At 74.2% G+C, this 55905-nt stretch carries 52 protein-coding genes, 1 tRNA gene and 2 pseudogenes (1 of these 55 only partly in view); 29 read left to right on the forward strand and 26 right to left on the reverse strand.

The annotated features are described in order from the left end of the window. The 4 genes and pseudogenes from AB0C99_RS03265 to AB0C99_RS03280 form a co-directional block, all read left to right on the forward strand. A pseudogene (locus AB0C99_RS03265) lies at positions 1–245 on the forward strand (hypothetical protein); the annotation flags it as partial. Positions 246–402: 157 nt separating this feature from the next. Then, a complete protein-coding gene (locus AB0C99_RS03270) occupies positions 403–1062 on the forward strand; it encodes a class F sortase (protein WP_362469072.1) in 660 nt (219 codons plus the stop codon). A 1011-nt stretch (positions 1063–2073) separates the two neighbouring features. After that, complete coding sequence (locus AB0C99_RS03275; protein ID WP_362468666.1) at positions 2074–3465, forward strand: aldehyde dehydrogenase family protein; 1392 nt, start codon at positions 2074–2076, stop codon at positions 3463–3465. A gap of 45 nt (positions 3466–3510) precedes the next feature. Next, positions 3511–4590: a Zn-dependent alcohol dehydrogenase gene (locus tag AB0C99_RS03280; RefSeq protein WP_362468668.1), complete on the forward strand. Its 1080-nt coding sequence runs from the start codon at positions 3511–3513 to the stop codon at positions 4588–4590. 52 nt (positions 4591–4642) lie between these two features. On the opposite strand, the gene AB0C99_RS03285 is transcribed toward AB0C99_RS03280, so the two are convergent. The 3 genes from AB0C99_RS03285 to AB0C99_RS03295 form a co-directional block, all read right to left on the reverse strand. Next, a complete protein-coding gene (locus AB0C99_RS03285; protein ID WP_362468670.1) occupies positions 4643–5554 on the reverse strand; it encodes a DMT family transporter in 912 nt (303 codons plus the stop codon). A 76-nt stretch (positions 5555–5630) separates the two neighbouring features. Then, positions 5631–6326 carry a winged helix-turn-helix domain-containing protein gene (locus tag AB0C99_RS03290; RefSeq protein ID WP_362468672.1) on the reverse strand — a complete coding sequence of 232 codons (696 nt, stop codon included), beginning with the start codon at positions 6324–6326 and terminating at the stop codon, positions 5631–5633. Between the two features lie 102 nt (positions 6327–6428). Continuing rightward, positions 6429–7109, reverse strand: a complete 681-nt coding sequence (locus AB0C99_RS03295) for a TetR/AcrR family transcriptional regulator (protein WP_362468674.1) — start codon at positions 7107–7109, stop codon at positions 6429–6431. A 64-nt stretch (positions 7110–7173) separates the two neighbouring features. On the opposite strand from AB0C99_RS03295, the gene AB0C99_RS03300 reads away from it, so the two are divergent. The 3 genes and pseudogenes from AB0C99_RS03300 to AB0C99_RS03310 all read left to right on the forward strand — a co-directional run bounded on the left by AB0C99_RS03300 (position 7174) and on the right by AB0C99_RS03310 (position 9325). Then, the gene (locus AB0C99_RS03300) at positions 7174–8325 is read left to right on the forward strand and encodes an acyl-CoA dehydrogenase family protein (RefSeq protein WP_362468676.1); all 1152 of its coding nucleotides are present in this window, start codon (positions 7174–7176) and stop codon (positions 8323–8325) included. Between the two features lie 70 nt (positions 8326–8395). After that, positions 8396–8611: pseudogene (locus AB0C99_RS03305) on the forward strand (YiaA/YiaB family inner membrane protein); the annotation flags it as partial. A gap of 87 nt (positions 8612–8698) precedes the next feature. Beyond that, entirely contained in the window at positions 8699–9325 is a 627-nt protein-coding gene (locus tag AB0C99_RS03310) for a TetR/AcrR family transcriptional regulator (protein WP_362468678.1), read from the forward strand. 46 nt (positions 9326–9371) lie between these two features. Here the strand turns inward: AB0C99_RS03310 and AB0C99_RS03315 are convergent, their stop codons facing one another. Beyond that, complete coding sequence (locus AB0C99_RS03315; RefSeq protein ID WP_362468680.1) at positions 9372–9833, reverse strand: MaoC family dehydratase; 462 nt, start codon at positions 9831–9833, stop codon at positions 9372–9374. A 148-nt stretch (positions 9834–9981) separates the two neighbouring features. On the opposite strand from AB0C99_RS03315, the gene soxR reads away from it, so the two are divergent. Then, a complete protein-coding gene (soxR, locus tag AB0C99_RS03320) occupies positions 9982–10443 on the forward strand; it encodes a redox-sensitive transcriptional activator SoxR (RefSeq protein WP_362468682.1) in 462 nt (153 codons plus the stop codon). Positions 10444–10736: 293 nt separating this feature from the next. On the opposite strand, the gene AB0C99_RS03325 is transcribed toward soxR, so the two are convergent. The 5 genes from AB0C99_RS03325 to AB0C99_RS03345 all read right to left on the reverse strand — a co-directional run bounded on the left by AB0C99_RS03325 (position 10737) and on the right by AB0C99_RS03345 (position 16492). Then, on the reverse strand, positions 10737–11456 hold the full coding sequence (locus AB0C99_RS03325; protein WP_362468684.1) for a 3-keto-5-aminohexanoate cleavage protein: 720 nt from the start codon (positions 11454–11456) through the stop codon (positions 10737–10739). Then, a complete protein-coding gene (locus AB0C99_RS03330; protein WP_362468686.1) occupies positions 11456–12067 on the reverse strand; it encodes a hypothetical protein in 612 nt (203 codons plus the stop codon). Before AB0C99_RS03330 ends, AB0C99_RS03325 begins: the two co-directional genes overlap by 1 nt. Positions 12068–12215: 148 nt before the next feature. After that, positions 12216–13658 carry a serine-threonine protein kinase gene (locus tag AB0C99_RS03335; RefSeq protein ID WP_362469074.1) on the reverse strand — a complete coding sequence of 481 codons (1443 nt, stop codon included), beginning with the start codon at positions 13656–13658 and terminating at the stop codon, positions 12216–12218. 91 nt (positions 13659–13749) lie between these two features. Then, positions 13750–15120, reverse strand: coding sequence for an erythromycin esterase family protein (locus AB0C99_RS03340; protein WP_362468687.1), 1371 nt, complete (start codon positions 15118–15120; stop codon positions 13750–13752). A 91-nt stretch (positions 15121–15211) separates the two neighbouring features. Continuing rightward, on the reverse strand, positions 15212–16492 hold the full coding sequence (locus AB0C99_RS03345; RefSeq protein WP_362468689.1) for a DUF1343 domain-containing protein: 1281 nt from the start codon (positions 16490–16492) through the stop codon (positions 15212–15214). A 153-nt stretch (positions 16493–16645) separates the two neighbouring features. Between AB0C99_RS03345 and AB0C99_RS03350 the strand changes: the two genes are divergently transcribed. Genes AB0C99_RS03350 through AB0C99_RS03360 form a run of 3 tightly spaced genes read left to right on the forward strand, consistent with a single transcriptional unit; the run spans position 16646 to position 19853 of the window. Next, the gene (locus AB0C99_RS03350; RefSeq protein WP_362468691.1) at positions 16646–17419 is read left to right on the forward strand and encodes an SDR family oxidoreductase; all 774 of its coding nucleotides are present in this window, start codon (positions 16646–16648) and stop codon (positions 17417–17419) included. Further along, entirely contained in the window at positions 17416–19218 is a 1803-nt protein-coding gene (locus AB0C99_RS03355; RefSeq protein ID WP_362468693.1) for an AMP-binding protein, read from the forward strand. Before AB0C99_RS03350 ends, AB0C99_RS03355 begins: the two co-directional genes overlap by 4 nt. 41 nt (positions 19219–19259) lie before the next feature. Then, entirely contained in the window at positions 19260–19853 is a 594-nt protein-coding gene (locus tag AB0C99_RS03360; RefSeq protein WP_362468695.1) for a TetR/AcrR family transcriptional regulator, read from the forward strand. Positions 19854–19868: 15 nt separating this feature from the next. Here AB0C99_RS03360 and AB0C99_RS03365 read toward each other — a convergent pair whose 3' ends face one another. From AB0C99_RS03365 to AB0C99_RS03400, 8 genes are all read right to left on the reverse strand, one after another. Continuing rightward, on the reverse strand, positions 19869–21083 hold the full coding sequence (locus tag AB0C99_RS03365; protein WP_362468697.1) for an acyl-CoA dehydrogenase family protein: 1215 nt from the start codon (positions 21081–21083) through the stop codon (positions 19869–19871). Positions 21084–21088: 5 nt separating this feature from the next. Beyond that, positions 21089–22126: a phosphotransferase family protein gene (locus tag AB0C99_RS03370; protein ID WP_362468699.1), complete on the reverse strand. Its 1038-nt coding sequence runs from the start codon at positions 22124–22126 to the stop codon at positions 21089–21091. Positions 22127–22323: 197 nt separating this feature from the next. Continuing rightward, on the reverse strand, positions 22324–23235 hold the full coding sequence (locus AB0C99_RS03375) for an MBL fold metallo-hydrolase (RefSeq protein ID WP_362468701.1): 912 nt from the start codon (positions 23233–23235) through the stop codon (positions 22324–22326). A 140-nt stretch (positions 23236–23375) separates the two neighbouring features. After that, positions 23376–23708 (reverse strand): DUF202 domain-containing protein, encoded by a 333-nt coding sequence (locus tag AB0C99_RS03380; protein WP_362468703.1) that lies wholly within the window; start codon positions 23706–23708, stop codon positions 23376–23378. Beyond that, positions 23705–24100, reverse strand: coding sequence for a DUF202 domain-containing protein (locus AB0C99_RS03385; RefSeq protein ID WP_362468705.1), 396 nt, complete (start codon positions 24098–24100; stop codon positions 23705–23707). Before AB0C99_RS03385 ends, AB0C99_RS03380 begins: the two co-directional genes overlap by 4 nt. A gap of 177 nt (positions 24101–24277) precedes the next feature. Next, on the reverse strand, positions 24278–24793 hold the full coding sequence (locus AB0C99_RS03390; protein ID WP_362468706.1) for an NUDIX domain-containing protein: 516 nt from the start codon (positions 24791–24793) through the stop codon (positions 24278–24280). Between the two features lie 80 nt (positions 24794–24873). Next, positions 24874–25638: a glucose 1-dehydrogenase gene (locus AB0C99_RS03395; protein ID WP_362468708.1), complete on the reverse strand. Its 765-nt coding sequence runs from the start codon at positions 25636–25638 to the stop codon at positions 24874–24876. 58 nt (positions 25639–25696) lie between these two features. Continuing rightward, positions 25697–26326, reverse strand: a complete 630-nt coding sequence (locus tag AB0C99_RS03400; protein ID WP_362468710.1) for a TetR family transcriptional regulator — start codon at positions 26324–26326, stop codon at positions 25697–25699. Positions 26327–26463: 137 nt separating this feature from the next. Between AB0C99_RS03400 and AB0C99_RS03405 the strand changes: the two genes are divergently transcribed. Genes AB0C99_RS03405 through AB0C99_RS03415 form a run of 3 tightly spaced genes read left to right on the forward strand, consistent with a single transcriptional unit; the run spans position 26464 to position 32010 of the window. Continuing rightward, positions 26464–28131 carry an FAD-binding dehydrogenase gene (locus AB0C99_RS03405; RefSeq protein WP_362468712.1) on the forward strand — a complete coding sequence of 556 codons (1668 nt, stop codon included), beginning with the start codon at positions 26464–26466 and terminating at the stop codon, positions 28129–28131. 40 nt (positions 28132–28171) lie between these two features. Next, on the forward strand, positions 28172–28600 hold the full coding sequence (locus tag AB0C99_RS03410; RefSeq protein WP_362468714.1) for a hypothetical protein: 429 nt from the start codon (positions 28172–28174) through the stop codon (positions 28598–28600). Continuing rightward, a complete protein-coding gene (locus AB0C99_RS03415) occupies positions 28597–32010 on the forward strand; it encodes a HEAT repeat domain-containing protein (RefSeq protein WP_362468716.1) in 3414 nt (1137 codons plus the stop codon). The genes AB0C99_RS03410 and AB0C99_RS03415 overlap by 4 nt, the downstream gene beginning before the upstream one ends. On the opposite strand, the gene AB0C99_RS03420 is transcribed toward AB0C99_RS03415, so the two are convergent. Both AB0C99_RS03420 and AB0C99_RS03425 read right to left on the reverse strand, forming a co-directional pair. Next, positions 32007–33404, reverse strand: a complete 1398-nt coding sequence (locus AB0C99_RS03420) for a gluconate:H+ symporter (protein ID WP_362468718.1) — start codon at positions 33402–33404, stop codon at positions 32007–32009. The two genes, AB0C99_RS03415 and AB0C99_RS03420, sit on opposite strands and share 4 nt — an antisense overlap. Positions 33405–33600: 196 nt before the next feature. Continuing rightward, a complete protein-coding gene (locus tag AB0C99_RS03425; RefSeq protein ID WP_362468720.1) occupies positions 33601–34146 on the reverse strand; it encodes a gluconokinase in 546 nt (181 codons plus the stop codon). Positions 34147–34293: 147 nt separating this feature from the next. On the opposite strand from AB0C99_RS03425, the gene AB0C99_RS03430 reads away from it, so the two are divergent. Then, positions 34294–34995 carry an FCD domain-containing protein gene (locus AB0C99_RS03430; protein WP_362468722.1) on the forward strand — a complete coding sequence of 234 codons (702 nt, stop codon included), beginning with the start codon at positions 34294–34296 and terminating at the stop codon, positions 34993–34995. Positions 34996–35164: 169 nt separating this feature from the next. Next, positions 35165–36631 (forward strand): amino acid permease, encoded by a 1467-nt coding sequence (locus AB0C99_RS03435; RefSeq protein WP_362468724.1) that lies wholly within the window; start codon positions 35165–35167, stop codon positions 36629–36631. A gap of 80 nt (positions 36632–36711) precedes the next feature. Here the strand turns inward: AB0C99_RS03435 and phsA are convergent, their stop codons facing one another. After that, positions 36712–38580 carry an O-aminophenol oxidase PhsA gene (phsA, locus tag AB0C99_RS03440; protein WP_362468726.1) on the reverse strand — a complete coding sequence of 623 codons (1869 nt, stop codon included), beginning with the start codon at positions 38578–38580 and terminating at the stop codon, positions 36712–36714. 140 nt (positions 38581–38720) lie between these two features. Here phsA and AB0C99_RS03445 point away from each other — a divergent pair, with 140 nt between their 5' ends. Both AB0C99_RS03445 and AB0C99_RS03450 read left to right on the forward strand, forming a co-directional pair. Further along, a complete protein-coding gene (locus AB0C99_RS03445) occupies positions 38721–39806 on the forward strand; it encodes an S-(hydroxymethyl)mycothiol dehydrogenase (RefSeq protein WP_362468728.1) in 1086 nt (361 codons plus the stop codon). After that, positions 39806–40435 carry an MBL fold metallo-hydrolase gene (locus tag AB0C99_RS03450; RefSeq protein ID WP_362468730.1) on the forward strand — a complete coding sequence of 210 codons (630 nt, stop codon included), beginning with the start codon at positions 39806–39808 and terminating at the stop codon, positions 40433–40435. Before AB0C99_RS03445 ends, AB0C99_RS03450 begins: the two co-directional genes overlap by 1 nt. Here the strand turns inward: AB0C99_RS03450 and AB0C99_RS03455 are convergent. After that, entirely contained in the window at positions 40419–41348 is a 930-nt protein-coding gene (locus tag AB0C99_RS03455) for an RluA family pseudouridine synthase (RefSeq protein ID WP_362468732.1), read from the reverse strand. The genes AB0C99_RS03450 and AB0C99_RS03455 overlap by 17 nt on opposite strands. A gap of 51 nt (positions 41349–41399) precedes the next feature. After that, positions 41400–41487 (reverse strand) — tRNA-Leu (locus AB0C99_RS03460). A gap of 231 nt (positions 41488–41718) precedes the next feature. On the opposite strand from AB0C99_RS03460, the gene AB0C99_RS03465 reads away from it, so the two are divergent. The 3 genes from AB0C99_RS03465 to AB0C99_RS03475 all read left to right on the forward strand — a co-directional run bounded on the left by AB0C99_RS03465 (position 41719) and on the right by AB0C99_RS03475 (position 44416). Then, positions 41719–43044: a M20/M25/M40 family metallo-hydrolase gene (locus AB0C99_RS03465; protein ID WP_362468733.1), complete on the forward strand. Its 1326-nt coding sequence runs from the start codon at positions 41719–41721 to the stop codon at positions 43042–43044. A gap of 152 nt (positions 43045–43196) precedes the next feature. Next, positions 43197–43430 carry a chaplin ChpH gene (gene chpH / locus AB0C99_RS03470; RefSeq protein WP_362468735.1) on the forward strand — a complete coding sequence of 78 codons (234 nt, stop codon included), beginning with the start codon at positions 43197–43199 and terminating at the stop codon, positions 43428–43430. Positions 43431–43549: 119 nt separating this feature from the next. Next, positions 43550–44416 (forward strand): chaplin, encoded by an 867-nt coding sequence (locus tag AB0C99_RS03475; protein WP_362468737.1) that lies wholly within the window; start codon positions 43550–43552, stop codon positions 44414–44416. Between the two features lie 49 nt (positions 44417–44465). Here AB0C99_RS03475 and AB0C99_RS03480 read toward each other — a convergent pair whose 3' ends face one another. Beyond that, on the reverse strand, positions 44466–44654 hold the full coding sequence (locus AB0C99_RS03480) for a DUF5703 family protein (RefSeq protein WP_351662017.1): 189 nt from the start codon (positions 44652–44654) through the stop codon (positions 44466–44468). A 47-nt stretch (positions 44655–44701) separates the two neighbouring features. Here AB0C99_RS03480 and AB0C99_RS03485 point away from each other — a divergent pair, with 47 nt between their 5' ends. Further along, entirely contained in the window at positions 44702–45334 is a 633-nt protein-coding gene (locus tag AB0C99_RS03485; RefSeq protein WP_362468739.1) for a hypothetical protein, read from the forward strand. 91 nt (positions 45335–45425) lie between these two features. Here the strand turns inward: AB0C99_RS03485 and AB0C99_RS03490 are convergent, their stop codons facing one another. Beyond that, entirely contained in the window at positions 45426–47657 is a 2232-nt protein-coding gene (locus tag AB0C99_RS03490; protein ID WP_362468741.1) for a helix-hairpin-helix domain-containing protein, read from the reverse strand. Then, on the reverse strand, positions 47654–48631 hold the full coding sequence (locus tag AB0C99_RS03495) for an aldo/keto reductase (RefSeq protein ID WP_362468742.1): 978 nt from the start codon (positions 48629–48631) through the stop codon (positions 47654–47656). Before AB0C99_RS03495 ends, AB0C99_RS03490 begins: the two co-directional genes overlap by 4 nt. A 162-nt stretch (positions 48632–48793) precedes the next feature. Here AB0C99_RS03495 and AB0C99_RS03500 point away from each other — a divergent pair, with 162 nt between their 5' ends. Together AB0C99_RS03500 and AB0C99_RS03505 are read left to right on the forward strand one after the other, a co-directional pair. Next, a complete protein-coding gene (locus AB0C99_RS03500; protein ID WP_362468744.1) occupies positions 48794–49843 on the forward strand; it encodes an LLM class F420-dependent oxidoreductase in 1050 nt (349 codons plus the stop codon). A gap of 210 nt (positions 49844–50053) precedes the next feature. Continuing rightward, positions 50054–50839, forward strand: coding sequence for a ferritin-like domain-containing protein (locus tag AB0C99_RS03505; protein WP_362468746.1), 786 nt, complete (start codon positions 50054–50056; stop codon positions 50837–50839). A 31-nt stretch (positions 50840–50870) separates the two neighbouring features. Here AB0C99_RS03505 and corA read toward each other — a convergent pair whose 3' ends face one another. After that, positions 50871–51863, reverse strand: coding sequence for a magnesium/cobalt transporter CorA (corA, locus tag AB0C99_RS03510; protein ID WP_362469077.1), 993 nt, complete (start codon positions 51861–51863; stop codon positions 50871–50873). A gap of 61 nt (positions 51864–51924) precedes the next feature. On the opposite strand from corA, the gene AB0C99_RS03515 reads away from it, so the two are divergent. The 5 genes from AB0C99_RS03515 to AB0C99_RS03535 form a co-directional block, all read left to right on the forward strand. Further along, entirely contained in the window at positions 51925–52614 is a 690-nt protein-coding gene (locus tag AB0C99_RS03515) for a histidine phosphatase family protein (RefSeq protein ID WP_362468747.1), read from the forward strand. 102 nt (positions 52615–52716) lie between these two features. Beyond that, positions 52717–53307, forward strand: coding sequence for a DUF3090 domain-containing protein (locus AB0C99_RS03520; RefSeq protein ID WP_123955225.1), 591 nt, complete (start codon positions 52717–52719; stop codon positions 53305–53307). Beyond that, complete coding sequence (locus tag AB0C99_RS03525) at positions 53271–54107, forward strand: SCO1664 family protein (RefSeq protein WP_362469079.1); 837 nt, start codon at positions 53271–53273, stop codon at positions 54105–54107. Before AB0C99_RS03520 ends, AB0C99_RS03525 begins: the two co-directional genes overlap by 37 nt. A 176-nt stretch (positions 54108–54283) precedes the next feature. Further along, positions 54284–55513 (forward strand): cysteine--1-D-myo-inosityl 2-amino-2-deoxy-alpha-D-glucopyranoside ligase, encoded by a 1230-nt coding sequence (mshC, locus tag AB0C99_RS03530; protein WP_362468749.1) that lies wholly within the window; start codon positions 54284–54286, stop codon positions 55511–55513. 127 nt (positions 55514–55640) lie between these two features. Then, positions 55641–55905: the 5' end (the start) of an NPCBM/NEW2 domain-containing protein gene (locus AB0C99_RS03535; RefSeq protein ID WP_362468751.1), read on the forward strand. The gene runs 2837 nt beyond the window's last position; the window shows 265 of its 3102 coding nt (coding positions 1–265); its start codon is at positions 55641–55643; its stop codon lies off the right edge, out of view.

Here is a 55905-nt window from a genome sequence, read left to right on the forward strand (position 1 = left end):
CCACCCGAGCCCGCACCCCGCGCCGACCCCCCGGCTCACTCCGGACCGCACACACCCGCCGCATCCCGGCCCATGGCCACGGACCCGTCGGAGCGGGCGGCGGCGGATCCGCCGAGACCACCACCACCAACACCGACGACGGCTCCGTCTTCGGTGTCGGATCCGCCCTCGCGGCGGGCCTCGCGGGCACCGCCGGACTGATCCTCATCCGCCGCGCGCGCCGCCGCAACGATGGCGCCGCGTAGGTCCCCCTCCCCGCGCAGGACGGTTTCCCCCGGCCGGGCTCCCGCCGCCGCAGTGAGCGAGCGGAGCCCGCGCCGGAGCCACCCGCGCGGTCCGGCCTCGCGCAGGCCCGGCGCCCGCCGGCAGCGCAGGCTGCGCAGACTCGCCCGCACCGTCGCCGTGACCCTCACCCTGGTGATCGGCGGCGTCTGGTGGGCCCAGGACGGCGAACCGGAAGGCCCGGCGCTCGCCGCCGGGCCCGCCGCGCACGGCGTGGCGGCGCCGGTCGCGGCCCCGGAGGCTCCCGGGGCGAAGGGTGCCGCCCACACCGCGGCCCGGGCCACGGCCAAGCCACAGCCCCCACCCGCACCACTCGGAAGATCCCGCCCCACCACCCTCGGCGTCCCCGCCATCACCATCGAGGCCCCCGTCGTCGGGGTGGGCCTCGACCGGGTCGGCGGACTCGGCGTCCCGCCGGTCGACAACCCCCGGCTCGTCGGCTGGTACGCGGGGGGCCCCACCCCCGGCGAACGCGGCACCGCGGTCATCGTCGGCCACCGTGACACCCGCACCGGACCGGCGATCTTCCTCAACCTCAACTCGCTCACCCCCGGCAACACCGTCCGGATCGCCCGGGCGGACGGCCGCGTCGCCGTCTTCACCGTCGACCGGGTCCGCACGTACGCCAAGACCGCCTTCCCCGACAAGGAGGTCTACGGCACCACGGGCCGCCCCGAACTGCGCCTGCTCACCTGCGGCGGAACCTTCGACCGCAAGGGCGGCTACGAGTCGAACATCGTGGTCTTCGCCCACCTCACGGGCGTCGACCGGGCGATCTGACCCACGGGCGATCTGACCCACGGGGCCGCCCGCCACGGCCCCGTCTGCCCCTCCTGCCGCACCTGGCCCGGCGGGCCCACGCCACCCGGCGCGGGCCCGCCGGGCGTCGGCGGTTCCCGCGTCGCCGGCCTAGGGCCTGTCGTCAAAATCCCGTCGTCGCCCGGAGGGCGGCCTCGCGGCGTCAGGTGCGTGCTCTCGGCGTGCCGGGCGCACGCCCTCGTACTGGACGTACTCGGGCTTGTGCCCGGTGCGGCGAGAGTGCGTGCATGGCGTCGCGAGGCAGACGGGAGTTTGACGACAGGCCCTAGCCAGCTGCCAGCCGTCCGTCGCCCGCCGTGGCGAGAAATCGCCAAGCCCTTCCGTCCCCGCGAGCCCGCCGCGCAAGATGATCGAGGAGTCGGAAGGTGCCCGCGTCCGAGGCGCGGAGACCGTCCGGCACCGGCATCACGGGCCGTTCCGCAGTCAGTTCGCCGAGCGTCCCCGCCGTCGCCCGGAACAGCCTGGTCCCGTCCCTCCTCGGGACCGCGCCCCGCCGCCGGGCGCGTCCGGCCCAAGGACGGCAGCGGGGCGGCCGGTTCGGGATCCTCCGGTCCCGCCCCGGGTCCGCTCCGTGGCCGGCCGGTCCACCGGCCAGCCGTCCAGGGCCTCGGCGCACGCCCCGCCGCCCGCCCGGGTGCCCCGCCCGTGCACCTTCTCCGCGCTCCCCGCGTACCCCCGCGTCCCGCCATGCGGCTCGTCGGCCACCGTCCACGCGCTCCCGCCCCGCCGCCGACGGTCCCTCTCGCGCGCCCTGGCAAGGGGGGAACCCCCAGACCCCGCCCGCCACCCCTGTGCGGGGGCCCGTGGACAGCGGGAGAGGCGGAGGGCGAGGATCGGTGGGCGGGGAACGGGGGCGTCGTCGGTGGGCGGGGGAGCCTGGCGCCCGAAAACTAACAGCGCTAGTTTGGGGTCGGCCGTGTGCGCGAGCGCGCCGCCCCGACGCAGGACGCCCGACGCAGGAGGAGACAGCGGATGAAGGCCCACGACGCGATGTACATCGGCGGGGAATGGCGCCCCGCCACCTCCACGGAGACGATCGCCGTGATCGACCCGGCCGACGAGCGGGTCATCGGCCACGTCCCGGCCGGTACCGCCGAGGACGTGGACACAGCCGTCCGGGCCGCCCGCGCCGCCTTCCCCGGCTGGGCCGCCACCCCGCCCGCCGAGCGGGCCGCCGCGATCGGCGCGCTCCGCGACGCGCTCGCCGCCCGCGCCGAGGAGATCGCCGCCACCGTCACCGCCGAGCTCGGTGCCCCGCCGCAGCTCGCCGCCGCCGTGCACGCGGGACTGCCGATCGCCGTCGCCGGTTCGTACGCCGAGCTCGCCGCCACCCACCCCTTCGAGGAGAAGGTCGGCAACTCGACCGTCTACTCCGAGCCGGTCGGCGTCGTCGCCGCGATCACCCCCTGGAACTACCCGCTCCACCAGATCGTCGCCAAGGTCGCCCCCGCCCTCGCGGCGGGCTGCACCGTGGTCCTCAAGCCCGCCGAGGACACCCCGCTCACCGCCCAGCTCTTCGCCGGGGCCGTGCACGCCGCCGGGCTCCCGGCCGGTGTCTTCAACCTGGTCACGGGCCTCGGCGCGGTCGCCGGGCAGGCCCTCGCCGAGCACCCCGGCGTGGACCTCGTCTCCTTCACCGGCTCCACCGCCGTCGGCCGCCGGATCGGCGCCCTCGCGGGCGGCGCGGTCAAGCGCGTCGCGCTCGAACTCGGCGGCAAGTCCGCCAACGTCATCCTGCCGAGCGCAGACCTCGGCAAGGCCGTCGCCGTCGGCGTCGCCAACGTCATGTCCAACTCCGGCCAGACGTGCAGCGCCTGGACCCGGATGCTGGTCCCCGCCGAGCGGTACGAGGAGGCCGTCGCCCTCGCCGCCGAGGCCGTCGCCAAGTACGTCCCCGGCGAGCGCCTCGGCCCCGTCGTCAGCGCCCGGCAGCGCGACCGGGTCCGCGGCTACATCGAGAAGGGCGTCGCCGAGGGCGCCCGGCTCGTCGCGGGCGGCCCCGAGGCCCCGCGCGAGACGGGCTACTACGTGGCCCCGACCGTCTTCGCCGACGTCACCCCCGACATGACCATCGCCCAGGAGGAGATCTTCGGCCCGGTCCTCGCGATCATCCGGTACGCGGACGAGGCCGAGGCGCTCGCCATCGCCAACGGCACCGTGTACGGGCTCGGCGGCGCCGTCTGGGGCGAGCCGGGGGAGGCCGTCGCCTTCGCCCGCCGCATGGAGACCGGGCAGGTCGACATCAACGGCGGCCGGTTCAACCCGCTGGCCCCCTTCGGCGGCTGGAAGCAGTCCGGCGTCGGACGCGAGCTCGGCGCGCACGGGCTCGCCGAGTACCTCCAGACCAAGTCCCTGCAGTTCTGAGCGACGTACCGATCTGAGCGACGTACCGACCCGAGGAGCCCACCCTTGATCCGCGCCGCAGTCCTGCCCGCCGTCGGCTCTCCCCTGGAGATCACCGGCATCGAACTGCCCGAGCCCGGCCCCGGCCAGGTCCGCGTCCGCCTCGCTGCCGCCGGGGTCTGCCACTCCGACCTGTCGCTGTCCAATGGGACGATGCGGGTGCCCGTGCCCGCCGTCCTCGGGCACGAGGGCGCGGGCACGGTCGTCTCCGTCGGCGAAGGCGTCACCCACGTCGCCCCCGGCGACGGCGTCGTCCTCAACTGGGCGCCGTCCTGCGGCACCTGCCACCCCTGCTCGCTCGGCGAGGTCTGGCTCTGCGCGAACGCGCTGACCGGCGCCGCCGCCGTGTACGCCCGCACCCAGGACGGCACCGAGCTGCACCCGGGGCTCAACGTGGCGGCGTTTGCCGAGGAGACCGTGGTCGCCGCGGCCTGCGTGCTGCCCGTCCCGGACGGGATCCCGCTCACCGACGCCGCCCTGCTCGGCTGCGCCGTCCTCACCGGCTGGGGCGCGGTCCACCACTCGGCGCGGGTCCGGCAGGGCGAGACCGTCGCGGTGTTCGGCGTCGGCGGCGTCGGCCTCGCCACCCTCCAGGCCGCCCGGGTCGCCGGCGCGTCCACCATCGTCGCCGTGGACGTGTCGCCCGAGAAGGAAGGGCTGGCCAGGGCCGCCGGGGCCACCGAGTACGTGGTCGCCTCCGACACCACCGTCAAGGAGATCCGGCGGCTGACCGGCGGCCACGGCGCCGACGTGTCCGTCGAGTGCGTCGGCCGCGCGGCCACCATCCGTACCGCCTGGGACGCCACCCGGCGCGGCGGGCGCACCACCGTCGTCGGCATCGGCGGCAAGGAGCAGCAGGTCACCTTCAACGCCCTGGAGCTCTTCCACTGGGGCCGCACCCTCTCCGGCTGCGTCTACGGCAACTCCGACCCGGCCCGGGACCTCCCGGTCCTCGCCGAGCACATCCGGGCCGGCCGCCTCGACCTGGGCGCCCTCGTCACCGAACGCATCACCCTGGAGGGCATCCCGGGCGCCTTCGACAACATGCTCGCGGGCAAGGGCGGCCGGGCCCTGGTCGTCTTCTAGGGCCTGTCGTCACACTCCCGTCGCGAGGCAGACGGGAGTGTGATGACAGGACCTAGGCCCGGGTGCCCGTTCCCGCCGGGGCCGTCGGCGACGGCTTCGGGCGGGAGCGGGAGACCGCCACACCCGCCAGGCACAGCGCGCCGCCCGCCAGGGTGAGCGGTCCTGGCAGCTCGCCCAGGAACGCCCAGGCCAGCAGCACCACCAGGGCGGGCACGGCGTACGTCGTCGCGCCCATCCGGCCGGCGGTGGTGCGGGCCAGGGCGTAGGCCCAGGTGGTGAAGGCGAGGGCGGTCGGGAAGACGCCGAGGTAGACCATGTTGAGGGTGGCGGCCAGCGGCGCCCGCCCCGCCTCCTCGACCAGCCGCCCGGCGAACGGCAGGCAGGCCACCGCGCCGATCAGGCAGCCGAAGGTCGTCACCTGGAGCGCGCTGCCGTGCGCCAGCGCGGGCTTCTGGGCGACGACCCCGCCCGCGTACGCCACGGCCGCCAGCAGGCACAGCGCGACGCCCAGCACCGAGGCGTGCCCCGCGCCGGACATCGAGAGCCCCACCGCCACCGCCCCCGCGAAGGAGACCGCCATCCCCGCGAGCAGCCGGGGCGGCAGCGACTCCTTCAGGACGTACCCGCCGAGCAGGGCGATCAGGATCGGGCCGATGTTCACGACCATCGCCGCCGTGCCCGCGTCGACCTCCTGCTCGCCCCAGTTGAGCACCACCATGTACACCCCGAACCACAGCAGCCCCGACACGGCGATGCCCGGCCAGGCGGCCCTCGGCGGCAGCCCCTCGCGCCGGACCAGCAGGACCGCGCCGAGGACCAGGGAGCCGGCCAGCAGCCGGCCGAGGGCGAGGGCGCCGGGGGAGTAGGCGGCGCCCGCGCTGCGGATGGAGACGAAGGCGGAGGCCCACAGGACGACGGTGACACCGGCGGCGGCGAGCGCGAGACGGGAGGAGTGCTTCGGCATGGGGCGACCGTACGGCGCGGACCGTTCGGCGTTCACCGCAATATCGCGGCGGGGAGCGCCCGCGCCCCGCCCCCGCTCACCGCAGCGCCGCCGGGTCGACGCCCAGCCGCTCGCGCAGCTCCCGCTCGCCCTCGGGGGTCACCCGCACCGCGCGCTCGGAGCCGATCCGTACGCACCACCCGGCGTCCAGCGCGTACCGGCACAGCTCCGCCCCGGCGAGCCCGGCGAGGTGCGGTCGGCGCTCGGTCCAGTCCAGGCAGCCGCGCGCGAGGGGCCGCCGCCCCTTCGGTACGAGGGGGACGCCGAGCTCCGCGAACCAGGCCAGGCCCCGGTCGGTGAGCGCGAAGCCGGTGTCCTGGCGCAGCAGTCCGCGCGCCGTCAGCGCGTCGGTGAGGGTGGTCCCGAGCCGCCCGGCGAGGTGGTCGTAGCAGGTGCGCCCGCGCGCCATCGCCCGCCCGGCGTTCACCGCCCGCAGCCCGCGCGGCGGTTCGGGCGCGGCGGGCGCGGAGCGGGCGGTCAGCTCCTCGACGAGGTGCGCGACACCCGGGTCGGCGAGCCGCACGTACCGGTGCCTGCCCTGCCGCTCCTCGGCGAGCACCCCGCCCGCGACGAGCCGGCCCAGGTGCCCGCTGGCGGTCGAGGGCGCCACCCGCGCGTGCCGGGCCAGCTCCCCGGCGGTCCAGGCCCGCCCGTCGAGCAGGGCGAGCAGGAAAGCGGCGCGGGTCTCGTCGGCGAAGAGCGCGGCGAAGGCGGCGAGGTCTCGGGAAGCCATGCCCCCAGCATCGCGCGGGGATGGTTCGGCGGCGGCCGAAGTGTCCGGCCGGGCCGTGGAGCATCCGGTCGCCTGGCCGTCGACGGTCAGGCGGTCAGGCCGTCAGGCGGCCCCGCCGGGCCGCGCCCCGGCGCCCCCCTTGGCGGGCGCGTACGGCGCGTACTGCGTCCCGAGGCCGTCCAGCAGGGCCCGCAGGCCCGTCTCGAACGCGACCCGGTCGACCTTCTCGCGCCGCTCCGCGAGGAGGTGGGCCTGGCCCAGGTGCGGGTAGTCGGCCGGGTCGTAGGCGGTCTCGTCGTCGACGAAGCCGCGGGCGAAGGAGCCGAGGGCGGAGCCGGTGACGAAGTAGCGCATCAGGGCGCCGATGGAGGTGGCCTGGGCCGGTGGCCAGCCCGCCCGGACCATCCCGCCGAAGACGGCGTCGGCGACCCGCAGTCCGGCCGGACGGCGCCCGGGGCCCTGGGCGAGCACGGGCACGATGTGCGGGTGCCCGTCGAGCGCGGCCCGGTAGGAGAGCGCCCAGTCGTGCAGCGCGGTGCGCCAGTCGCGGGGGTCTCCGGGCGCGAACATCGACAGGTCGATCTTGGCGCTGACCGCGTCCGCGACGGCGTCCAGGATCTCGTCCTTGGTCCGGAAGTGGTTGTAGAGGGAGGGGCCGCTCACGCCGAGCTCGGCCGCGAGCCGCCTGGTGGAGAGCGCAGCGAGCCCCTCGGCGTCCACGAGCGCGCCCGCCGTCTCGACGATGCGGTCTCGGCTGAGGAGGGGCTTGCGCGGTCGGGCCATGGCGCACATAGTAGGCCCGGGCCTGAAAACTAGCAGTGGTAATTAAACGGGACGGGGTGGCACGGTGGATCTGGCGCTGAGCGAGGAGCAGGAGGCCGTGCGGCGGCTCGCCGAGGACTTCGTCGCCCGTGAGGTCACCCCGTACGTCGTCGGCTGGGACCGGGCCGAGGAGGTCGACCGTGCGATCGTGAGGAAGCTGGGAGCCGTGGGCTTCCTGGGGCTCACGATCCCGGAGGAGTACGGCGGCTCCGGCGGCGACCACCTGGCCTACTGCCTGGTGACCGAGGAGCTGGGCCGCGGCGACTCCTCCGTGCGCGGCATCGTCTCCGTCTCCCTCGGCCTGGTCGCCAAGACCATCGCCTCCTGGGGCGACGAGGAGCAGAAGCGGACCTGGCTGCCCCGGCTCGCCTCCGGCGACGCGATCGGCTGCTTCGGCCTGACCGAGCCGGGCACTGGCTCCGACGCCGGGAACCTGGCCACCCGCGCGGTCCGCGACGGCGACGCGTACGTGATCGACGGCAGCAAGATGTTCATCACCAACGGCACCTGGGCCGACGTCGTGCTGCTCTTCGCCCGCACCGGCGACGCCCCCGGCCACAAGGGCGTCTCCGCCTTCCTGGTGCCCACCGACACCCCCGGACTCACTCGCCGCGCCATCCACGGCAAGCTCGGGCTGCGCGGCCAGGCCACCGCCGAACTGGTCCTCGACGGGGTCCGGGTCCCGGCGGGCGCCCTGCTCGGCCCCGAGGGCAAGGGCTTCTCGGTCGCCATGTCCGCGCTCGCCAAGGGCCGCATGTCGGTCGCCGCCGGCTGCGTCGGCATCGCCCGGGCGGCGCTCGACGCGGCGGTGCGGTACGCGGGGGAGCGCGAACAGTTCGGCAAGCCCATCGCCTCGTACCAGCTGGTGCAGGAGCTGATCAGCGACATCGCGGTCGACGTGGACGCGGCCCGGCTGCTCACCTGGCGGGTGGCCGACCTGATCGACCGGGGCGAGGAGTTCGCCACGGCCGCCTCGAAGGCCAAGCTGTTCGCCTCGGAGGCGGCCGTCCGCGCGGCGAACAACGCCCTCCAGGTCTACGGCGGCTACGGCTACATCGACGAGTACCCGGTCGGCAAGCTGCTGCGGGACGCCCGCGTGATGACCCTCTACGAGGGCACCAGTCAGATCCAGAAGCTCATCATCGGGCGGGCGCTGACCGGGGTGTCCGCGTTCTGAGTACGGGCGGCGGCCCGCTGAGTATCCGGGCGGATGCCGCCCCGGCCGCCGCCGCCCGATGCTGTCGGACATGAGCGATTACGTGGACAAGCGGCAGCAGCAGAACACCTCCGCCTACTACGTGCAGGCGATCCTCTCCTTCGGTCTCGCGCTCCTGGCGGTGACCGTCGGGATCTACCGGCTGGAGGCCAGCGCCTGGGTGCGCGGCTTCCTCGCCGTCGCGGTCCTCTACCTCACCACCTCCGCCTTCACCCTCGCCAAGGTCGTCCGCGACCGGCAGGAGAGCTGAGTCCCGCGCGGGCCCACGTGCTCTAAGCGCTTGCTCAGCTTCGATGTATGGTGTCGTTCCCGAAGGTCCGACGAGGAGAGTGCGATGAGCGTGGCGGAGGAGACGCCCGGCGGCGAGGACATGCCGTGGGTCGAGGTCACGCCCGAGGCGGCCCGGCGGCTGCTCGTCGCGGCCGTCGAGGCGTTCGCCGAGCGCGGCTACCACGCCACCACCACCCGTGACATCGCCGGCCGGGCCGGGATGAGCCCGGCCGCGCTCTACATCCACTACAAGACCAAGGAAGAGCTGCTCCACCGGATCAGCCGGATCGGGCACGACAAGGCCCTGGAGATCCTCCGGGAGGCCGCCGACGGCCCCGGCACCGCCGCCGAGCGGCTCGCCGACGCCGTGCGCTGCTTCGTGCGCTGGCACGCCGAGCGGCACGCCACCGCCCGGGTCGTCCAGTACGAGCTCGACGCCCTCGGCCCCGAGCACCGCACCGAGATCGTGGGGCTGCGCCGGGAGTCCGAGGCCACCGTGCGGCGGATCATCAACGAGGGCGTGGCGGCGGGGGAGTTCGACGTCCCCGACGTGGCCGGCACCACCGTGGCGGTGCTCTCGCTCTGCATCGACGTCTCGCGCTGGTTCAACACCCAGGGACGCCACACCGCCGACGAGGTCGGCGCGCTCTACGCCGACCTCGTGCTGCGGATGGCCGGGGTCCGGAAGTGACCCCCGGGGCCCGGGGGCGGCGGCCCAGGGGGCCGGGGGCAGCGGTTCAGAAGTAGTAGCGGGAGAGCGACTCGGCGACGCAGACCGGCTTGTCGCCGCCCTCGCGCTCCACCGTCACCACCGCCTTGACCTGTACCCCGCCGCCCGCCTCCGTCACCTCGGCGAGCACGGCGGTGGCCCGCAGCCGCGAGCCCACCGGGACCGGGGCGGGGAAACGCACCTTGTCCGTCCCGTAGTTGAGGCCCATCTTCATCCCCTCGACCCGCATGATCTGCGGCACCAGCACCGGCAGCAGCGAGAGGGTCAGATAGCCGTGCGCGATCGTGCGCCCGAACGGGCCCTCGGCGGCGCGCTCCGGATCCACGTGGATCCACTGGTGGTCGCCCGTCGCGTCGGCGAACTGGTCGATCCGCTTCTGCTCGATCTCCAGCCAGTCGCTGTGGCCCAACTGCTCGCCGACCCCGGCGCGCAGCTCCTCGGCGGAGGTGAAGATCCTCGGCTCGGCCATGTTCCCGCTCCCTGTCGTCCTCGTCCCGATGGCGTCGGCGGCGTCGGAGACGCGACGGACGCCCATGCTGTCTAAGCGCTTGCTCAGCATGTGGGGCGGGCAGTCTCCTGTCAACGGAGCGGCGCCGGGCTCGCGTAGGCTCGACCGGGTGCCGCAGATTCCCGAGAAGATCCACGAACTCACCGTCGGTCAGCTGTCCGCGCGCAGCGGCGCCGCCGTCTCGGCCCTCCACTTCTACGAGTCCAAGGGCCTGATCAGCAGCCGCCGCACCAGCGGCAACCAGCGCCGCTACGGCCGCGACACGCTCCGCCGGGTCGCCTTCATCCGGGCCGCCCAGCGCGTCGGCATCCCGCTCGCGACCGTCCGCGACGCCCTGGCCCGGCTGCCCGAGGAGCGCACCCCCACCCACGAGGACTGGGCCCTGCTCTCGGCCGCCTGGCGGACCGAGCTGGACGAGCGGATCAAGCAGCTCGGCCGGCTGCGCGACCACCTCAGCGACTGCATCGGCTGCGGCTGCCTCTCGCTGAGCAACTGCGTGCTGTCCAACCCCGACGACGTCTTCGGCGAGCGGCTCAGCGGCTCGCGCCTGATGCCCGAGCGCGGGGTCTGACCGGGCGACCGGGCTGACCGGGGTCTGGCCGGGCGACCGGGTGACCGGGGCTGCCGGCTCCGACCGGGGCTGGCGGGGCCTGACCGGGCTCCGGCCGGGACGGTACGAGCGGGGACCCGCCACCCCCGTGGGCGGGCCCCCGCTCGTCTCCTGGACGTGCGGCCCACCCCCGTACCGTGAAGTCGGGGTGCGGCGCGGCGGAATCGTCCTCGGACACTCTGCCTGCCGGGCGGCGCGCCGGGCGACCCGTTTTAGCAGTCCTTACCGGCCTCTTACCCGGCCTCTTGCCCGACCTAGATGCTGACCGGCGTCGCGAGGGCGGCCGACACCAGTTCCGCGTTGGAGCGGGCCGGGCTGCCGTCGGGGAGCAGCAGGGTGTCCTCCAGGCCGATCCGGCCGTCCAGGCCCAGGCGCCGGGCCAGCCTCAGCAGCGGCCACGCGGTCGCCCCGCCGCCGTGCAGCAGGACCGGGCGGGGGTGCGGGGCGCGGGCCAGGGCGGCCAGCAGGGCGCGGGCCGTGGCCTCGGCCGTCGCGGGGGAGGGGTCGGTCACCTCGGCGTGGACGCGCAGCACCCGCCCGGCGAGCGAGGAGCGCAGGAAGCGGGCCGGGCCGTCCGTGCCGGACCGCAGGCACGCCTCGACGGCGACGCCCCGGCCGAGCAGGGCACCGGCGAGGGCCTCGGCCCCCGGTTCGTGCCAGTTGACGCAGGCGTGGTCGGGCAGTGCCGTCCAGGCGCGGACGCGGGCGAGCCGGCGCACCGGGTCGGCCTCCGAGCGGACCCCGGTCGTCACGCTCACCGGCACGTCCACGGCCGCGCGGATCGCGGCGAGCGTGTCGGCGAGGACCCGCGGCGAGAGCGTGTCGCTGCCGCAGGGCGTCTTGGGGTGTACGTGCACGTCGTCGGCGCCCGCGGCGACCGCGGCCGCCGCCGCCTCGGCCATCGCGTCCGGGGACATCGGCACGGCCGCCGAATCCCCGGGCCCGCGGCCCCCGTTGAGACAGACCTGGAGCATCACGCCACCGACGCCAGGCGCGGCAGCGCGTCCCCACGGGTGCGGGCGAGGGCCCGGGGCGTGAGGACGGCGCGCGGTATGAGCACCCCGCAGTCCTCGCACACGGGACCGAACCAGGGCTCGTCCGCGAGCTCTGCGCGCCACTCGATGCGCGGCCCCGCGCACACCGGGCAGTGGTCGCCCGGACCCCGCTTCAGGGCCTCCACCAGCCGCCCCACCACCTCGGGCAGCGGCTCGCGCGGATGCACGGCGGGGTCGTCGCAGCGGGCCACCCCGTTGCCGCCCCAGATGCGGCGGTGCCACTCGTCGAGCGCGCCCGGCCGGCGCAGCCCGCCGTGCTTCTCGCGCCGCCTGCGCGCGGCGAACTCCTCCTCGTACGCGAGCCACACGGCCCGCGCCTCCTCCAACTCGTCCAGGGCGGCCACCAGCCGCCCCGGATCGGCTTCCCGGTCCTCCGGGCCGAAGCCGTGGCTCCGGCACAGGTGATCCCAAGTCGCCCGGTGACCATAGGGCGCGAACCGCTCAAGGCACTTGCGCAGCGAATACCGCCGCAAGGCCGTGTCGCTCCCTGGATCACGGACCTGTCTCGCGAGACTCCGGAACCCGGCCATCGTCTGCCCCACCTCCGTCGCTGGCACTTCGGCGATATGAGAGGGACGAACGGGAGGCGTCTCGTGTTCCATCGAAAATCGGATGGGAGCCATCAGCGGGCCCCCGGAGGCCGGAAAAGCACCCCCGCGCGGGACGCGGATCCGTGCCTCAGCCGCCGAACCGCCCCGCCTTCGCCACCACCCGGGCCAGCTCCGGGTGGCAGACGTCGCTGTGCTCCGAGACCACCTCGGCCGCGTCGACGCTGACACATCCGGAGCCCGGCACTCCGTCCCGGAGGGCCGCGCCCAGGGTGCGGGCGGCCGTGCCGGGAACGGCCTGAATGCCGTCGTAGCCGACCGCCCCCCAGCGCCGTTCGTCCTGCCCGAGGAGCCCGTCGTCGTCGCGCGAGAGCCGGGAGGCGAGCGGGTAGAACACCCGCAGCGCGGTGTCGTGCCGGGAGTGGCAGGCCACCAGGGGCCCGTCGATCCGGCGCTGGAGGTCCGGCAGCGAGCCGTGCCGCCCCGGGGCGTGCGGCAGCCGCGCGGCGAACGCGTAGTGGGAGAAGGCGCCCTGGAGCAGCGTCACCGACTTCACGGTGCGGGTGCCGTCGGGCAGCCCGAGCAGGGCGTGCGCCATCAGCCGGCCGCCGAAGCTGTGCCCGGCGAGGTGGACGCGCAGCCCGGGCGCCGCGTCCGCGAGCTCGCCGAGCACCGGGCCGAGCCCCCGGGCGCCGACCACGCCCGCGCGGCGCTTCATCGTGTAGTACGTGGCCTGGCGCAGCGCCTCCTCGGCGCCCTTCCACAGCCGCTTCAGGCGCGCGCCGCCCAGCAGCGCGGGCCCCTCGGCGCCCGGCACCCCGCCGGGCCCGCCCGCGCCGGACGCGTCGACGCCGGGCCCGCCAGCGCCGGGCCCGCCAGCGCCGGGCCCGCCAGCGCCGGGCCCGCCAGCGCCGGGCCCGCCAGCGCCGGGCCCGTCAGCGCCGGGCTCGTCCACGCCGCCCGCGTCGGCGTCAGGCCCGCCCGCGCCGGGCTCGTCCGCGCCGCCCGCGTCGACGCCGGGCCCGCCCCCGCCAGGCCCGCCCCCGCCCGCCCCCTCCGCCTCCCGCGCGGCCGCGAACACGGCGTACGTCGTGAGCGGATCGGCGCGCAGGAAGGCGGGCACCTCCGGGTCGCCGGACGCCGTCAGGCCGGCCCGGTCCGTGTCCGTCAGCTGCCGCAGCAGCGAGCCGAACTCGACGAAGGCCGACTCCCGCGCGGGCGCCGAGCCGACGAGCTCCGCGATCCGCGCCACCACCGCCGTCTTGCCGGGCACGGTCGCCGCGAGCGCCGCGAAGTCGGGGACCGGCTCGTCGGAGAACATCATCGAGGGCCAGACCACCCCCGCGTACCCGAGCCGCACCCCCGGCCCCGTCAGGGCGGGGAAGGGGGCGAAGAAGGCCGCGTAGAAACGGGTGGCCGTGGTGGGGGAGTTGTTCCAGCCGTGCGCGAAGACCAGCAGGTCCGTGCAGCCTTGGCGGGCGAGCCCGGCGAGCCGTGCCGCCTGCCCGGCCGGGCCGTCGGGGCCGTCGCCGTCCTTGTCGAAAACGATCTCGCGGTACGGCCCGACACTCATCTCCGTCATGGCCCGTCCCTCCGCGTCGAGGTGTGCCGCCGGCACCGGGATTCCTTCCCGATTTCTTCCCCCGCGGAGGGACCGGCAGTCGTCAGCGGAGCGATCGGGCCGCCGAGATCTCGGGGAAGTGCAGCACGGCGTCGTACGCGGTCGCCAGCCGCACGTCCGTCACGTCGCCCTCCCAGGGGAAGGCCGTGCCGACGGACCGGGTGGGCCGGGCGACGGCCAGCCAGCGGCGGGCGGCCGGGGTCGCGGTCCGCGCGTCCAGCAGGAACGGCCGGTCCGACACCCGGTCCAGGACGTGCGCGTTGCTGTCGGCGCCCAGCGGGCCGACGCGGAACTCCCGCACCGGCTCGCCCGGTTCCCGCGTGTCGTGCGCGTTGAAGGAGCCGCGCCCGAAGGTGGCCCCGATCGCCACGTAGCCCGCGCCCAGCGCGTCGCGCAGGAAGGCGCCCTGGAGGCGCGGGTACTGGTCGGGCCTGGGTGTCTCGTAGCCGACGTGCCCGTCGTGCGCGGACAGCACCATCCGGTCGCCCGTGCGGCGCTGCCACCAGACCGTGTTCTCGGCCATCGTCCGGTCGCGGTACAGCATCGCCTCCGCCGTCTGCGGCGCGCCGCGCTCGCCGAGCAGGTCGTACGCGTACTCCCGGCCGACCTGCGCGACGGCCCGCGCGTGCTGCACCGCCCACGCGTGCGCCTCCCGCGCGGCCCGGTCCCGGCCCGCCGGGGGCTGCCGCTCCAGGAGCGCGAGGGCCGCGCCGGTGTCCGCCGCCATGGCCTCCCGCTCGGCGAGCGGCCGGACCAGGTACGCGTCCATCCAGGCGTCCACGGTGCCGGTCGGCCGCGAGGCGCGGTACAGCTCCCGGAAGCGGGGCAGCAGCTCCGGCCGCGCCCTGGCCACATAGCCGGTGACCTCGTCGAAGAGCCCGGGGCCCGCGTAGCCGAGGTCGTTGCCCATGAAGCGCACCGGGTGGTCCGGGTGGCGCTGGTTGTGCCGCCGCATCCAGGTGAACAGGTCCAGGTACTCCTCGGTGTTCCAGAAGGCGTACGCGTCCTGGAACTCGTCCCGCATGATCCGGCGGATGTCGCCCCTGCCCTCGCGCACATAGGCGTCGATCAGCAGCCCGGTGCTCCAGTTGGCCTCCAGGGCGAAGGTGGTGAAGCCCTGGCGCTCCACGAGCTGTTCGAAGATCTCGTGCTTGGCCCGGAAGAACTCGCGGGAGCTGTGCGTGGCCTCGCCGACGCCGACCACCTTCGCGTCGCCGACGATCCGCTCCAGGGCGCGGACGTCGGTCGCGGGGCGGGCGGTGACGGCGAGCGCGCGGGCCGGGTCGGGGGCCGGGGCCGGGCCGGGGCGGGCGGCAGCCGGGGCGGCGGGCGCGAGCAGGCCCACGCAGAGGGCGGCGAGCAGGACGGTCAGGGGGCGGCGGCGCCGTAAGGAGACGTTCAAGGAGACGTTCATGGGCTCCAGCCAACCCGGCGCCGGGCGGGCCGGACATCCGGCCCGCCCCCGGCCCCGGCCGGGGGTCTGCCCCCCCGGCGCCGGGCCCCGGTCAGCGGTAGAGCAGGTACCCCCGCCGCACCGCGCGGAACGCCGCCAGGTCCGTCTCCCAGGCGCCCACGACCTCGTCCGCCGGCGCGCCCGCGTCGATCATCGTGCGCACCCGGTCCGAGCCGGTCAGCTTGTCGATCCAGTGGTCCGGGCGCCACGCGAAACCGCTCCAGCTCCGCCGCGCGGTCACCAGCAGCGCGATCCCGGTGCGCACCGGGTCGAAGGCCGCGCGGTCGTGGACCATCAGCTGGACCCCGCCGGCTGTCTTCCCCTGGAACTTGGAGAAGGTGGGCGCGAAGTACGCCTCGCGGAAGCGCACCCCGGGAAGTCCCAGGGCGTTCGCCGCCGCCGCCCACCGGCCGTCGATCCCCTCCGCGCCGAGCAGTTCGAAGGGGCGGGTGGTGCCGCGTCCCTCGGAGAGGTTGGTGCCCTCGAAGAGGCAGGTGCCGGAGTAGACGAGCGCCGTGTCGGGCGTCGGCATGTTGGGGCTGGGCGGCACCCACGGCAGCCCGGTGGAGTCGAAGAACTCGCCGCGCCGCCAGCCGCTCGCGGTGACCGTTTCCAGCGCCACCGGCTTCGTCAGGAACTCCCCGTTGAAGAGCCGGGCCAGCTCCGCCACCGTCATCCCGTGCGCCTGCGCGATCGGCTCGCGCCCCACGAAGGTCGCGTACGCCCGGTCGAGCACGGGCCCGAGGGCCGCCCGGCCGGTCACCGGGTTGGGCCGGTCCAGGACCACGAGCCGCTTCCCGGCGAGCGAGGCCGCCGCCATGCAGTCGTAGAGCGTCCAGATGTACGTGTAGAAGCGGGCGCCCACGTCCTGGATGTCGAAGACGACGGTGTCGACGCCCGAGGCCGTGAAGACGTCGGCGAGCGCCTGACCGCTCTTCAGGTACGTGTCGTAGACCGGCAGCCCGGTCGCCGGGTCGTCGTACCGTCCCTCCGAGCCGCCGGCCTGGGCGGTGCCCCGGAAGCCGTGCTCGGGGCCGAAGACCGCGACCAGGTCGACCCGCTCGTCGGCGTGCATGACGTCCACGATGTGCCGGGCGTCGGAGGTGATGCCGGTCGGGTTGGTGACGACGCCGACCCGCTGCCCGGCCAGGCGCGCGTAGCCGTCGGCGGCCAGCCGGTCGAAGCCGGTGCGGACCCGGTGGCCCGGGGCTCCCGCGCCCGGCCCGGCGGCGGGACCGGGGGCCGCGTGGGCGGCCGTCGCCCCCGTACCGGCCGCGGCGGCGGCGCCGAGCGCGCCGCCCGCGGCGAGCAGACCACGTCTGGACAGGCTCATGCGGAAACCTCCTTGATCGCCTTCCCTGACATGGGCACGCACGCTAGCGCCCCGCCGGGCCGCGCGGAACGAGGCGTACCGCCGGAGTCTTCCCGGGCTCCATACCGACCGGTTAGTCTGCGTCCACAGCCGCTACGGAGAGGTGGGCCGCCGATGAGCACGTGGCAGGGCGTCGAGGACGCCGGAGTGGTCGTCACCGGGGCGGGCGGCGGCATCGGCGCCGCCCTCGCCCGCCGGTTCGCCGTCGAGGGGGCCAGGGTCGTCGTCAACGACCTGGACCCGGACCGGGCCAAGGCCGTCGCCGAGGAGATCGGCGCGCTCGCCGTCCCCGGCGACGCCTCCGAGGTCGTCGAAGAGGCCCGCGCGGCGCTCGGCGGCACCGTCGACGTGTGGTGCGCCAACGCCGGACTCCCCTCGCCCGGCGACGCCTTCGCCGACGAGGAGGTCTGGGCCGCCGCCTGGGACGTCAACGTCATGGCGCACGTCCGCGCGGCCCGCGCGCTGCTGCCCGACTGGCTGGAGCGCGGCCGAGGCCGCTTCGTCTCGACCGTCTCCGCCGCCGGACTGCTCACCATGATCGGCGCGGCCCCGTACAGCGTCTCCAAGCACGGCGCGTACGCCTTCGCCGAATGGCTCTCGCTCACCTACCGCCACCGGGGCCTCGACGTCCACGCGATCTGCCCGCAGGGCGTCCGTACGGACATGCTCACCGCCTCCGGGACGGCCGGCGACCTCGTCCTCGCCCCGACCGCCATCGAGCCCGAGGACGTCGCCGACGCCCTCTTCGACGCCATGGCCGCCGGCCGCTTCCTCGTCCTGCCCCACCCCGAGGTGAGCGGCTTCTACGGGGCCAGGGCCACCGAGCCCGAGCGCTGGCTGCGCGGCATGAACCGCCTCCAGCGCACCTGGGAAGGGGCGGGCGAGTGACCGGGCCGGAGCGGGACGGCACGGGCGGCCCGGGAAGCGCAGACGCCGTCGGCGGCACGGACACCCCCGGCGCTCCGGACGGCACGGGCCCGGACGCCGCCGGAGGCCCGAAGAGCACAGCCGCCACCGGCGGCGCCCGTACGGGATCGGTCTACGCCGCCAAGCCCTGGCTCGGGCGGCTCAGCGCGGCCCAGCGGGCCCCGATCGACCCGCCGCCCACCGTCCTGCACGCCTTCCGCGCCGCCGCCGCGCGCACCCCGGACCGCCCCGCCCTCGCCTACTTCGACGGCCGGATCGGCTACCGCGAGGCCGACGCCCTCTCCGACTCCGTCGCCGGGCACCTCGCCGCCCGGGGCGTCCGGCGCGGCGACCGGGTCGCCGTCATGCTCCAGAACAGCCCGCACTTCGTCCTCGCCCTCCTCGGCGCCTGGAAGGCGGGCGCCACCGTCGTCCCGCTCAACCCGATGTACAAGGCGGCCGAGGTCGGCCACGCCCTGCGCGACTCCGGCGCCGCCGCCCTGGTCTGCTCCGACCGCGCCTGGGCCGGGTACCTCCGCGACACCGCCGCCGAGGCCGGCGTGCGGATCGCGCTGACCGCCCACGAGCGCGAGTTCCAGACCCGCGACGACCCGCGCGTCCTCGCCTTCGAGCAGGTCCCGGCCGAGGACCTGCACGGGGCCGACGACCTCCTCGCCGCCGCCCGCGCGGGACACCCCGCGCCCGCCGGGCGCGAGCCCGCCACCGACGACATCGCCCTGATCAGCTACACCTCCGGCACCAGCGGCACCCCCAAGGGCGCCCTCAACCTGCACCGGGGCATCGTCCACAACGCCGAACGGCAGCGCACCGGCCACCCCGTCCCCGAGGGCGGCGTCTACTTCGCGCTCGCCCCGCTCTTCCACATCACCGGCCTGGTCTGCGAGCTCGGCGCCTGCTTCGCCAACGCCGGCACCCTCGCCCTCGCCTACCGCTTCGACGCCGGGGTCGTCCTGGACGCCTTCCTGGAGCACCGGCCCGCCTACACCGTCGGCCCCTCCACCGCGTACATGGCGCTCGCCGCCCACCCGGACGCCACCCCGGACCACTTCTCGTCGTTCCTGGTGGTCTCCTCCGGCGGCGCGCCCGTGCCGCCCGCCCTCGTGGAGCGCTTCCGCGCGGGCTTCGGCCCGTACCTGAGCAACGGCTACGGCCTCACCGAGTGCACCGCCCCCTGCGCCGCCGTGCCGCCGCAGTCCGAGGCGCCCGTCGACCCGGTCTCCGGCACCCTCTCCGTCGGCGTCCCCGGCGCCGACACCGTCGTGCGGATCCTCGACGAGGAGGGCGCCGAGGTCCCCTTCGGCGAACACGGCGAGATCGCCGTGCGCGGCCCCCAGGTCGTGCCCGGCTACTGGGGGCTGCCCGAGGCCACCGCCGCCGCCTTCCCCGACGGGGAGCTGCGCACCGGCGACATCGGCTTCATGGACCCGGACGGCTGGCTGTACGTCGTCGACCGCAAGAAGGACATGATCAACGCCTCCGGCTTCAAGGTCTGGCCGCGCGAGGTCGAGGACGTCCTCTACACCCACCCGGCCGTGCGCGAGGCCGCCGTCGTCGGCGTCCCGGACGCGTACCGGGGCGAGACCGTGAAGGCGTACGTGAGCCTGCGGCCCGGCGCCGACGCGGACCCCGCCGAGCTCTCCGCCTACTGTGAGCGGCGGCTCGCCGCGTACAAGTACCCGCGCGAGGTCGAGATCCTGGCGGAGCTCCCCAAGACGACAAGTGGGAAGATCCTCAGGCGGGACCTGCGGTCCCGGAAGTGAACACCGGCACAAGAGCCGGCACGGACGAAAGAAGGCGGAGCATGGCCAAGGCGACGGACGGCAACGGGGTCCCCGTCCCCCAGAGGCTCCTCGCCGCCGCCACCCGGCTCTTCGCGGAGCAGGGCTACGACCGCACCTCCGTCCAGGAGATCGTGGAGGCGGCGGGCGTCACCAAGGGCGCCCTCTACCACTACTTCGGCTCCAAGGAGGACCTCCTCCAGGAGGTCTACTCCCGGGTGCTGCGGCTCCAGCAGGAGCGGCTCGACGCCTTCGCGGGCGCCGACGCCCCGGTGGAGGAGCGGCTGCGGGACGCCGCCGCCGACGTCGTCGTCACCACGATCGACAACCTCGACGACGCCGCGATCTTCTTCCGCTCCATGCACCACCTCAGCCCCGAGAAGAACAAGCAGGTGCGGGCCGAGCGGCGGCGCTACCACGAGCGCTTCCGCGCCCTGATCGAGGAGGGCCAGCAGGCCGGGGTGTTCTCCGGCACGACCCCCGCCGACCTGGTCGTGGACTACCACTTCGGCTCCGTGCACCACCTGTCGACCTGGTACCGCCCCGACGGCCCGCTCACCCCGCAGCAGGTGGCCGACCACCTGGCCGGCCTCCTGCTGCGGTCGCTGCGCCCGTAGCCCGACGGGGAGCCGTCAGAGGTACTTCTTCAGCTCCCGGCGGGCCAGCGAGCGCTGGTGGACCTCGTCGGGGCCGTCCGCCAGCATCAGGGTGCGCGCCCCGGCCCACAGCTCGGCCAGCGGGAAGTCCTGCGAGACCCCGCCCGCGCCGTGCACCTGGACGGCCCGGTCGAGGATGTCGACCACCGCGCGCGGGGTGGCGATCTTGATGGCCTGGATCTCGGTGTGCGCGCCCCGGTTGCCGACGGTGTCCATCAGCCAGGCGGTCTTCAGGACCAGCAGCCGCAGCTGCTCGACCGTGACACGGGCGTCCGCGATCCAGTTCTGCACGACGCCCTGCTGGGCGAGGGCCTTGCCGAAGGCGGTACGGGAGACCGCGCGGCGGCACATCAGCTCGATCGCCCGCTCGGCCATGCCGATGAGCCGCATGCAGTGGTGGATGCGGCCGGGCCCGAGCCGGGCCTGCGCGATGGCGAAACCGCCGCCCTCCTCGCCGATCAGGTTCGCCGCCGGGACCCGGACACCGTGGAAGACCACCTCGGCGTGGCCGCCGTGGGAGTGGTCCTCGTAGCCGTACACCCGCATCGCGCGCCGCACCTCGACCCCGGGGGTGTCGCGCGGCACCAGGATCATCGACTGCTGGCGGCGCGGGTCGGGGCCGTCCGGGTCGGTCTTGCCCATGACGATGAAGACCTTGCAGTCGGGGTTCATCGCCCCGGAGATGTACCACTTGCGCCCGTCGACCACGTACGAGTCGCCGTCCCGCCGGATCCGGGTCTCGATGTTGGTCGCGTCCGAGGACGCCACCTCGGGCTCGGTCATCGCGAACGCCGAGCGGATCTCGCCCGCCAGCAGCGGCTCCAGCCACTGCTTGCGCTGCGCCTCGTCGCCGAACTGGGCCAGCACCTCCATGTTGCCGGTGTCGGGGGCGGCGCAGTTGAGGGCGGTGGGGGCGAGCTGGGGGCTGCGGCCGGTGATCTCGGCGAGCGGCGCGTACTGGAGGTTGGTGAGCCCGGCCCCGTACTCCTCGTCGGGCAAGAACAGATTCCACAGCCCCTGCCGCTTGGCCTCGGCCTTCAGCTCCTCGACGACCGCCGGGGTGTCCCAGGGGGAGGCGAGCAGGGCGCGCTGCTCGTGGGCGACGGCCTCGGCGGGGTACACGTGCTCGTCCATGAAGGCGAGGAGCCTGGCCTGCAGTTCCTCGGTGCGGGCGTCGTACGCGAAGTCCATGGCGGTCAGCCTTCCTGGAGGGTGGTGAGGCCGTGCTCGATGAAGACGGGGACGAGCTCGCCGATCCGGTCGAAGCCGGCCCCGACGGTCTGCCCGAGGGTGTAGCGGTAGTGGATGCCCTCCAGGATCACGGCCAGCTTGAACCAGGCGAAGGCCGTGTACCAGGCGACGGCGGAGGTGTCGCGGCCCGAGCGGGCGGCGTAGCGCTCGATCAGCTCGCCGGGCGCCGGGTGCCCGGCGGCGGACGCGGTGGTCGAGATCGGGGAGTCCGGCAGCTCCATCGGCGCGCTGTACATGACCAGCAGGCCGAGGTCGGTGAGCGGGTCGCCGAGGGTGGACATCTCCCAGTCGAGGACGGCCTTGATGCGGTCGTCGTCGCCGATGAGGACGTTGTCGAGGCGGTAGTCGCCGTGCACGACGGCGGGCGCGGGGGAGGCGGGCAGGGCGCGCCCGAGCGCGGAGTGCAGCTCGTCGATCCCCGGCAGCTCGCGCCCCCGGGAGGCGGCGAGCTGCTTGCCCCAGCGGCGCAGCTGCCGGTCGAGGAAGCCCTCGGGGCGCCCGAAGTCGTCGAGCCCGACGGCGGCGGGGTCCACGGCGTGCAGGTCGACGAGGGTGTCGACGAGCCCGAGGACGGCCTCGCGGGTACGGGCGGGGCCGAGCGGCGCGAGCTCGGCCGCCGAGCGGTACGGGGTGCCCGGCACGAACTCCATGACGTAGAACGGCGCCCCGAGCACCGACTCGTCCTCGCAGAGCGCGACGGTCTCCGGCACGGGCACGGCGGTGCCGCGCAGGGCGCTGATCACCCGGTGCTCGCGCCGCATGTCGTGCGCGGTGGCGAGCACGTGCCCGAGCGGGGGGCGCCGTACGACCCAGTGGCCGGTCCCGTCGGTCACCCGGTAGGTGAGGTTCGACCGGCCGCCCTCGATCAGCCGGGCGGTGAGCGGCCCGGCGAGCAGCCCGGGCCGCTCGCGGTCGAGGAAGCCGCGCAGCCGCCCGGGGTCGAGACCGGGCGGCGGGGAACCGGGCGGCGGGGTGGTGCTCATGCGGGATACCTCCGGGATCGGCGTCGGCATTCATGATGACCGACCAGTCGGTATGTCGTCCAGAGGGGCCCGCGAGGGGGAGGAGGGAAAGCCCGGTCGCCTTCCCGCGCGGGGCGCCCGTTTCCCGTGGGCGCTCCCGCGCGGGAGGCGAATCAGGCGGATCAGGCGAATCAGCCGGGTCAGGTGTGGCAGATGGATCAGGCGTGGCAGGCCACGGGGACGCCGCCGTTCATCGCCGTCATGTCGCCGAAGAGCACGACCGGGTCCAGCGGGTGCCCCTCCGGCAGGCCGTCCAGCTCGGCGTACGCCCGGTGCAGGTTCGCGACCAGCCGCTCGCTCTCGCGCCAGGCGGCGAACTCGCCGAGCTCCGCGTCCCGGGCCGTCTCCAGCGGCGACGCCCCCTTGGCGTGCCCCGCGCGGGCGAGCTCCCCCACCCACAGCAGATAGCGCTCGGTCGCGTCGTACGCGGAGGGGTCGGTGACCGGGCCGTGCCCCGGGACCACGGTGGGCGCGTCCAGCGAGCGCAGCAGGTCCAGCGCCCGCAGCGAGCCGGCCAGGGAGCCCATCGGCACGAACGGGGTGCCGCCCTGGAAGACCAGGTCGCCGGTGAAGACCACGCCCTGGTCGGGGAGATGGACGACCGAGTCGCCGGTGGTGTGGGCCGGACCGGGGTGGAGCACCCGCACCTCGACCTCGCCCACGTACAGCGTGAGCGCGTCCCGGTAGGTGAGTTCGGGCGGCAGGATGTCGACCCGGCCGAAGTCGGTGTCCGGCCACAGCAGATGGAGCTGGTGTCCGGCGGCGAGCTGCTCGGCCCGGCAGTTCGCGTGGCCGACGATCCGCGCCTCGGGCCGGAACACCCTGTTGCCGTAGGTGTGGTCGCCGTGGTGGTGGGTGGTGACGATCGTGCGCGGCGCGGCGAGCCCCGCCGCGCGGACCGCGTCGCGCAGCAGCAGCGCCCGTCGCTCGGTGGCGGCGGTGTCGACGAGCAGCGTCTCGCCGCCGTCGCCGACGAAGCCGGCGTTGTTCAGGCACCAGCCGCCGTCCGGCTGGACGAAGGCGTGGACGCACGGCGCGAGTTCGACCACGTACGGATCGGTGGCAGGCACAGGAATTCCCCCGGATGAGAGCCCGACGACTGGACAGGGGGAAGGGTGCCAGCCGGGCCGCGGGCGGGGGAACCCGGGGCCTGGGGTCCCCGGGTCCCAGGGGTGCTGGTGTGGCTGCGCGTGTGGCTGTGGCCGCCCGCTCAGACCACGATGGCCACCGCGAACGAGGCGAACGCGATCACGCACCCGGCCGCCAGCCAGGCGCCCCGCAGCGGGAGCTCCCTCGGCCGGGCCGCGCCGAGCGTCTGGATCCGGCGGTGCGCCACCGCGAGGAAGCCGATCCAGACCAGCGCCGACAGCCCCGCCGCGAGGAGTCCGGCCGCCGTCACCTCGTCGTGGATGGCCTGCTTCGCCGCGAGCACGGCCACCACGGTGCAGGACAGCGTGGTGCGGCGCCAGGCCAGCCGGGTCCGCTCGGGCTGGAGCCCCGGGTCCCGGAGGTCCGGCCCGCCCCCGGCGCCCGGCCGGGTCACCGGCCGGCCCAGCCGAAGACGACGACCACCACCATCGCGACGGCGACCACCGCCACCGCCAGGCTCAGGACGGCCGGGAAGCGGGAGGCGGGCAGGTCCTCGCCGCGCCGCATGGCCCGCTCGCAGCGGACCCAGTGGTTCACGGCGCGCAGCGCGCACAGCACGCCGGCGGCGAGCAGCGCGAGCGCGAGCCCGACCCGGACGCCCCAGCGCAGGTCGGGCAGGAACTGGTCCACGGCGAAGCCGCCGCCGACCAGTGCGAGCGCGGTCCGGATCCAGGCGAGGAAGGTCCGCTCGTTGGCCAGGGAGAAGCGGTAGTCGGGGGTCTCGCCCTCCTCCCGCAGGCGCTGCGGCGCGAACCACAGCCGCAGGCTCTGTATGAAGTCGCTCACGCGAGCACCCTATCCGTCGGATGATCACACCGCCCGACGGGCGCGGGGCACCCGCCCCGGCCCAGCCCGGACGCGCGCCCCGGCCCAGCCCGGGTGCCCGTCCCGACTCAGCCCGGGTGCCCGCCCCGAATCAGCCCGGGTGCCCGCCCCGAATCAGCCCGTACGTGCCCCCCGGGCTCAGCCCGCCTCCAGCCCCCGCAGCCGCTCGTACGCGGCGAGGCCGTCCGGCACCCACTCCCAGCTGGCGAGCCGCGCCGCCAGCTCCTCCTCCGGCAGGAAGGCGTGCCAGGCCACCTCCTCCGCCTGCGGGCGCACCGGCAGCTCGCAGCGCACCTTGTACACGGCCGACCACCACTTCCCGGCGACACCCCCGGAGTCGTACAGGAAGCGGAACAGCGGCGTCGGCCGGGGCAGCCCGGACACGCCCAGCTCCTCCTCGGCCTCGCGCAGCGCGGCGTCGTCGTACGACTCGCCCGCGCCCACCACGCCGCCGACGAACATGTCGTACAGCGAGGGGAAGACCAGCTTCGTCGGGGTCCTGCGGTGGACGAAGACCCGGCCCTCGGCGTCCCGCACCCGGATGAAGGTGCAGCGATGGATCAGGCCCCGCGCGTACACCTCACCGCGCGGGGCCTGTCCGGTCACCCGGTCGTGCTCGTCGACGACGTCGAGGAGTTCATCGGCAGCGCTCATGGGCCCATGAAACCACCGGCCGGTGAACGGGCCGGCCGGTGGACGGGCCGACCCGCGACTTCACTGCCCCATGACGTACTTCACTGCCCCATGACGTACTTCACGGTCGGGCCGGTCGTCCAGCCGCCGTCCACGGCCAGCTCCGCGCCCGTCACGTACGAGGCGGCGTCCGAGAGCAGGAAGACGACCGCGCCCGCGATCTCGTGCGCCTCGCCGACCCGGCCCATCGGGGTGTTGGGGTACTTGCCCTCGCCCTTCTCGATGCCGACCGAGGCCGTCATCGGGGTGTACGTCATGCCCGGGTGGACCGAGTTGACGCGGATCCGGGAGGTGCCGAGCTCGACCGCGCCGATCTTCGTCAGGCCGCGCACGCCCCACTTGGAGGCGCCGTAGCCGGCGGTCAGCGCGAGGCCCATCAGGCCGGCGGCGGAGGAGATGTTGACGATGGAGCCGCCGCCCGCCTCGCGCATCGCCGGGATCGCGGCCTTCATGCCGATGAAGACGCCGGTCAGGTTGATGTCGAGGACCTTGCGGAAGTGCTCGACGGACTCGGTCTCCAGGAGGGCGCCGGTGGATATGCCCGCGTTGTTCACCAGGCCGTGCAGGCCGCCGAACTCCTCGACGGCGTACGCGACGGCCGCCGCCCAGCCCTCCTCCGAGGTCACGTCGTGGTGCAGGAAGCGGGCGCGCTCGCCGAGCTCGGCGGCGGTGGCCTTGCCCTCCTCGTCGAGCACGTCGGTGATCACGACGTTGGCGCCGGCGGCCACGGCCTGCCGGGCGGCCTCGGCGCCCAGGCCGCGGGCGCCGCCGGTGATGAGCACGGTCTTGCCGGTGAGGTCGTTCATGAGAGTCCCTTCGGGGGGTGGCAGGGGACGACGGGATGGTTCGGGTCGTCCGGGGGTGTCAGACGCTCCGGGGCGGTGCCGCCCCGAGGAGTGCGGTGGTGGTCTCGACGAGGTCGGCGAGGAAGAGCCCCTCGCCGGTCAGCGGCTCGCTGCCGTCCAGGTACTGCCGGGCCCGGTCCGCCATGGCCGCGCCGACCACGGTCAGCGCCAGGTCCAGGCGCTCCAGGCGCAGCGGCCCTGGGAGTCCGGCGGCGGCCAGGCAGCCCTCCAGGCGCTCGATCAGGCGCCAGTAGGCGGTGCCCGCGAGCGTGGGGTGCGGGGTGCGGGTGCGGATGCCGCTCTCGTGGCTGAGCTGCGCGGAGATCCGCAGGCAGCGGCGGCCCCGGTCCTCGCGCAGCTCGGTCGCCTCGGCGGTCACCAGCACGCCGACCAGGGCGTGCGGCTCGTCGGGGCAGGTGTCCAGGAGGGGGGCGAGGACCTGCTCGGTGCGCCGCTGGCGGCCCGCCATGACGGCGTCGAGCAGCCCCGCGCGGGAACCGAAGTGGTACTGCACGGCCGAGGGGTTGCCCTGCCCGGCGAGGCTCACCACGTCCCGCAGCTGGGCGCCGTCGACGCCCTTGGCCGCGAAGACCTCCTCGGCGGCACGGATCAGTTTCTGCCGGGTCTCGGGCCCTGATGTCCTTGCCATGCGATTCATATTAATGCTCAACATTAAAAAACGGGAGGGGGTGGCACTCGTCCCCTGGATCGCGTCGGATCGCTTGGGATCGCTTGGGATCCCGTCGGACCGTTGACTGGATACACCGCTGTATCCAAGATGCGGTCATGTCATCCCATGAGGCGTACGACGCCGACGTCATCGTCATCGGAGCCGGCCTCGCCGGACTGGTCGCCACCGCCGAGCTGGTCGACGCCGGCCGGTCGGTGATCCTGCTCGACCAGGAACCCGAGCGCTCGATCGGCGGCCAGGCCCACTGGTCCTTCGGCGGCCTCTTCCTCGTCGACTCGCCCGAGCAGCGCCGGATGCGCATCCGCGACAGCCACGCCCTCGCCCTCCAGGACTGGCTCGGCACGGCCGGCTTCGACCGCCCCGAGGACGCCTGGCCGCGCCGCTGGGCCGAGGCGTACGTCGACTTCGCCGCGGGCGAGAAGCGGGCCTGGCTGCACGGCCTGGGCGTCCGCTTCTTCCCGGTGGTCGGCTGGGCCGAGCGCGGCGGCTACGACGCCACCGGCCACGGCAACTCCGTACCCCGCTTCCACATCACCTGGGGCACCGGCCCCGGCCTCGTCGCCCCCTTCGAGGCCAAGGTCCGCGACGGCGTCGCCCGCGGCCTGGTCCGCTTCCGCTTCCGCCACCGGGTCACCGGCCTGGCCCGCACGGCCGGCAGCGTCGACACCGTCACCGGCGAGGTCCTGGCCCCCTCCGATGCCCCGCGCGGCACCGCCTCCGGCCGCGAGGCCACGGGGAGCTTCAGCCTGCGCGCCCAAGCGGTGATCGTCACCTCCGGCGGCATCGGCGGCAACCACGACCTGGTCCGCGCGCAGTGGCCCGAGCGCCTCGGCACCCCGCCCGCCCGGCTGCTCTCCGGCGTCCCCGCCCACGTCGACGGCCTCATGCTCGGCATCGCCGAGAAGGCGGGCGCCCACCACGTCAACCGCGACCGGATGTGGCACTACACCGAGGGCATCGAGAACTGGAACCCGATCTGGGCCCGGCACGGCATCCGCATCCTCCCCGGCCCGTCCTCGCTCTGGCTCGACGCCACCGGCAAGCGGCTCCCCGTACCGCTCTTCCCCGGCTTCGACACCCTCGGCACCCTCGAACACATCATGCGCACCGGCCACGACCACACCTGGTTCGTGCTCGACCAGAAGATCATCGGCAAGGAGTTCGCCCTCTCCGGCTCCGAACAGAACCCCGACCTCACCGGCAAGTCCGTCCGCGACGTCATCGGCCGCGCCCGCGCCGACGTGCCCGCCCCCGTGAAGGCGTTCATGGACAAGGGCGCCGACTTCGTCGTCGAGCGGGACCTGGCCGCCCTGGTGCGCGGCATGAACAGGATCACCGGCGAGGACCTGATCGACGAGGCCGAGCTGCGCCGCGAGATCACCGCCCGCGACCGCGAGATCGCCAACCCCTTCACCAAGGACCTCCAGGTCACGGCGATCCGGGGGGCCCGCCGCTACCTGGGCGACCGCCTGATCCGCACGGCCGCCCCGCACCGCCTGCTCGACCCGAAGGCGGGCCCGCTGATCGCCGTACGCCTCAACATCCTCACCCGCAAGTCCCTCGGCGGCCTCCAGACCGACCTCTCCTCCCGCGTCCTCACCCCGACCGGCGAACCGCTCCCCGGTGTGTACGCGGCGGGCGAGGCGGCGGGCTTCGGCGGCGGCGGCGTCCACGGCTACCGCTCCCTCGAAGGCACCTTCCTCGGCGGCTGCCTCTTCTCGGGCCGCGCGGCGGGCCGGGCGGCGGCGGAGGCGGTCGGCTGAATCGCCCCCAACACCCGCCCAGGGCAGGCAGGATGAGCGCGTGACCCGCCGAACGATCCTGCTCACGACCGGCGTCCTGCTCGCCCTGGGCGGCCTCGCGGCCTTCCTCACGCTCCAGGGGCTGGAGGACGCCGACAGGTGGAGCAGCGTGCTCAGCCTCTTCTTCACCGTCGCGGGCTTCCTGCTGACGGCGGGCGGGCTGTTCGCCGCCCGCCCGGCGCAGTCGGCGGACCGGGCGACGGCCGGCGGTTCGATCCACCAGATCAAGGGGGTGGCGGGCGACGTCACCATCGGGACGGCCCCCGCCACCGCACCGCCGTCCGCGGCGACTCCGGCCGCGGGCACCGGGACGGCGGACCAGTCCGCCGTCGGGGCGAGCACGGGCGGCGACCTCACCCAGATCGAAGGGGTCGGCGGCTCCGTACGCATTACCCCGGTCACCCACGCGGCCCCCGACAGCACCCCGTGAGGGGCCTGTGGGGCGGCCGGTGGCGCAAGCGCGGGCAGAACGCCTCGGGCGCCACGGCAGGCCGCGACATCACGCTGATCAACGAGGTCCACGGCTCCGTCTCGATCGTGACGTCGCCACCGCGCATCGACGGCGAGGAGGAGAAGGAGAAGAAGAATCAGGAGAAGAAGGAGGACCGGGCCGTAGCCGCGTACGCCGCCTACGCCGCCCGCGTCCGCCAGCGCTACGGACGCCTGGACCTGGCCGTCCTCACCCCGCTGCGGGACCAGGACGAGCACCCGGCCGTCGAGCTGCGGGACGTGTTCGTGCCCCAGTCCGTACGCGCCGACCCGCCGCCGGTCGAGCTGCCGCAGGAACTCCTGCGCCGCCTCAAGGACGGCACCGAGGCCGACCACCCCGAACTGCCGCCCGGCGTCGAGCGGGAGACCGTCGAACGGGTCCGCCGCGCCTACCGCGAGCGGCCCCCGATGCCCGTCCTCGACGTCCTGGCCGACCCCGCGCTCGACCGGATCGTCGTCCTCGGCAACCCGGGCGCGGGCAAGTCGACCCTGGCCCGCTACCTGGCGCTGGCCCTCACCGCGCCCGAGCCGCCGCCCGAACTCGCCGCCCTCGCGGACCGGCTGCCGATCGTCGTAGAACTGCGCAGCTACGCCCAGGCGGAGTGGCGCGAGCGCGGCTTCGAGGAGTTCCTGGCCCACCAGTACGCGACCGAGGGCCTGTCCCTGCCGCCGGATTTGCTGGCGGACCTCCTGGGCGGCGAGCGGGAGCGGCGGCTCCTGCTCCTCTTCGACGGCCTCGACGAACTCTTCGAGACGGCGGTACGGGACGCGGTCACGCGCCGCATCGCCGCCTTCGCCGCCCGCCACCCCGGCGTCCGCGTCGTGGTCACCTCGCGCGGCTACGGCTACCGGGGGGCCGTGCTGGACGCCGTGGGCTTCACGACGTACATGCTCCAGGACCTCGACCGCGACCAGATCACGGCCTTCACCCGTCAATGGTTCGCCCTCTCCTGCCCCGGGGACCCGGTCCTGGCGGGGAAGCTGACGGAGCGGGTCGCCACGGCGGTGGACGGCTCCCGTTCCGTCGCCGAACTCGCGGGCAACCCGCTGATCCTCACGATCCTCGCCATCATCGGCCGCCGCCGCGAACTGCCCCGCGACCGGGCGAAGGTGTACGAGCAGGCCGTCGCCGTCCTCGTCGAGCACTGGGACCCCGGCAAGTTCCTCAAGGACCGCAAGGTGGAGGAGCACCTCCCGTACCTGGACGCCGAGGACCGGCTGACTCTGCTCCGCCTGGTCGCCCGCCGGATGCAGGAGGGTCACGGCGGCGTGGCCGGGAACCACATCGCGGGCCCGGACCTCATCGAGAGCTTCGAGGGCTACCTGAAGGACCGCTACGAACTCCCGAAGGACCGCGCCGTCACCGCCGCCCGCATCATGCTGGAGCAGTTCCGGGGCCGGAACTTCATCCTCAGCCACTTCGGCGGCGAGGTCTACGGCTTCGTCCACCGCACGTTCCTGGAGTACCTGGCGGCGACGGACATCGCCCGCCGCTTCAGCCACGAGCGCGCGCTGTCGGAGGAGGAACTCCAGGACCTCTTCACCCGCAGGCTGCCCGACCCCGCGTGGGACGAGATCCTGCTCCTGCTGATCGGCCAGATCGACGAGCCGTTCGCGGCCCGGGTACTGGACCGGGTGCTGGCGCCGAGGACGACGAGCCCGAGCCTGCGGACGCACCGCGACACGTCCTTCACCGAAGTAGCCTTCGCGGCCCGCTGCCTGGGCGAGATCCGCCGCGTCGGCCTGCTGGCCCCGCAGAGCGAGCGGATCGTCCGCCGGGTGATCCGCCTGCTGGAGCTGGCCCGGGTGCTCGGCGTCGGGTTCTTCCACCCGTACGACAAGCTCCAGGCGATCGGCCGGGCCCTGGCCGCGCTCGGCGAGGGGTGGCCGGGCCGCCGGATCTACCTGGACTGGTACGAGGAGTGGAGCCGCGAGGACGTCGTCGCGAATCCGCTCGCCATCAACGTGGTGCCCTTCCTCGCCGCGGACATCAGGCTGAGTCTGCTCCGCGCGGGAGGGGAGTCGGCGGAGCGCGCACGCGACGAGGCGATGGAGCGGAGCGTCAGTCCCGTCGCCCGGGTGGCCGCCGCCTACGCGGACGTGGGCCGGGACGCGGACCGGTGGGAGAAGGTGTGTCGCCGCGCGGCGGAGGATCCCGATCCCGCGGTCCGGTCGGCCCTGCTGGGGCTGGCCGGCCGGTCCGACGCCCCGGCCGGGACCGTGCTGGCGATGCTCGACCGGATGCGGGAGGACGAGGACGAGCAGGTGCGCGCGGAGGCGCTGGGGGCACGCCTCGGCCACCTGCTCGCGGAGCCGGACCCCGAGGCGTATCTCGCCGAAGCCCGCCGGGACGACCCGTCCGCACGCGTCGGAGCGCTGCGAGCCGTCAACGACGGAAACGCTGCCGGGCCCGAGATCTGGGCCTGGGTCCGGGAGGCCCTGCGGGATGCTGACGCCGGCGTCCGCACGGCGGCGGTCCGCACGGTCGGCCGGGTCACGGCCGGGCGGAGAGAGGAGGGCATCGCCCTCCTGCACACTCTGATGGAACGGGAAGAGGACGCCGAGGTCCTGGACGCGGCGCTGCACGTGCTGCTCTACGACCTAGGCGTCCGCTCGGACGAGATGCGGCTGCTGCTGCTCGACCGGGCGACCGGACCCTCCCCGGCGGCGCTCCGAGCCCCGGTGGCGCGCAACCTCTCCTATCTGTGGCCGAGCGATCCCGAGGTACGGGCCGCGATGAGGGAGCTGGGGAGGAACGATCCCGCCCCGGAGGTGCGGGTGGCCGTGTTCTCCACGGCGGAGCAGTCCGAGGACGACGAGGATTGGCGGGAACTCCGCCAGGAGGCCATCCGGCACGACCCCGACGCCGGTGTCCGTGAGGCGGCCCTCTCGGCGGTCGGACCGTTCCTCCTGCCGTCGAGGCGGAGCGTCACGTCCGACTGGACGGACCTCCTGCGCGAGGTGGCGGCGGGTGACGAGAGCGGCGACGTGCGGGGGGCGGCGCTGGGTGAGCTGATCCGGCTGGGCTGGACCGGCCCAGCGATCGTCGACTTCGTCCGTCATCGCGCGGTGACGGACGAGCTTCCGGCGGTCCGGGCCTTCGCCCTGTCGACCCTGGCCACGGAGGGCGCCCCCGACCCCCTCACCCTCGCCCACGACCGCCTCACAAACGACGAGGACCCGGCCGTGCGCCTGAGCGCACTCCGGGTCCTGGCCGACGGCGGTCGGGACGATCCGCACGTCCTGGAGCTGGTCCGAGGGGCGGCGGCCGGGGACTCCTCGGCCGAGGTCCGGGACCTCGCCGGCCGGCTGGTCCCGATCCTCGCATCCGGCTTCCGGACCGCCCGCTAGATCACCAAGGACAGCAGCAGCACGCAGACGATGCCGACGACCGAGATGATCGTCTCCATCACCGACCAGGTCTTGATCGTCTGGCCGACGCTCATCCCGAAGTACTCCTTCACCAGCCAGAAACCCGCGTCGTTGACGTGGCTGAAGAAGAGCGAACCGGCGCCGATCGCGAGCACCAGCAGTGAGACCTCACCAATGGACATGCCCTCGGCGAGCGGGGCCACCAGACCGGCCGCGGAGATCGTGGCGACGGTCGCCGAGCCGGTCGCGAGCCGGATCGCGACCGCGATCAGCCAGGCGAGCAGCAGGGCCGGGATGGACCAGTTCTCGGAGAGGTCCAGGATCATCTGGCCGACGCCGATGTCGATGAGGGTCTGCTTGAAGCCGCCGCCCGCGCCGACGATCAGCAGCACACCGGCGATGGGGGCCAGCGACTTCTCGACGGTGGTGGAGAGCCGCTCCTTGGTGAAGCCGGCCGCCCGGCCCAGGGTGAACATGCCCACTATGACGGCGGCGAGCAGGGCGATCAGCGGGGAGCCGATGACGTCGGTGACCTTCTGCAGGCCGTTGGCCGGGTCGTCGACGACGATGTCGACGAGGGCCTTCGCCAGCATGAGGACGACCGGCAGCATCACGGTGGTCACGGTCGCGCCGAAGCCGGGGCGCTTCTCCAGGTCCTCGGAGGGACGGACCGGGATCATGTTCTCGGGCGCCGGGATGTCCACCCAGCGGGCCGCGTACCGGGCGAAGACCGGACCGGCGATGATCACGGTCGGGATCGCGACGACCAGGCCGAGGGCGAGGGTGACGCCCAGGTTGGCGCCGACGGCGTCGATCGCGACGAGCGGGCCGGGGTGCGGCGGGATCAGGCCGTGCATGACGGACAGGCCGGCGAGGGCCGGGATGCCGATCCGCATCAGCGAGTAGTTGCCGCGCTTGGCGACCATCAGCACGACCGGGATCAGCAGCACGATGCCGACCTCGAAGAAGAGCGGCAGGCCGATCACGGAGGCGATGAGCACCATCGCCCACGGCATGGCCTTCCGGCCGGTCTTCGCGAGGATCGTGTCGACGATCTGGTCGGCGCCGCCGGAGTCGGCCAGTAGCTTGCCGAGGATCGCGCCGAGCGCGATGAGCACGCCGACACCGGCGACGGTGTTGCCGAGCCCGGTGGTGAAGGACTTGATGGTGTCCGCGAGCGGGGCGCTCGCGAACGCGCCGAGCGCGAATGACCCGATGGTCAGCGCCAGGAACGCGTGCATCTTGAGCTTGGTGATGAGCAGGACGATGACGGCGATGCCGGCGAGGACGGCGATGCCGAGCTGGGCGTTGCCTGCCGAGGTGATCGGTTCGGCGGCGTCCGCTGCCAGGATCTCGACGCTGAGACTGGTCACGGTGGGTCCTTGGGAAGCAGGGAGTGGGGACGGGGGTCGGACGGGGGCGTACGCGGCCCTACGGGAGCGCACCGAGAGGGTGCTGCCCGGGCGTACGGGACTACGGGACTACGGGACTACGGGACTACGGGGCCTAGGAAGATCAGCCGGATCAGCCGGAACAGCCGGAACAGCCGGAACAGCCGGAGCAGGCGGATCAGCCGCCGACCCCGCCCAGCTCCCGCAACGCGGCCACCGCCCGCCCCGCGATCTCCGCGGGGCTCCCGGTCACGTCGACCGCGACGCCGGCCTCGTCGTCCCGCAGCGGCTGCAGGGTGGCGAACTGCGAGTCCAGGAGCGCGGTCGGCATGAAGTGGCCCTTGCGCGCCGCCATCCGCCCCTCGATGAGCTCCCGGTCGCCGGTGAGGTGCAGGAAGACCACGCCGGGGGCGGCGGCCCGCAGCCGGTCGCGGTAGACCCGCTTGAGCGCCGAGCTGCTCACCACCCCGCCGAGTCCGGCCCGGCCGTGCGCCCACCGCCCGATGGCGTCGAGCCAGGGCTCGCGGTCGCCGTCGTCGAGGGGGGTCCCGGCGGACATCTTGGCCACGTTGGCCGCGGGGTGGAAGTCGTCGCCCTCCGCGTACGGCAGGCCGAGGGCCTCGGCCACCAGCGGGCCGATCGTGGTCTTGCCGGTTCCGGCGACGCCCATCACGACGACGACCGGGGGAGGGCCGGCCGGGACGGGCTGGGGGGTGGTGCTCATGGGGGGTGCCTCGCTGTCTTCTTCGACATCGATCCGTCGCGCTCATGAAACCTCTTGGGTACGACGTATTCAAGAGGGTGTGATGAATAAGTCGTACTTATTTGGCTCGACGTGATCACACGTGTGATCACGCATAGGCTGACCGTCATGACGACCACGGCCCAGGGGCTCCACCCGCACGTCCTCAACGCCCTGGGCCTCGCGATCACCGCGGGGGAGTACTCCCCGGGCTCCGTGCTGCGCAGCGACGAGCTCGCCGAGCGCTTCGAGGTCTCCCGCACCGTCGTCCGCGAGGTCGTGCGGGTCCTCGAATCCATGCACCTCGTCGAGTCCCGGCGCCGGGTCGGCGTGATCGTGCTGCCGACCGAGCGGTGGAACGTGTACGACCCCCAGGTCATCCGCTGGCGGCTGGCCGGCGCCGACCGCCCCCGCCAGCTCCGCTCGCTCACCGTGCTGCGCTCCGCCGTCGAGCCGGTCGCCGCCGGGCTCGCCGCCCTGCACGCCACCCCCGAGCAGTGCCGCGAGCTCACCGAGCAGGCCCTGGGCATGGTCGCCACCTCGCGCGGGCGCCGCCTGGAGGAGTACTTGGTGCACGACATCGCCTTCCACCGGGTCGTCCTCAACGCCTCCGGCAACGAGATGTTCGCCCGGCTCGGGGACGTCGTCGCCGAGGTGCTCAGCGGGCGCACCCGCCACCAGGTGATGTTCGAGGACCCCGACCCCGCCGCCGTCACCCTGCACGTCCAGGTCGCCGAGGCGGTACGGGAACGGGACGCGGTCCGCGCCGAGGCGCTCACCCGGGAGATCGCGGTCGGTGCGCTCAAGGAGCTGGACGTCCTCGCGCCCTGAATCGGGCCCGTAAGCTCTGAACTACCTCAAATACGGGCGTTCAGTGACATCCGCCACAGTCAGGAGCGCTGCTCGCCGCGAGGATGTGCGCTGGCCGTGCCGGGGGAGACCCCCGGGGCACGGCCGGGTACCGCACGACCCACCCCCCTCACGAAGGCGACCGAACTGCATGAGTGACCGCGTCACCGCGGCCGAGCCGCGCCCCGCCGCCCCGGCGGCCACCGGCTCCCCGGCGTCCCCCCACATCGACGCCGGCGACGCCGGATACCGCAAGGACCTGAAGTCCCGGCACATCAACATGATCGCCATCGGCGGCGCGATCGGCACGGGGCTCTTCCTCGGCGCCGGCGGCCGGATGGCCACCGCCGGACCCTCCCTCTTCCTCGCGTACGCGGTGTGCGGAGTCTTCGCGTTCTTCGTCGTCCGGGCCCTCGGTGAGCTGGTCCTCTACCGCCCCTCCTCCGGCGCCTTCGTCTCCTACGCCCGTGAGTTCATGGGCGAGAAGGGCGCCTACACGGCCGGCTGGCTCTACTTCCTCAACTGGTCGACCACCGCCGTCGCCGACATCACCGCCGCCGCCACCTACGCCCACTTCTGGGCCATGTTCAGCGACGTCCCGCAGTGGATCCTGGCCCTGATCGCCCTCGCGGTCGTGCTCGCCGCCAACCTCATCTCCGTGAAGTACTTCGGCGAGATGGAATTCTGGTTCGCCATCATCAAGGTGGCCGCGCTGGTCGCCTTCATGCTCGTCGGCATCTTCCTCGTCGTCACCCAGCACGAGGTCGGCGGCCACACCCCCGGCATCGCGAGCATCTCCGAGAACGGCGGACTGTTCCCCAGCGGCGTCCTGCCGATGCTGCTGCTGATCCAGGGCGTCGTCTTCGCCTACGCCTCGGTCGAACTGTGCGGCGTCGCGGCGGGCGAGACCGAGAACCCCGAGAAGATCATGCCGAAGGCGATCAACTCGATCATGTGGCGCGTCGGCCTCTTCTACGTCGGCTCCGTCGTCCTGCTGGCCCTGCTCCTCCCGTACACCGCATACTCCGCCGACCAGAGCCCCTTCGTCACCGTCTTCGACAAGCTGGGCGTCCCCGGCGCCGCCGGCGTGATGAACCTCGTCGTCCTCACCGCCGCCCTCTCCAGCCTCAACTCGGGCCTCTACTCCACCGGCCGCATCCTGCGCTCCATGTCGCTGGCCGGCTCCGCGCCCAGGTTCACCGGCGTCATGAACAAGGGCGGCGTGCCCTACGGCGGCATCCTGCTCACCGCGGGCTTCGGCGTCCTCGGCGTCGGCTTGAACTACGTCATGCCCGGCGAGGCGTTCGAGCTGGTCCTCAACTTCGCCTCGATCGGCATCATCGGCACCTGGGCGATGATCATGGTCTGCTCGCTGCTCTTCTGGCGCGCCTCCCGCGAGGGCCGGGTCACCCGCCCCGGCTTCCGGCTGCCCTGGGCCCCGTACACCCAGCTCGTGACCCTGGTCTTCCTGGCCGCCGTCCTCGTCCTCATGTGGATGGACGGCGGGGTCGGCCGCACCACCGTCGCCTGCCTGCCGCTCATCGGCGCGGCCCTGGTCGGCGGCTGGTTCCTGGTCCGCGGCCGGGTCCGCGCCGCGGCCCGCCGCGCCGAGGACTGACCCCTACCCGGCACGTACGGAGGCCCCCGCGAGCACACCGCCCGCGGGGGCCTCCGCGTACCGTGCCGGGCCACCGGGCCTCAGCGAACCCCGTGACCCCCGTGCCCCCCGTGCCCGGCCCCGTGGTCGAAGGGCAGCACCTCCGGCGGCACCACCACGAACGGCCGCATCATCCCCATGTCCTCGTGCTCCAGCAGGTGGCAGTGGTACATGAACCGCCCGTACGCCCCGTCGAAGCGCCCCAGCACCCGCACCAGCTCACCGCCGGGCACCCGGAACACGTCCTTCCAGCCCGCCTCGTTCGCCGGCACCGGCACCGGCCGCCCCGCGTCGAAGCGCACCGGCCGCCGCGAGCCGCCCAGCGCCGCGTCGAAGCCGTCCGTCGCGTACGCCTCCCGCCCCATCACCTGGAAGTCCGCCAGGTGGATGTGCATCGGGTGCATCAGCGGCCCCGGCGCCAGGTTCAGGAACGACCACTGCTCGTACGAGCCCTCGCCGACCGTGAACCCCAGCCCGTCGTTGAAGGTCCGGGCCGTCCGCCGGTACGTGCGCACCTTGCCGTCCGCCGACTGGAGCTGGATCACCCCGTTCGCCGGCAGCCGCAGCTTCGGCTGCTCCCGCTCCGGGACCTCCTCCATCTCCCAGATCTCCGGATGCCCGCCCCCGCCGACCGTCCCCGGCGGCGTCAGCACCACCAGCCGGTGCCCGTGCTCGACGTGCGCGTGGTCGTAGCGCCGGAACGACCCCGAGAGCACCGGCGGCAAGGAGAAGCCGTCACAGCCCCCGTCCTCCGCCCCCTCGCCCACCCGGAACTCCATGACCTGCGGATACGGCACGTTCAGCGCCGCGTCCGGCACCCCGGGCGCCCGCCCCGGAGCCTGGTTCACCAGCCGGAGCCGCTGCCCCGCCCGGCCCCGGAAGTCGACCACTAGGTCGAAGCGCTCGGCCGGGGCGATCGTCAGCGGCGCCACGCCCCCGGCACCGCCTCCGTCCCCGCTCAGCGCCTCGAAGTCGAACGGCGCCGGGCGCGGCAGCAGCCCCCCGTCGCTCCCGATCTGGTGCACCGCCCCCGGCACCGGACGGTTGTCCTCGTCGACGAGGACCAGGTCGTAGGTCCGCGCGTTCGACGCGTTCACCAGCCGGAAGCGGTACCACCCGTCCAGCACGTCCAGATAGGGCCAGATCGTGCCGTTGACCGTCGTGTACGGGCCGAGGAACGGCAGCCCCACGGGCCTGCCCGTCTCCGGGTGGCTGGCCACCAGCGTCGTCGTCTTGTGCAGCAGCCGCCCGTTCAGGGCGCCGTCCTCGTCCGTGTCCAGGTTCCGGTCCGCGAGGACCAGCGGCAGCTCCCGCTCCCCGGACGGCAGCCCGAGCGCGTCCTCCTCGTCGTCCCGCACCAGGTAGGTGCCCACCAGTCCCGCGTACACGTTCCAGCGGGTGATGTTCATCGCGTGGTCGTGGTACCACCAGTGCACCGCCTGGTGCTCGTTCGGATACTCCGAGAGCTGCGCGTCGCCGGACCCGACCCCGTTGTCCGTCCACCCGTCGTTCCCGCCGCCGGTCTGCGCCCCGTGCAGGTGCGTCACCGTCCAGGCGGGCAGCGCCGCCGCCTCCGGGACCGGCTCCACCCCCTCGCGGCCCGGCCGGTTGTGCGGATCGGGCCGCCCCGCCGTCCGCGGCACCTCCACCACGGTCACCGGGTACGGGCTGCCCTTCGGGATCCGGTTGGTCCACGCCACCCGGACCCGCTGCCCCCGCCGCACCTCGATCGTGGGACCCGGCACGCTCCCCTCGTACCCCCACATCAGCGTGGGCGGCAGCTGCCGGTGCATCCGCACCCACGTCGGCCGTAAGGAGACCTCGATCCCGGCCGTGCCGTCCCCCGGCTCCGGCCGGAGCACCGGCGGCACGGTCAACGGGTCCGCGTACGGTTCGAGTTCACTGCTCATCATTTCCCCCTGAGGCTGTGTCATGCCTGCTGGGAGAGGAGACGGCGACCCGGGGACGCGGGTTGCGAGCGCCGCGTAACCTGGCCGATATCGTCACATCCGTAACGCGGGTCACCGTTTTGGTGGAAGGGAAGTCCACGATGGCGCAGCAGGTCCAGGGGGTCGTCGCCCCCGGCAGGAACGAGCCGGTCCGGGTCGAGACGATCGTGATCCCCGACCCCGGCCCCGGTGAGGCCGTCGTGAAGATCCAGGCGTGCGGCGTCTGCCACACCGACCTCCACTACAAGCAGGGCGGCATCAACGACGAGTTCCCCTTCCTCCTCGGCCACGAGGCGGCTGGTGTCGTCGAGTCGGTCGGCGAGGGCGTCACCGACGTCGCCCCCGGCGACTTCGTGATCCTCAACTGGCGTGCCGTGTGCGGCCAGTGCCGGGCCTGTCTGCGCGGACGCCCCTGGTACTGCTTCGACACCCACAACGCCAAGCAGCGGATGACCCTGCTCGACGGCACCGAGCTCTCCCCGGCGCTCGGCATCGGCGCCTTCGCCGAGAAGACCCTCGTCGCCGCCGGCCAGTGCACCAAGGTCGACCCGGCCGTCGCCCCCGAGGTCGCCGGGCTGCTCGGCTGCGGCGTGATGGCGGGCATCGGCGCCGCCCTCAACACCGGCAACGTGGGCCGCGGCGACACGGTCGCCGTCATCGGCTGCGGAGGCGTCGGCGACGCCGCGATCGTCGGCGCCCGGCTCGCCGGGGCGTCCCGGATCATCGCCGTCGACATCGACGAGCGCAAGCTCGCCAAGGCCCGCGAGATGGGCGCCACCCACACCGTCGACTCCCGCGCCGGCGACCCCGTCGAGGCGATCCGCGAGCTCACCGGCGGCTTCGGCGCCGACGTCGTCATCGAGGCCGTCGGCCGCCCCGAGACCTACCGCCAGGCGTTCTACGCCCGCGACCTCGCCGGCACCGTCGTCCTCGTCGGCGTCCCCACCCCCGAGATGACGCTCGAACTGCCCCTCCTCGACGTCTTCGGCCGCGGCGGCGCCCTCAAGTCCTCCTGGTACGGCGACTGCCTGCCCTCCCGCGACTTCCCGATGCTGATCGACCTGCACCAGCAGGGCCGCATCGACCTCGGCGCCTTCGTCACCGAGACCATCGGGCTCGGCGAGGTCGAGAAGGCGTTCGCCCGCATGCACGAGGGCGACGTCCTGCGCTCGGTGGTGGTCCTCTGATGGGCGCCCGCATCGACCACCTGGTCACCTCCGGCACCTTCAGCCTCGACGGCGGCACCTGGGACGTCGACAACAACGTCTGGATCGTCGGCGACGACAGCGAGGCGATCGTCATCGACGCCGCCCACGACGCCGAGGCCATCCTGGCCGCCCTCGACGGGCGCGCCCTGCTCGCCATCGTCTGCACCCACGCCCACGACGACCACATCGACGCGGCCCCGGCGCTCGCCGCCGCCACCGGCGCCCGGATCCTGCTCCACCCCGCCGACCAGCCGCTGTGGAAGCTGACCCACCCCGACCACACCCCCGACGGCGAGCTCGCCGACGGCCAGGTCCTCACCATCGCCGGGACCGACCTGCACGTGCTGCACACCCCGGGCCACGCCCCCGGCGCCGTCAGCCTGTACGCCCCGGAGCTGGGCACCGTCTTCACCGGCGACACCCTCTTCCAGGGCGGCCCCGGCGCGACCGGGCGCTCCTTCTCGGACTTTCCGACCATCGTCGGCTCGATCGAGGAGAAGCTGCTCACCCTGCCGCCCGAGACCGTCGTCCGCACCGGCCACGGCGACACCACCACCATCGGCGCGGAGGCCCCGCACCTCGCGGAGTGGATCAGCCGAGGCCACTGAGCGGACGGCGGCTCATGAAGCGCCTCGGCTCACCCGTGAACGGGTCGGTGAAGACGAGCGACCGCGCCAGCAGCTGGAGCGGCCGGCCGTAGTCGTCCGGCCCGTCCGGCCGCACCACCGGGTACAGCGGGTCGTGCAGGATCGGCAGCCCGAGCGCGTTCATGTGCACCCGCAGCTGATGGGTCCGCCCGGTCACCGGCTCCAGCCGGTACCGGGCGAGCCCGCCCGCGTGGGCGAGGAGCTCGATCCGGCTCTCGGCGTTCGGCTCGCCCGGCACCTCCCGGGCGGTCAGCACCCCGCGCTCCTTCTCGATCCGGCTCCGCACGGTCACCGGCAGCTCCACCGCCGGGTCGTACGGCGCCACCGCCTCGTACGCCTTGCGCACGAGGCGGTCCCGGAACAGCGTCTGGTACGCCCCCCGGTCCTGCGGCCGTACGACGAAGAGCACCAGCCCCGCCGTCAGCCGGTCCAGCCGGTGCGCGGGCTGCAACGCGGGCAGCCCGAGCTCCCGCCGCAGCCGGGCCAGCGCCGTCTCCGTGACGTGCCGGCCCCGCGGCATCGTCGCCAGGAAGTGCGGCTTGTCCGCGACCACGATCCGCTCGTCGCGGTACACCACCCCGATCTCGAACGGCACCCGCTCCTCGGCGGGGAAGTCCCGGTGGAACCACAGCCGCAGCCCGGCCGTGTACGGCTCGTCCGCGCCGACCGGCGTCCCGTCCGCCCCGACGAACCGCCCCGCGCGCAGCATCTCCGCCACCCGCGCGGCCCCGACGGCCGCCGCGTACCGGTCGAGCAGGTGCGCGCCCACGGTGGGCCACCGCCCCTCGGGGTCCTCCGGCAGCCGTACCCGTGCGGGATCGATGCCGTCCCGCTGGGGGAGCGGGGAGACGGGGGTCCTGCTCCTGCGTCGCACCGCACCGCCGCCTCATACGAGAAGGACCCCACATACTGTGGGGTCCTTCGCTGGTGTCCGAGGGGGGACTTGAACCCCCACGCCCGATAAAGGGCACTAGCACCTCAAGCTAGCGCGTCTGCCATTCCGCCACCCGGACAGGTGATCTCGTCTTCCGGACCGCGTGGCCCTTCCGACGAGGAAAACCATAGCAAACATCCGGGGTGGCCGATCACCACCCCCTTCCGGCCCCCCGGCCCGTGACCTTCGGCCCCCGGCGTGTGACGGGCACGTGTCCGGCCGGAGGCCGCCCTTGGGTCCGGAGGGGGACTCGCGGGAGGATGGGGAGATCAACAGCCAGCACATGGGGCACGTAGTGGGAGGAAGCAGCGTGAGCGAGTCGAACACCGGCCGGACCGTCACGGGCGAGGACGAGGTCGTCGACCTCTGTCGTGACCTCATCCGCATCGACACCAGCAACTACGGCGACCACTCCGGCCCCGGCGAGCGGCTGGCGGCGGAGTACGTCGCCGAGAAGCTCGCCGAGGTCGGTCTCGAACCGAAGATCATCGAGTCGCACAAGGGGCGGGCCTCCACCGTGGCCCGGATCGAGGGCGAGGACCCGTCCCGCCCGGCCCTGCTCATCCACGGCCACACCGACGTCGTCCCGGCCAACGCCGAGGACTGGACCCACCACCCCTTCTCGGGCGAGGTCGCCGACGGCTGCGTCTGGGGCCGGGGCGCCGTGGACATGAAGGACATGGACGCGATGACCCTCGCGGTCGTCCGCGACCGGATGCGCAGCGGCCGCAAGCCCCCGCGCGACATCGTGCTGGCCTTCCTCGCCGACGAGGAGGCGGGCGGCACCTACGGCGCCCGTCACCTGGTCGACAAGCACCGCGGTCTCTTCGACGGGGTGACCGAGGCCATCGGCGAGGTCGGCGGCTTCTCCTTCACGGTCAACGAGAACCTGCGGCTCTACCTGATCGAGACGGCCCAGAAGGGCATGCACTGGATGCGCCTCACCGTGGAGGGCACCGCCGGCCACGGCTCGATGACCAACAACGACAACGCCATCACGGAGCTGTGCGAGGCCGTGGGCCGGCTCGGCCGCCACCAGTGGCCGGTCAGGGTCACCAAGACCGTGCGGTCCTTCCTGGACGAGCTGTCCGACGCGCTCGGCACCCCGCTCGACCCGGAGGACATGGACGCGACCCTCGCCAAGCTCGGCGGCATCGCCAAGATGGTCGGCGCCACCCTGCGCAACTCCGCCGCCCCGACCATGCTCGGCGCCGGCTACAAGGTGAACGTCATCCCCGGCCAGGCCACCGCCCACGTCGACGGACGCTTCCTGCCCGGGTACGAGGAGGAGTTCCTGGCCGACCTCGACCGGATCCTCGGCCCCCGGGTCAAGCGCGAGGACGTGCACGGCGACAAGGCGCTGGAGACCAGCTTCGACGGCGCCCTCGTCGACGCCATGCAGCTGGCCCTGCGCGCCGAGGACCCGATCGCGCGCGCCGTGCCGTACATGCTGTCCGGCGGCACGGACGCCAAGTCCTTCGACGACCTCGGCATCCGCTGCTTCGGCTTCGCCCCGCTCCAGCTCCCGCCGGAGCTCGATTTCGCGGGCATGTTCCACGGCGTCGACGAGCGGGTCCCGGTGGACGGCCTGAAGTTCGGCGTCCGGGTCCTGGACCGGTTCATCGACGCTTCCTGAGGCGCCGCCCGCGCCGCCCGCGGAAATCGACCGTACGTGCGTGGTTGACCGGAAAGAGTGAATGCCCCTGGGGGCTCGTAGCCCCCAGGATTCCCCTTCGTTACAGGGGGTGCGGTCCGCGGCTGGGACCGCATTGCCAACAAGGAGGAATAATGATCAAGAAGGTCGTCGCTGCTGCGGCTGCCACCGGTGGTCTCGTTCTCGCGGGTGCGGGCATGGCCGTCGCCGACGCGGGTGCCCAGGGTGCCGCCATCGGTTCCCCCGGCGTGCTCTCGGGCAACGTCGTCCAGGTCCCGGTCCACATCCCCGTGAACCTGTGCGGCAACACGGTCTCCGTGATCGGTCTGCTGAACCCCGCCTTCGGCAACACCTGCATCAACGCCTGACGTTGAGCATCACCCCCTGAGGGTCTGAGCCAGGCCGGCCCCGGAGTGCGCGCCATGCACTCCGGGGCCGGTGGGCATTTCGCACGCGTCCGACATGCAGGGAAGCGGGAACAACAGCAATGCGACAGGTCACACGCATCACCCGGAAGAGCATCTTCACCGTCGCCGCGGCGGGCGGCATGATCGCCCTCACCGGCGGTTACGCCCACGCCGACGCCGCCGCGGGCGGCACGGCCTCCCACTCGCCGGGCGTCGCGTCCGGCAACACGATCCAGGTCCCGGTCCACGCGCCGGTGAACGCCTGCGGCAACACCGTCAACGTCGTCGGCCTCATGAACCCGGCCTCCGGCAACCGCTGCGCCAACACGCGCGCCCCCGGCGGCTACGGCGACTCCGGCTACGGCGACTCCGGCCACGGCGGCTCCTCCGCCCACGGCAGCGCCTCCCACTCGCCGGGCGTCGGCTCCGGCAACGTCGTCCAGGTGCCGGTGGACGCCCCGATCAACATCTGCGGCAACACGGTCAACGGCGTCGGCCTCGGCAACCCGGCCACGAACAACGGCTGCGGGAACGGGGCGGGGCCGGGTCAGCCGGGACACCCGGGGCAGCCCGGTCAGCCTGGACACCCGGGTCAGCCTGGGCACCCCGGCCAGCCGGGTACCCCGGGCAACCCGGGTACGCCTGGCCACCCCGGCACTCCTGGCACGCCCGGCACCCCTGGCACTCCCGGCACGCCTGGCACCCCCGGTACTCCGGGGCACCCGGGCACCCCCGGCACCCCCGGCAGCGAAGGCGGCGGCCACCCCGGGACGCCCGGGCATCCGGCGGGGCCGAACACCCCCGGTACGAACACCGGGGGGCGGACCCCGGCCGGCCAGGAGCTCGCGCACACCGGCGCCGGGGCCGTCGGCATGGCCGTCCCGGCCGGCGCGGCCCTGCTGCTCGCCGGGTCCGTGATCTACCGGCGGGCCCGCCGCACGGCCTGATCCGCGCCGAAACGAGAGGGGCCCCGCACGGCGGGGCCCCTCTCGCGTCTCACCAGGTGGCGCGGATCTGACGGATGATGCGCCGTCGCAGCCGCACCCTGCGGCTGCCGTCCCGGCGCAAGGTCAGTCGGTCCAACTCCCAGTGCCCGTACTCGGCATGGTCGGTCAGCAGCCGGGTGGCCTCCTTGCGGGAGACCCCTCGCGGCACGTACACGTCGACAAATTCGTATTCCGGCATCGCATCTATTGTGCGGCCAAGGGCCCGGTACGGATAGCGTCTGTCCTATGTCTGATGCTGCGCAGCCCACCGCTGCCGAGGTACGCGCCGCCGCCGAGGCGGTCAAAACCGCACTGGACCGTCACCTCGCGGCGGTCGAGAGCCGCACCGGGGACGACGACCCGGCCGTCTACGTGGCCTTCAACGCGCTGGCCACGGCGGCGGAGGCGTACGACGAGGTCCTCTACGACCGGTACGACGAGGTCACTCCCTTCGAGATCCCCGGCGCCGACGACGCCCTGCCGCCCTACGCGGGGCCCGAGGAACCGCACGCCGTCAGCGTGCTGATCCGCCGCGACTACGCGGTGGTGGAACCCAAGCGCCTCGTCGCCCAGGCCCGGCGCATCGTGGACGTCGACCGGGACGGCGCCGGCGCCGGTACGACCTACGCGGCCCTCGGCACGCTCTTCGGCGAGTACGAACCTGACGAAATCGCGTCCCGTCACAAGGAATTCGGTCTGGAGGAGGGCGACTCCACCCTCTGGGTCGAGGCGACCGAGGACCTGCCCGAACCGGGGGAGTGGCTGAACTCCCCCTTCGACCACGCCGACCCGGAGCGGATCGTCTGCCGCTTCGACATCAGCGCCGTCTTCGACGAGGAGGCCGAGGAGGAGCCGGAGGACCAGCCCCAGGGGGTCTGAGCCGCCCGCCCGGCCACGACGGAGCCCACGGCCGGTGTCCCGCCCGCGCACCACGCGGGCGGGACACCGGCCGTCGGCCGTCACGGCTCCGCTACGCCTCCTCCTCGTGGAGCAGCGCCTCCAGCAGCGGGCGCAGCCGGGTCGTGCGCTCCGGGTCCAGGCCCTCGGCCACCGCGCGCGGCAGCGCCTGCTCCACCCCGTGGACGACCGACAGATGCCGCTCGGCCCGCCCGAACGCCGTGTACACCCAGGCCCGGCTGAGGCCCGCCGCCGCGTCCCCCGGCAGCACCACGACCGCCGCGGGCCAGCGCGCCCCGGCCGCCTGGTGCGCGGTCAGCGCCCAGCCGTGCCGCACCGCGCCCTCGACCCGCTCCTTCGGCACGACGACCGGGGCGCCGCCGCAGTCCAGGTGCAGCCCCTCGGCGTCGGCCGACACCACCGTGCCCGGCACCGTCCGGCCCGGCGCGGGGGAGTGCGCGACCCGGTCGCCCGGGTCGAAGCCCCCGAAGCGGCCGGGGCCCGGGTTGAGCCGCTGCTTGAGCGCCGCGTTCAGCGCGCGGGTGCCCGCCGCGCCGCCGTGGCCGACCGTGATCACCTGCGTGCCGCCGGCCGGCAGGCCGAACGCGCGCGGGATCGACTCGGCGACCAGCTGCACCGTGCGGTGCACCGCCTCGCCCGCGTCCCGGACCGGGACGATCACGACCTCCTTGCCGGGGGCGTCCACCTGCCCGAGCTCGCCCACGCCGATGCCCGAGACCAGCTCGCCGATCGGGCCCGGGTCCGGGACCCGGGAGGCGATCGCCGGGACGAGGCGGGCGGCGAGCAGATCGGCGAAGACCCGGCCGGGGCCCGCCGCGCCGAGCACGTGCGGGTCGCCGGACAGGACGAGCCGGCAGCCGTCCGGTAGCGCCTCCACGAGCAGGGCGGCCGTCTCCACGTCGAGCTGCGGCGCGTCCAGGACGACCAGCAGGTCCAGGGCGAGGGCGCCCTCCTCGTCCCGGCCGGGGCCCGCCGCGCCCGACAGCAGCGCCGCGACCGGCACCGCGCCGTCCCGCGCGGTGTGCGCCGCGAGGGCGACACGCAGGCCCCGCTCGCGGGCCGCCTCGGCCAGCGCGGCGGGCTCGGCGCGGGCCGCCTCGCCGCCGGTGTGCAGCACGAGGCCGCTCCCGCCGGCCGCGCGGGCCAGCTCGGAGCCCTCCCAGTCGGCCGCCTCGGCCGTACGGATCAGCCGGGCCAGCCCGTCGGCCAGGCTCTCCTCCGCCAGCGCGTACCGCTCAAGACCGAGCAGCACGGGCAGTACGGGCCGCTCGGGCTCCCCGGGGGCCGCCGCCGTCGCCTCGGGAGCGTCCGGCCCCTCCAGGCCCTCCTCCGCGTCCTCTTCGTCTCCGTGCTCTTCGTCCTCCTCCTGGAAGACCAGCACCGCCGCCTCGGAGATCGCGAGCTCGACCGCCTTGTCCGGCTCGGGCACCGACAGCCTGCCGAGCCCGTCCCGGACCGCGCCGAGCTCCAGGGCCGTGTGCCCCTTCAGCGCGGCCTGCTCAAGCAGCCAGGCGGTCAGCGCCACGGCCCGGCGCTCGTCGCCGGGCCCGCAGTCCGGGCCGAGCAGCGCCCGCGCGAAGCCGTCGGCCTGCTCGGCGCGCACCCCCGGGACCGCGAGGAGCTGCCAGGGGTCGTCGGCCAGCGCGCGGGCCGCGCCCTCGCCGAGCACGGCGGCGACCTGCCCGGCCAGCGCCTCGGGCGCCCCGCCGCGCGCGAGCACCTGGCGGACCGAGGCGGTGGTCTCCTCGGTCACCACGGGGGCCGCGGGCACCGGCGGGCGCACCGTCGTCTCCGGCGCGGCGGCCGGGGCGGGCCGCGCGGGCGCGGGCACCTCGGGGCGCCGCGGGGCGACCGGCGCGGCACCGCTCTCCACGGCCCGGACGGCCGCGAGGAGGTCGGCGGCCGTGCCGCTCAGCTTGGCGCCCGCGGCGACCGGCGAGCTCCGCTCGGCCTTGCGCTGCTCGATCCGCGCCCGCAGCTCCCGCTGCGCGGCGAGCTCGGCCTGCGCCTCGGACAGCTCCGGCGCCTTGGCCTCGCCGGACGCCTCTCCGGCCTCGGTGCCCCCACCGGCTTCGGCTTCGGCCTCGTCGTGTCCGTCCTGCCCGTCCCCGGAGTCGTCCGCCTCGGCAGCCCCCTCTCCGGAGCCCCGCTCGGCCTCCTCGGCCTCCGTGGTCTCCTCGCCCCCCTCGGTGCCCTCGTCGCCCGGTGACGCGGCCGCGTCCTCCGGTGCTTCGGCGGCGGGCTCGGCGGCCTCGGGCGGGGTCTCCCCGGAAGGCTCGGTCACAAGGTGCTCCAGTCGTGATCCGGATAGTGGTGCACGGGCGCCGACACATCGTCGAGGGCCCGGAAGATCTCGTCAGGAAGACTAAGGCTCTCCACTGACAATGCGGCCGTGAGCTGCTGCGCGTTGCGCGCGCCGATGATCGGGGCGGTCACCCCGGGGCGGTCGCGGACCCAGGCGAGGGCCACCTGGAGCGGGGTGGCCGCCAGGCCGTCGGCGGCCGTCGCGACCGCGTCCACGATCCGGCTCGCCGGCTCGTCCAGATACGGCTCCACGAACGCGGCCATCGCCTCCGAGCCGCCGCGCGAGTCCGCCGGGGTGCCGTGCCGGTACTTCCCGGTGAGCACCCCGCGCCCCAGCGGCGAGGAGGGCAGCAGCCCGATGCCGAGGTCGAGCGCGGCCGGCAGCACCTCGCGCTCCACGCCCCGCTGGAGCAGCGAGTACTCCAGCTGCGTCCCGGCGAGCCGGGTCCGCTCCCCGCCGAGCTGCCAGGTCCCGGCCTTCGCGAGCTGCCAGCCGCAGAAGTCGGAGACCCCCACGTATCGCGCCCGGCCGCTGCGGACGGCGATGTCCAGGGCGTGCAGCGACTCCTCCAGCGGCGTGTGGGGGTCGTAGGCGTGCAGCTGCCACAGGTCCACGTAGTCCGTGCCGAGCCGGGCCAGGGAGGCGTCGAGGGCGGCCAGCAGGTGCCCGCGCGAGCCGTCGGTGCGCCGGTCCGGGTCGGGGACGCTGCCCGCCTTCGTCGACAGGACCAGGTCCCGGCGCGGCACCAGGTTCTCCATGAGCTGTCCGAGCAGGTATTCCGCCTCGCCGCCCCCGTACACGTCCGCGGTGTCGACGAGGGTGCCGCCCGCGTCCCAGAACGCCTTCAACTGCCCGGCGGCGTCGTGCTCGTCGGTGTCGCGCCCCCAGGTGAGGGTGCCGAGTCCGAGCCGGGACACGCGCAGGCCGGTCCGTCCGAGATGCCTCTGCTCCATGGCCGCGAGAGTACTGGCCAGGGCACCACGGGGAGAGAGCCTGTGGACAACCCGTCCACAGGCGGCCTGGTAGTACCGTCCGGCCGCCTCCTGACGAATCGCGGGGGTGCGCGCTAGAGTCCCGCCCACAGGGACGTTACCGATGGGTAAGGGGTACGTGGCATGCGGCTCGGCATCAACCTCGGCTACTGGGGCGCGGGCATGGACGGCGACAACCTCGCCGTGGCGCAGGAGGCGGACCGCCTCGGCTACGACGTCTGCTGGGCGGCGGAGGCGTACGGCTCCGACGCGCCCACCGTGCTGTCCTGGGTCGCCGCCAAGACCGAACGGATCGACGTCGGCTCGGCGATCATGCAGATCCCGGCCCGGCAGCCCGCGATGACGGCGATGACCGCCGCCACCCTCGACTCGCTCTCCGGCGGGCGCTTCCGGCTCGGCCTCGGCGTCTCCGGGCCGCAGGTCTCCGAGGGCTGGTACGGCGTGAAGTTCGACAAGCCGCTGGCCCGCACCCGCGAGTACGTGGAGATCGTCCGCAAGGCGATGTCCCGCGAGCGCCTCACCTACGAGGGCGCCCACTGGACCCTGCCGCTCCCCGGCGGCCCGGGCAAGCCGATCAAGCTCACGGTGCACCCGACCCGCCCGCACATCCCGCTCTACATCGCGGCCATCGGCCCGAAGAACCTGGAGCAGACCGGCGAGATCGCCGACGGCGCCCTGCTGATCTTCCCGGCCGCCGAGCACCTGGAGGACACCGCGCTGCGCCACCTGCGCGCGGGCCGCGAGAAGGCCGGGCTCACCATGGACGGCTTCGACGTCCACCCCACCCTGCCGCTCGCCCTCGGCGACGACATCGACGCGCTGGCCGACATCTTCCGCCCGTACACCGCGCTGTACGTCGGCGGCATGGGCAGCCGCAAGCAGAACTTCTACAACCAGCTCGCCCAGCGCATGGGCTACGAGAAGGCCGCCGCCGAGATCCAGGACAAGTACCTGGCCGGCGACAAGGCAGGCGCCGCCGCCGCCGTACCGCGCCAGCTGATCGACCAGACCACCCTGCTCGGCTCCGTCGACCGGATCGCCGACCGGATGAACGCCTACGCCGCCGCCGGGGTCACCACCCTGACCCTCGCCCCGGCCGGCTTCACCCTGGACGAGCGGCTGGCGGCCCTCAGGGCGGGCGTGGAGGCCCTGGAGCGGGCCGGGCTCGCGTAGCCGGAGCCGACAGAGGAAGTCCGCGGCCGTGGTGGGGGCTCGGGGGGTCTTCCCCGCCACGGCCGTCACGCAGCACAACGCGCGGGCGCGGCCGGGGTTACGCGCCGGACGGCACTCCGCCTGTCCTTCGTTCGGCCCAGTCCGCCCGGCCCTCCTGTTGCCCGACCGCGCACGGCCCACTTGACTCGTACTCCACGGGAGGTGGCAGCCATGCTCACGGCCAAGAGCCTGTTCCAGGAAATCATCGACGACGACGAGTCCTTCCAGCTCTTCTGCTCCATCGCCGCCAGCGGCGAGGCCCAGGGAGGCTGGGAGAACGCGCGCATCGCGGCCCTCGTGGCCCCCGGGATGCGGGACCTGGCCCCCAAGATCACCCGGCACGGCGCCGACGAGGACAAGCACGGCCGCATCTTCAACGCGTTGATGAGGAAGCGCGGCCTCGACCCCGTCCCCGTACCCCCCGACACCGACTACACGATGCTGCTCGAACGGCGCGGCATCGGCCTCGCCCACGACAAGCTGCGCCGCGACGAGCCCCTCACCGAGCGGGACATCGTCGTCTACCTCGCGCACAGCCGCGTCACCGAGGAGCGCGCCGCCGCCCAGATGCGGCTGCTGGTCCGGTACTTCGGCGACGACCCGGACCTCGGCAAGGCCATCAGAATGATCTGCGCCGACGAGGACAACCACCTCGCCTACTGCCACGAGGAACTGCTCCGCCTCAACCGCGCGGGACACGGCCGGCTCATCCAGGGCGTCCTGCGCGAGTCCGCCCTCGCCGAGATCCAGGTCTACCGGGACGTCAGCCTCGCCGTGATGCGGCACATGGGGCGCGTCCTGCGCTGGCCGAAGCCCAAGGCCGCCGCGCTCGCCGCGGGCATCCACGGCGTGTACGCGTACGAGCGGGCCGCCGGCTGGCACCGGATGGTCGGCCTGCGGATGCCGGAGCGCCGCGACGCCCTCGGCGGCCCCGCGACCCCGGTCCCCGCCTTCTGAGCCTTCTGGGCCCGCGCCCTCCGGGCCCGGCTCACATCCAGCCGCGCCGCTTGAACAGCCGGTACAGCCCGGCCACGATCCCCGCCATCAGCAGGAGCACCGCCGGATAGCCCGCCACCCAGTGCAGCTCCGGCATGTGGTCGAAGTTCATCCCGTAGATGCCCGCGACCATCGTGGGCACCGCGGCCATCGCCGCCCACGCGGAGATCTTCCGCATGTCGTCGTTCTGCCGCACGCCCATCTGCGCCAGATGCGCCGACAGCATGTCCGAGAGCAGCCGGTCCAACCCCTCCACCTGCTCGTTCGCGCGCAGCAGATGGTCGGTGACGTCCCGGAAGAACGGCACCGAGGTCTCGTACACGAACGGCACCGTGCCCGTGGTCAGCTTCGCCATCGGGCCGACCAGCGGGACCGAGGCCCGGCGGAACTCCAGGACCTGCCGCTTGGCGTTGTAGATCCGTTCCGCCGTCCGCGCGGGGGCGCCGCCCATCGGCGCGAAGACGTCGGCCTCCAGCTCCTCCAGGTCCACCTGGAGCTCCGCCGCCACGTCCAGGTAGTGGTCCACGACCGCGTCGCCTATCGCGTACAGCACCGACGTCGGCCCCTGCCGCAGCACCTCCGGATCCGCCTCCAGGCGCTTGCGGACCTCCGCCAGCGGGGCGCCCTCGCCGTGCCGCACGGTCACCACGAAGGAGTCGCCGATGAAGACCATCAGCTCGTCCGAGGTGACCCGGTCGCTCTCCGGCTCGTACACCACCGGCTTGAGCACCACGAACAGCGAGTCGTCGTAGATCTCCAGCTTGGGCCGCTGATGCGCCTTGAGGGCGTCCTCCACGGCCAGCGGGTGCAGCGCGAACTCGCTGGAGACATGGGCGAACTCCGCCTCCGTGGGCTCGTGCAGCCCCACCCACAGGAAGGCGTCCCCGGTCGCCCGCGCCTCGTCCAGGGCGTCGGAGAGGTCGGCCGGGCCGTCGGTCCTGCGCCCGTCCCGGTAGATGGCTGAATCCACGATCACGGGCCGTATTCTCCCCCGAGGTCCGGCTTCGCGCACCCGTCGCCCCGCCCGCGCCCGTACGCTGGCCGCCATGGCCACCCTGATCCTCGTCCGGCACGGACGTTCCACCGCCAACACCTCCGGGGTGCTCGCCGGGCGGACGCCCGGGGTCGCGCTCGACGAACGCGGCGCCGCGCAGGCCGCCGCGCTGCCCGGCCGGCTCGCCGGGATCCCGCTCGCCGCCGTCGTCTCCAGTCCCCTCCAGCGCTGCCGCGAGACCGTGGCGCCGCTCCTCGACGCACGCCCCGGACTCGCCCTCCACACCGAGGAGCGGATCAGCGAGTGCGACTACGGCGACTGGTCCGGCCGCAAGCTCGCCGAGCTCGCCGACGAGCCCCTGATGGAGGTCGTCCAGGCGCACGCCTCCGCCGCGGCCTTCCCCGGCGGCGAGTCGATGCGCGGGATGCAGGCCCGCGCGGTCGACGCCGTCCGCGACTGGAACGCCCGGATCGAGGCCGAGCACGGCGAGGACGCCGTCTACGCGATGTGCTCGCACGGCGACATCATCAAGTCGCTCGTCGCCGACGCCCTCGGCCTCCACCTGGACCTCTTCCAGCGCATCCACGTGGACCCCTGCTCCGTGACGGTCGTCCGCTACACGCGGCTGCGCCCCTTCCTGGTCCGCCTCGGCGACACCGGCGACCTCGCCGGGCTCGCCCCGCGCGAGACGCCGGGCGGCGCCGGGACGGCGGAGGTGGGGGGCGGCGCGGGCGCACCGTGATCCTCCCGCGCAGTAGGGTGGACGCGCCGCCGTAGCAGCACCGCGCGGCACCGCAGCAGCCCACGACAGCACCACAGTCGAGACCCATAGGGAGTCCGGAACGTGTCCCGTCAGGTGTTCCTCTACGACCCACCGGAGCGTTTCGTGGCCGGCACGGTCGGGCTGCCTGGCCGCCGTACGTTCTTCCTCCAGGCGTCCGCGGCCGGCCGGGTCACCAGCGTCGCCCTGGAGAAGACCCAGGTGGCGGCCCTGGCCGAGCGCATCGACGAGCTCCTGGACGAGGTCGTCCGGCGCACCGGCGGCAACGCGCCCGTCCCCGCGGTCGCCCCCGCCGAGATCGCCGACACCGCGCCCCTGGACACCCCCGTCGAGGAGGAGTTCCGGGTCGGCACCATGGCGCTCGCCTGGGACGGCGAGGAGCAGCGGATGATCGTCGAGGCGCAGGCGCTCGTCGAGCTCGACGCGGACTCCGAGGAGGACCTCGCCGCGGCCGAGGAGCGGCTGCTCCAGGACGAGGAGAACGGCCCCCCGATGCTGCGCGTCCGGCTCAGCGGCGCCCAGGCCAGGGCCTTCGCCAAGCGCGCCCTGGACGTCGTCAACGCGGGGCGCCCGCCGTGCCCGCTGTGCAGCCTGCCGCTGGACCCCGAGGGCCATGTCTGCCCCCGCCAGAACGGATACCGGCGCGGCGCATGAGCGGTGACCGGACCCCCGCCGCCGTGGACCTGCTCACCCGGGGGGAGCTGACCGTCCACGGCCAGGTCCGCGAGGCGTCCAACGCGGTGCTGTTCTGCTCCGTCGCGTACGGGGACGAGCGCGCGGACTGCGTCTACAAGCCCGTCATGGGCGAGCGCCCCCTGTGGGACTTCCCCGACGGGAACCTGGCCCGCCGCGAGGTCGCCGCCTACGAGCTCTCCGAGGCCACCGGCTGGGGCCTGGTGCCGCCGACCGTGCTGCGCGAGGGGCCCTACGGCGAGGGCATGGTCCAGCTCTGGGTCGACGCCGACCCCAAGGCCGAGCTGCTCGCGCTCGTCGACGGCGAGGAGGCGGGCGCGGGCTGGAAGGCCGTCGGGCCCGCCCAGGTCGCCGAGGACCGCACCGCGCTGCTCGTCCACGCCGACACCCCCGCACTGCGCCGGATGGCCGTCCTGGACGCCGTCATCAACAACGGCGACCGCAAGGGCGGCCACCTGCTGCCGACCCCGGACGGACGCCTGTACGGGATCGACCACGGCGTCTCCTTCCACGTGGACGACAAGCTGCGCACCCTGCTGTGGGGCTGGGCGGGCGAGGAGCTGACCGAGGAGGCCGCCGGCGTCCTCGACCGGCTGGCCGGGCGGCTCGCCCCCGGCACCCCCTTGGCCGAACGGCTCGCGGGGCTGCTCACCGCCGCCGAGGTGGCCGCTCTGCGGGAGCGGGTCGCCGTGCTGCGCGGGACCGGGCGGCACCCCGTACCGTCCGGGCAGTGGCCGCCGATCCCCTGGCCGCCGGTGTGACGGCCGCCCGGTCCCGGCGCCCGCGCGGCGGGACCGATGCTTTTCGGCCAAGGGGTACGGAGGGGTAAGACCCCCGGGGGGTATGCACGATCCCGCGCGCCCCGCAAGACCGCCTAATCGGTCAAGATCCCGGATGCGGTTCGTATCCGGAACACCTGTCCGGTTACGCTCAGGACATGCATGCCTGGCCCGCTTCTGAGGTCCCCGCCCTGCCCGGCAAGGGCCGCGACCTCCGGATTCACGACACGTCGACCGGCGGACGAGTGACCCTCGCCCCCGGCCCTGTCGCCCGTATCTACGTCTGCGGCATCACGCCGTACGACGCGACCCACATGGGTCACGCGGCGACCTACAACGCGTTCGACCTCGTTCAGCGCGTGTGGCTCGACACCAAGCGGCAGGTTCACTATGTCCAGAACGTGACGGACGTGGACGACCCGCTGCTGGAGCGGGCCGTGCGCGACGGGATCGACTGGGTCGGCCTCGCCGAGCGCGAGACCGCCCTGTTCCGCGAGGACATGACCGCGCTGCGGATGCTGCCCCCGCGGGACTACATCGGCGCGGTCGAGGCCATACCCGGCATCATCCCGCTCGTCGAGCGCCTCCGGGACTCCGGCGCCGCCTACGAGCTGGACGGCGACATCTACTTCTCGGTCGAGGCCGACCCGCACTTCGGCCAGGTCTCGAACTACGACACCGAGCTGATGCGCCACCTCTCCGCCGAGCGCGGCGGCGACCCGGACCGCCCGGGGAAGAAGAACCCGCTCGACCCGATGCTGTGGATGGCCGCCCGCGAGGGCGACCCGAGCTGGGACGGCGGCAGCCTCGGCGCCGGGCGTCCGGGCTGGCACATCGAGTGCGTCGCCATCGCCCTGGACCACCTCGGCATGGGCTTCGACGTGCAGGGCGGCGGCTCCGACCTGATCTTCCCGCACCACGAGATGGGCGCCTCGCACGCCCAGTCGCTCACCGGCGAGTTCCCCATGGCCAAGGCGTACGTGCACGCCGGCATGGTCGGCCTCGACGGCGAGAAGATGTCGAAGTCGAAGGGCAACCTGGTCTTCGTCTCCACCCTGCGCAAGGAGGGCGTCGACCCCGCCGCCATCCGCCTCGCGCTGCTCTCGCACCACTACCGCGCCGACTGGGAGTGGACCGACCAGGTCCTCCAGGACGCCGTCGACCGGCTCGGCCGCTGGCGCGCCGCCGTCTCGCGCCCCGACGGCCCGTCCGCCGACGCGCTCGTCGAGGAGCTCCGCGAGGCGCTCTCCGACGACCTGGACGCCCCGGCCGCGCTCGCCGCGGTCGACCGCTGGGCCGCGCTCCAGGAGGCCGAGGGGGGCACCGACGAGTCCGCCCCCGGGCTCGCCTCCCGCGCCGTCGACGCGCTGCTGGGCGTCGCCCTGTAGGGCGGGCGCCGGGGTGCGCCCCGGCGTCGCCCCCGCTTCACCGGACCGCCCCCGGACTTCTCGCCAAGTCCGGGGGCGGTTCCCTTTTGTCCTGTCGCCATGCTCGATTCTGCGCTAAACAGGCGCCATGCAATCATCAATGCGCATGAGAGCTGCAGTCGCCGGTGCACTGCTCGGCCTGCTCGCCGCCTTCGCCGGACCCGGCGGCAGCGCGGCGGCCGTGCCCACAGGCATCACCGGCCCCACCGATACCGACGGCACCACGGAGACCGGCGGCACCACCGTGGGCGACCTCACCGGATTCGCCGCCGACGGACCCGTCTACCGGCTGACCGCCGGCCGCGCCCAGGCCCGGATCAGCTTCGTCTCCGCCGAGACCTTCCGCATCGAGC

Origin of the sequence: Streptomyces sp. NPDC048659 (genome assembly GCF_040650575.1) — a bacterium.
In the GTDB taxonomy this organism is placed as follows: Bacteria; Actinomycetota; Actinomycetes; order Streptomycetales; family Streptomycetaceae; genus Streptomyces.

Coding starts and splice junctions, on each gene's coding strand:
- AB0C99_RS03275 (WP_362468666.1), top strand. CDS start 2,074: ATGAAGGCCCACGACGCGATGTACATCGGCGGGGAATGGCGCCCCGCC.
- AB0C99_RS03285 (WP_362468670.1), bottom strand. CDS start 5,554: ATGCCGAAGCACTCCTCCCGTCTCGCGCTCGCCGCCGCCGGTGTCACC.
- AB0C99_RS03290 (WP_362468672.1), bottom strand. CDS start 6,326: ATGGCTTCCCGAGACCTCGCCGCCTTCGCCGCGCTCTTCGCCGACGAG.
- AB0C99_RS03295 (WP_362468674.1), bottom strand. CDS start 7,109: ATGGCCCGACCGCGCAAGCCCCTCCTCAGCCGAGACCGCATCGTCGAG.
- AB0C99_RS03310 (WP_362468678.1), top strand. CDS start 8,699: ATGAGCGTGGCGGAGGAGACGCCCGGCGGCGAGGACATGCCGTGGGTC.
- AB0C99_RS03315 (WP_362468680.1), bottom strand. CDS start 9,833: ATGGCCGAGCCGAGGATCTTCACCTCCGCCGAGGAGCTGCGCGCCGGG.
- AB0C99_RS03325 (WP_362468684.1), bottom strand. CDS start 11,456: ATGCTCCAGGTCTGTCTCAACGGGGGCCGCGGGCCCGGGGATTCGGCG.
- AB0C99_RS03330 (WP_362468686.1), bottom strand. CDS start 12,067: ATGGCCGGGTTCCGGAGTCTCGCGAGACAGGTCCGTGATCCAGGGAGC.
- AB0C99_RS03335 (WP_362469074.1), bottom strand. CDS start 13,658: ATGAGTGTCGGGCCGTACCGCGAGATCGTTTTCGACAAGGACGGCGAC.
- AB0C99_RS03340 (WP_362468687.1), bottom strand. CDS start 15,120: ATGAACGTCTCCTTGAACGTCTCCTTACGGCGCCGCCGCCCCCTGACC.
- AB0C99_RS03345 (WP_362468689.1), bottom strand. CDS start 16,492: ATGAGCCTGTCCAGACGTGGTCTGCTCGCCGCGGGCGGCGCGCTCGGC.
- AB0C99_RS03350 (WP_362468691.1), top strand. CDS start 16,646: ATGAGCACGTGGCAGGGCGTCGAGGACGCCGGAGTGGTCGTCACCGGG.
- AB0C99_RS03360 (WP_362468695.1), top strand. CDS start 19,260: ATGGCCAAGGCGACGGACGGCAACGGGGTCCCCGTCCCCCAGAGGCTC.
- AB0C99_RS03365 (WP_362468697.1), bottom strand. CDS start 21,083: ATGGACTTCGCGTACGACGCCCGCACCGAGGAACTGCAGGCCAGGCTC.
- AB0C99_RS03370 (WP_362468699.1), bottom strand. CDS start 22,126: ATGAGCACCACCCCGCCGCCCGGTTCCCCGCCGCCCGGTCTCGACCCC.
- AB0C99_RS03390 (WP_362468706.1), bottom strand. CDS start 24,793: ATGAGCGCTGCCGATGAACTCCTCGACGTCGTCGACGAGCACGACCGG.
- AB0C99_RS03395 (WP_362468708.1), bottom strand. CDS start 25,638: ATGAACGACCTCACCGGCAAGACCGTGCTCATCACCGGCGGCGCCCGC.
- AB0C99_RS03400 (WP_362468710.1), bottom strand. CDS start 26,326: ATGGCAAGGACATCAGGGCCCGAGACCCGGCAGAAACTGATCCGTGCC.
- AB0C99_RS03405 (WP_362468712.1), top strand. CDS start 26,464: ATGTCATCCCATGAGGCGTACGACGCCGACGTCATCGTCATCGGAGCC.
- AB0C99_RS03425 (WP_362468720.1), bottom strand. CDS start 34,146: ATGAGCACCACCCCCCAGCCCGTCCCGGCCGGCCCTCCCCCGGTCGTC.
- AB0C99_RS03430 (WP_362468722.1), top strand. CDS start 34,294: ATGACGACCACGGCCCAGGGGCTCCACCCGCACGTCCTCAACGCCCTG.
- AB0C99_RS03435 (WP_362468724.1), top strand. CDS start 35,165: ATGAGTGACCGCGTCACCGCGGCCGAGCCGCGCCCCGCCGCCCCGGCG.
- phsA (WP_362468726.1), bottom strand. CDS start 38,580: ATGAGCAGTGAACTCGAACCGTACGCGGACCCGTTGACCGTGCCGCCG.
- AB0C99_RS03445 (WP_362468728.1), top strand. CDS start 38,721: ATGGCGCAGCAGGTCCAGGGGGTCGTCGCCCCCGGCAGGAACGAGCCG.
- AB0C99_RS03450 (WP_362468730.1), top strand. CDS start 39,806: ATGGGCGCCCGCATCGACCACCTGGTCACCTCCGGCACCTTCAGCCTC.
- chpH (WP_362468735.1), top strand. CDS start 43,197: ATGATCAAGAAGGTCGTCGCTGCTGCGGCTGCCACCGGTGGTCTCGTT.
- AB0C99_RS03475 (WP_362468737.1), top strand. CDS start 43,550: ATGCGACAGGTCACACGCATCACCCGGAAGAGCATCTTCACCGTCGCC.
- AB0C99_RS03480 (WP_351662017.1), bottom strand. CDS start 44,654: ATGCCGGAATACGAATTTGTCGACGTGTACGTGCCGCGAGGGGTCTCC.
- AB0C99_RS03485 (WP_362468739.1), top strand. CDS start 44,702: ATGTCTGATGCTGCGCAGCCCACCGCTGCCGAGGTACGCGCCGCCGCC.
- AB0C99_RS03495 (WP_362468742.1), bottom strand. CDS start 48,631: ATGGAGCAGAGGCATCTCGGACGGACCGGCCTGCGCGTGTCCCGGCTC.
- AB0C99_RS03500 (WP_362468744.1), top strand. CDS start 48,794: ATGCGGCTCGGCATCAACCTCGGCTACTGGGGCGCGGGCATGGACGGC.
- AB0C99_RS03505 (WP_362468746.1), top strand. CDS start 50,054: ATGCTCACGGCCAAGAGCCTGTTCCAGGAAATCATCGACGACGACGAG.
- AB0C99_RS03515 (WP_362468747.1), top strand. CDS start 51,925: ATGGCCACCCTGATCCTCGTCCGGCACGGACGTTCCACCGCCAACACC.
- mshC (WP_362468749.1), top strand. CDS start 54,284: ATGCATGCCTGGCCCGCTTCTGAGGTCCCCGCCCTGCCCGGCAAGGGC.